This is a genomic window from Enterobacter cloacae complex sp. IR5412 (assembly GCF_049237385.1).
GTDB lineage: Bacteria > Pseudomonadota > Gammaproteobacteria > Enterobacterales > Enterobacteriaceae > Enterobacter > Enterobacter intestinihominis.
The window spans coordinates 80,064-127,353 of sequence record NZ_JBMKHQ010000010.1 but is presented as its reverse complement, the minus strand read 5'-3'; the positions used below and the strand labels follow the sequence as shown (position 1 = coordinate 127,353).

General features: G+C 55.0%; 48 protein-coding genes and 1 pseudogene. 17 read left to right on the top strand and 32 right to left on the bottom strand.

What is annotated here, in order from left to right; translation table 11 throughout:
- The first annotated feature begins 202 nt into the window (after positions 1 to 202).
- Positions 203 to 1,216 carry an NAD-dependent epimerase/dehydratase family protein gene (locus ACOTX2_RS17700; RefSeq protein ID WP_022647600.1) on the top strand — a complete coding sequence of 338 codons (1,014 nt, stop codon included), beginning with the start codon at positions 203 to 205 and terminating at the stop codon, positions 1,214 to 1,216.
- A 144-nt stretch (positions 1,217 to 1,360) separates the two neighbouring features.
- Here ACOTX2_RS17700 and ACOTX2_RS17695 read toward each other — a convergent pair whose 3' ends face one another.
- From ACOTX2_RS17695 to gspC, 15 genes are all read right to left on the bottom strand, one after another.
- Positions 1,361 to 3,187 (bottom strand): chitinase, encoded by a 1,827-nt coding sequence (locus tag ACOTX2_RS17695; protein ID WP_063148387.1) that lies wholly within the window; start codon positions 3,185 to 3,187, stop codon positions 1,361 to 1,363.
- Between the two features lie 134 nt (positions 3,188 to 3,321).
- A complete protein-coding gene (gene iagB, locus ACOTX2_RS17690) occupies positions 3,322 to 3,762 on the bottom strand; it encodes a type III secretion system invasion protein IagB (protein WP_023299704.1) in 441 nt (146 codons plus the stop codon).
- Positions 3,763 to 3,863: 101 nt separating this feature from the next.
- On the bottom strand, positions 3,864 to 6,587 hold the full coding sequence (locus ACOTX2_RS17685; protein ID WP_038415759.1) for a glycosyl hydrolase family 18 protein: 2,724 nt from the start codon (positions 6,585 to 6,587) through the stop codon (positions 3,864 to 3,866).
- A gap of 253 nt (positions 6,588 to 6,840) precedes the next feature.
- Entirely contained in the window at positions 6,841 to 7,638 is a 798-nt protein-coding gene (locus ACOTX2_RS17680; RefSeq protein WP_023299702.1) for a prepilin peptidase, read from the bottom strand.
- Complete coding sequence (gene gspM, locus ACOTX2_RS17675) at positions 7,635 to 8,120, bottom strand: type II secretion system protein GspM (protein WP_022647595.1); 486 nt, start codon at positions 8,118 to 8,120, stop codon at positions 7,635 to 7,637. The genes ACOTX2_RS17680 and gspM overlap by 4 nt, the downstream gene beginning before the upstream one ends.
- Positions 8,117 to 9,250, bottom strand: coding sequence for a type II secretion system protein GspL (gene gspL, locus ACOTX2_RS17670; protein ID WP_063148388.1), 1,134 nt, complete (start codon positions 9,248 to 9,250; stop codon positions 8,117 to 8,119). Before gspL ends, gspM begins: the two co-directional genes overlap by 4 nt.
- Positions 9,251 to 9,265: 15 nt before the next feature.
- Entirely contained in the window at positions 9,266 to 10,276 is a 1,011-nt protein-coding gene (gene gspK / locus ACOTX2_RS17665) for a type II secretion system minor pseudopilin GspK (protein WP_063148389.1), read from the bottom strand.
- Positions 10,273 to 10,926, bottom strand: a complete 654-nt coding sequence (gene gspJ, locus ACOTX2_RS17660) for a type II secretion system minor pseudopilin GspJ (RefSeq protein WP_063148390.1) — start codon at positions 10,924 to 10,926, stop codon at positions 10,273 to 10,275. The genes gspK and gspJ overlap by 4 nt, the downstream gene beginning before the upstream one ends.
- Complete coding sequence (gene gspI, locus ACOTX2_RS17655; protein WP_045308510.1) at positions 10,923 to 11,303, bottom strand: type II secretion system minor pseudopilin GspI; 381 nt, start codon at positions 11,301 to 11,303, stop codon at positions 10,923 to 10,925. The genes gspJ and gspI overlap by 4 nt, the downstream gene beginning before the upstream one ends.
- The gene (gene gspH, locus ACOTX2_RS17650; RefSeq protein ID WP_023299697.1) at positions 11,296 to 11,781 is read right to left on the bottom strand and encodes a type II secretion system minor pseudopilin GspH; all 486 of its coding nucleotides are present in this window, start codon (positions 11,779 to 11,781) and stop codon (positions 11,296 to 11,298) included. Before gspH ends, gspI begins: the two co-directional genes overlap by 8 nt.
- A complete protein-coding gene (gene gspG, locus ACOTX2_RS17645) occupies positions 11,781 to 12,230 on the bottom strand; it encodes a type II secretion system major pseudopilin GspG (protein WP_023299696.1) in 450 nt (149 codons plus the stop codon). Before gspG ends, gspH begins: the two co-directional genes overlap by 1 nt.
- Before the next feature lie 3 nt (positions 12,231 to 12,233).
- Positions 12,234 to 13,442, bottom strand: a complete 1,209-nt coding sequence (gspF, locus tag ACOTX2_RS17640) for a type II secretion system inner membrane protein GspF (protein ID WP_063148391.1) — start codon at positions 13,440 to 13,442, stop codon at positions 12,234 to 12,236.
- Positions 13,442 to 14,920 (bottom strand): type II secretion system ATPase GspE, encoded by a 1,479-nt coding sequence (gspE, locus tag ACOTX2_RS17635; protein WP_063148392.1) that lies wholly within the window; start codon positions 14,918 to 14,920, stop codon positions 13,442 to 13,444. Before gspE ends, gspF begins: the two co-directional genes overlap by 1 nt.
- 14 nt (positions 14,921 to 14,934) lie before the next feature.
- Complete coding sequence (gspD, locus tag ACOTX2_RS17630; RefSeq protein WP_023299693.1) at positions 14,935 to 16,857, bottom strand: type II secretion system secretin GspD; 1,923 nt, start codon at positions 16,855 to 16,857, stop codon at positions 14,935 to 14,937.
- Between the two features lie 13 nt (positions 16,858 to 16,870).
- Entirely contained in the window at positions 16,871 to 17,602 is a 732-nt protein-coding gene (gene gspC / locus ACOTX2_RS17625; RefSeq protein ID WP_032621712.1) for a type II secretion system protein GspC, read from the bottom strand.
- A gap of 300 nt (positions 17,603 to 17,902) precedes the next feature.
- Between gspC and ACOTX2_RS17620 the strand changes: the two genes are divergently transcribed.
- On the top strand, positions 17,903 to 19,465 hold the full coding sequence (locus ACOTX2_RS17620; RefSeq protein ID WP_063148393.1) for an ExeA family protein: 1,563 nt from the start codon (positions 17,903 to 17,905) through the stop codon (positions 19,463 to 19,465).
- Positions 19,465 to 20,097, top strand: a complete 633-nt coding sequence (locus ACOTX2_RS17615; protein WP_045623349.1) for a hypothetical protein — start codon at positions 19,465 to 19,467, stop codon at positions 20,095 to 20,097. Before ACOTX2_RS17620 ends, ACOTX2_RS17615 begins: the two co-directional genes overlap by 1 nt.
- Positions 20,098 to 20,100: 3 nt before the next feature.
- Here ACOTX2_RS17615 and ACOTX2_RS17610 read toward each other — a convergent pair whose 3' ends face one another.
- The 3 genes from ACOTX2_RS17610 to ACOTX2_RS17600 all read right to left on the bottom strand — a co-directional run bounded on the left by ACOTX2_RS17610 (position 20,101) and on the right by ACOTX2_RS17600 (position 22,137).
- A complete protein-coding gene (locus ACOTX2_RS17610; protein ID WP_022647582.1) occupies positions 20,101 to 20,724 on the bottom strand; it encodes a helix-turn-helix domain-containing protein in 624 nt (207 codons plus the stop codon).
- A 262-nt stretch (positions 20,725 to 20,986) separates the two neighbouring features.
- Positions 20,987 to 21,817 carry an N-acetylmuramoyl-L-alanine amidase gene (locus tag ACOTX2_RS17605; protein WP_023305777.1) on the bottom strand — a complete coding sequence of 277 codons (831 nt, stop codon included), beginning with the start codon at positions 21,815 to 21,817 and terminating at the stop codon, positions 20,987 to 20,989.
- A complete protein-coding gene (locus ACOTX2_RS17600) occupies positions 21,814 to 22,137 on the bottom strand; it encodes a heavy metal-binding domain-containing protein (RefSeq protein ID WP_003858361.1) in 324 nt (107 codons plus the stop codon). The genes ACOTX2_RS17605 and ACOTX2_RS17600 overlap by 4 nt, the downstream gene beginning before the upstream one ends.
- 97 nt (positions 22,138 to 22,234) lie before the next feature.
- Here ACOTX2_RS17600 and ACOTX2_RS17595 point away from each other — a divergent pair, with 97 nt between their 5' ends.
- The 6 genes from ACOTX2_RS17595 (at position 22,235) to artJ (ending at position 26,754) form a co-directional block, all read left to right on the top strand.
- Positions 22,235 to 22,753 carry a lipoprotein gene (locus ACOTX2_RS17595; protein ID WP_022647580.1) on the top strand — a complete coding sequence of 173 codons (519 nt, stop codon included), beginning with the start codon at positions 22,235 to 22,237 and terminating at the stop codon, positions 22,751 to 22,753.
- Between the two features lie 226 nt (positions 22,754 to 22,979).
- Complete coding sequence (artP, locus tag ACOTX2_RS17590; RefSeq protein ID WP_006809439.1) at positions 22,980 to 23,708, top strand: arginine ABC transporter ATP-binding protein ArtP; 729 nt, start codon at positions 22,980 to 22,982, stop codon at positions 23,706 to 23,708.
- Positions 23,709 to 23,726: 18 nt separating this feature from the next.
- Positions 23,727 to 24,458, top strand: a complete 732-nt coding sequence (gene artI, locus ACOTX2_RS17585; RefSeq protein ID WP_006174322.1) for an arginine ABC transporter substrate-binding protein ArtI — start codon at positions 23,727 to 23,729, stop codon at positions 24,456 to 24,458.
- A 6-nt stretch (positions 24,459 to 24,464) separates the two neighbouring features.
- Positions 24,465 to 25,181: an arginine ABC transporter permease ArtQ gene (gene artQ, locus ACOTX2_RS17580; RefSeq protein WP_063148394.1), complete on the top strand. Its 717-nt coding sequence runs from the start codon at positions 24,465 to 24,467 to the stop codon at positions 25,179 to 25,181.
- Positions 25,181 to 25,849 (top strand): arginine ABC transporter permease ArtM, encoded by a 669-nt coding sequence (gene artM / locus ACOTX2_RS17575; RefSeq protein WP_022647579.1) that lies wholly within the window; start codon positions 25,181 to 25,183, stop codon positions 25,847 to 25,849. The genes artQ and artM overlap by 1 nt, the downstream gene beginning before the upstream one ends.
- 173 nt (positions 25,850 to 26,022) lie before the next feature.
- Positions 26,023 to 26,754, top strand: coding sequence for an arginine ABC transporter substrate-binding protein ArtJ (gene artJ, locus ACOTX2_RS17570; protein ID WP_015571008.1), 732 nt, complete (start codon positions 26,023 to 26,025; stop codon positions 26,752 to 26,754).
- Positions 26,755 to 26,829: 75 nt separating this feature from the next.
- On the opposite strand, the gene ACOTX2_RS17565 is transcribed toward artJ, so the two are convergent.
- The 11 genes from ACOTX2_RS17565 to nfsA all read right to left on the bottom strand — a co-directional run bounded on the left by ACOTX2_RS17565 (position 26,830) and on the right by nfsA (position 37,545).
- Entirely contained in the window at positions 26,830 to 28,299 is a 1,470-nt protein-coding gene (locus tag ACOTX2_RS17565) for a sensor histidine kinase (RefSeq protein ID WP_046618484.1), read from the bottom strand.
- Positions 28,283 to 28,990 (bottom strand): response regulator transcription factor, encoded by a 708-nt coding sequence (locus tag ACOTX2_RS17560; RefSeq protein ID WP_023299686.1) that lies wholly within the window; start codon positions 28,988 to 28,990, stop codon positions 28,283 to 28,285. Before ACOTX2_RS17560 ends, ACOTX2_RS17565 begins: the two co-directional genes overlap by 17 nt.
- 72 nt (positions 28,991 to 29,062) lie before the next feature.
- Complete coding sequence (gene rlmC, locus ACOTX2_RS17555; protein ID WP_032676348.1) at positions 29,063 to 30,190, bottom strand: 23S rRNA (uracil(747)-C(5))-methyltransferase RlmC; 1,128 nt, start codon at positions 30,188 to 30,190, stop codon at positions 29,063 to 29,065.
- 40 nt (positions 30,191 to 30,230) lie between these two features.
- Positions 30,231 to 30,728, bottom strand: a complete 498-nt coding sequence (locus ACOTX2_RS17550) for a YbjO family protein (RefSeq protein ID WP_100148782.1) — start codon at positions 30,726 to 30,728, stop codon at positions 30,231 to 30,233.
- Between the two features lie 42 nt (positions 30,729 to 30,770).
- On the bottom strand, positions 30,771 to 31,616 hold the full coding sequence (gene potI / locus ACOTX2_RS17545; protein ID WP_022647574.1) for a putrescine ABC transporter permease PotI: 846 nt from the start codon (positions 31,614 to 31,616) through the stop codon (positions 30,771 to 30,773).
- On the bottom strand, positions 31,613 to 32,566 hold the full coding sequence (gene potH, locus ACOTX2_RS17540; protein WP_022647573.1) for a putrescine ABC transporter permease PotH: 954 nt from the start codon (positions 32,564 to 32,566) through the stop codon (positions 31,613 to 31,615). The genes potI and potH overlap by 4 nt, the downstream gene beginning before the upstream one ends.
- Before the next feature lie 9 nt (positions 32,567 to 32,575).
- Positions 32,576 to 33,709, bottom strand: a complete 1,134-nt coding sequence (gene potG / locus ACOTX2_RS17535) for a putrescine ABC transporter ATP-binding subunit PotG (RefSeq protein ID WP_063148396.1) — start codon at positions 33,707 to 33,709, stop codon at positions 32,576 to 32,578.
- A gap of 143 nt (positions 33,710 to 33,852) precedes the next feature.
- Positions 33,853 to 34,965 carry a spermidine/putrescine ABC transporter substrate-binding protein PotF gene (gene potF, locus ACOTX2_RS17530; protein WP_022647572.1) on the bottom strand — a complete coding sequence of 371 codons (1,113 nt, stop codon included), beginning with the start codon at positions 34,963 to 34,965 and terminating at the stop codon, positions 33,853 to 33,855.
- A 350-nt stretch (positions 34,966 to 35,315) separates the two neighbouring features.
- A complete protein-coding gene (locus ACOTX2_RS17525; RefSeq protein ID WP_022647571.1) occupies positions 35,316 to 35,792 on the bottom strand; it encodes a YbjN domain-containing protein in 477 nt (158 codons plus the stop codon).
- Between the two features lie 63 nt (positions 35,793 to 35,855).
- A complete protein-coding gene (rimK, locus tag ACOTX2_RS17520; RefSeq protein WP_032621711.1) occupies positions 35,856 to 36,758 on the bottom strand; it encodes a 30S ribosomal protein S6--L-glutamate ligase in 903 nt (300 codons plus the stop codon).
- A 64-nt stretch (positions 36,759 to 36,822) separates the two neighbouring features.
- Positions 36,823 to 37,545: a nitroreductase NfsA gene (nfsA, locus tag ACOTX2_RS17515; protein ID WP_063199592.1), complete on the bottom strand. Its 723-nt coding sequence runs from the start codon at positions 37,543 to 37,545 to the stop codon at positions 36,823 to 36,825.
- Positions 37,546 to 37,730: 185 nt separating this feature from the next.
- Here nfsA and ACOTX2_RS17510 point away from each other — a divergent pair, with 185 nt between their 5' ends.
- A complete protein-coding gene (locus ACOTX2_RS17510) occupies positions 37,731 to 38,000 on the top strand; it encodes a GrxA family glutaredoxin (RefSeq protein WP_014169305.1) in 270 nt (89 codons plus the stop codon).
- A 30-nt stretch (positions 38,001 to 38,030) separates the two neighbouring features.
- Here ACOTX2_RS17510 and ACOTX2_RS17505 read toward each other — a convergent pair whose 3' ends face one another.
- On the bottom strand, positions 38,031 to 38,405 hold the full coding sequence (locus ACOTX2_RS17505) for an inner membrane protein YbjM (RefSeq protein WP_023299682.1): 375 nt from the start codon (positions 38,403 to 38,405) through the stop codon (positions 38,031 to 38,033).
- A 274-nt stretch (positions 38,406 to 38,679) separates the two neighbouring features.
- On the opposite strand from ACOTX2_RS17505, the gene ACOTX2_RS17500 reads away from it, so the two are divergent.
- Positions 38,680 to 40,365, top strand: a complete 1,686-nt coding sequence (locus ACOTX2_RS17500; RefSeq protein WP_001024855.1) for an aspartate:alanine antiporter — start codon at positions 38,680 to 38,682, stop codon at positions 40,363 to 40,365.
- Between the two features lie 422 nt (positions 40,366 to 40,787).
- On the opposite strand, the gene ACOTX2_RS17495 is transcribed toward ACOTX2_RS17500, so the two are convergent.
- Positions 40,788 to 41,432: a hypothetical protein gene (locus tag ACOTX2_RS17495; protein ID WP_046618550.1), complete on the bottom strand. Its 645-nt coding sequence runs from the start codon at positions 41,430 to 41,432 to the stop codon at positions 40,788 to 40,790.
- A 197-nt stretch (positions 41,433 to 41,629) separates the two neighbouring features.
- On the opposite strand from ACOTX2_RS17495, the pseudogene ACOTX2_RS17490 reads away from it, so the two are divergent.
- The 4 genes and pseudogenes from ACOTX2_RS17490 to arsC form a co-directional block, all read left to right on the top strand.
- Positions 41,630 to 41,931 (top strand): annotated as a pseudogene (locus ACOTX2_RS17490) (tlde1 domain-containing protein); the annotation flags it as partial.
- A gap of 406 nt (positions 41,932 to 42,337) precedes the next feature.
- On the top strand, positions 42,338 to 42,658 hold the full coding sequence (locus tag ACOTX2_RS17485; RefSeq protein WP_015571018.1) for a metalloregulator ArsR/SmtB family transcription factor: 321 nt from the start codon (positions 42,338 to 42,340) through the stop codon (positions 42,656 to 42,658).
- 40 nt (positions 42,659 to 42,698) lie between these two features.
- Complete coding sequence (locus ACOTX2_RS17480) at positions 42,699 to 43,988, top strand: arsenic transporter (protein WP_421625949.1); 1,290 nt, start codon at positions 42,699 to 42,701, stop codon at positions 43,986 to 43,988.
- 12 nt (positions 43,989 to 44,000) lie between these two features.
- Entirely contained in the window at positions 44,001 to 44,426 is a 426-nt protein-coding gene (arsC, locus tag ACOTX2_RS17475; protein WP_063148397.1) for a glutaredoxin-dependent arsenate reductase, read from the top strand.
- Between the two features lie 27 nt (positions 44,427 to 44,453).
- Here the strand turns inward: arsC and ACOTX2_RS17470 are convergent, their stop codons facing one another.
- Entirely contained in the window at positions 44,454 to 45,005 is a 552-nt protein-coding gene (locus ACOTX2_RS17470; protein WP_063148398.1) for a TetR/AcrR family transcriptional regulator, read from the bottom strand.
- An 82-nt stretch (positions 45,006 to 45,087) separates the two neighbouring features.
- On the opposite strand from ACOTX2_RS17470, the gene ACOTX2_RS17465 reads away from it, so the two are divergent.
- The gene (locus tag ACOTX2_RS17465) at positions 45,088 to 46,302 is read left to right on the top strand and encodes an MFS transporter (RefSeq protein ID WP_023299676.1); all 1,215 of its coding nucleotides are present in this window, start codon (positions 45,088 to 45,090) and stop codon (positions 46,300 to 46,302) included.
- Entirely contained in the window at positions 46,292 to 47,104 is an 813-nt protein-coding gene (locus ACOTX2_RS17460) for a Cof-type HAD-IIB family hydrolase (protein ID WP_022647558.1), read from the top strand. Before ACOTX2_RS17465 ends, ACOTX2_RS17460 begins: the two co-directional genes overlap by 11 nt.
- Positions 47,105 to 47,290 lie beyond the last annotated feature (186 nt).

Sequence of the window (47,290 nt, the reverse complement as noted above, 5' to 3'; positions counted from 1 at the left end):
TGCCCGGGCTGTTCTACTGGCTGCTGATGATCCCGGCACACCTGTTTATCTTCCGCGGAATGGCGAAACGGATTGCGCAACTGGCAGAAGAAAAGCGGGAAAGTAACTAAATAAAACTCTTTTTCTTTCACCTTTCCCATTGCAACACATCGTAATTCACGAAAGAATGCGCACGAAATTCTTTTCAACACAGTGGATTGTTATGAAGGTACTGGTTACCGGGGCGACCAGCGGCTTAGGCCGAAATGCGGTCGAATTTCTGCGCAACAAAGGCATCAGCGTGAGGGCCACCGGTCGCAACGAGGCGATGGGCAAGCTCTTGCAAAAAATGGGCGCTGAGTTTGTCCATGCCGACCTGACGGAGCTGGTCTCCTCTCAGGCCAAGGTGATGCTCGCCGGTATCGATACGCTGTGGCACTGCTCCAGTTTTACCTCCCCGTGGGGTACCCAGGAAGCCTTCGATCTCGCCAACGTGCGCGCCACGCGCCGTCTGGGCGAATGGGCCGTCGCCTGGGGCGTGCGTAACTTTATTCATATCTCTTCCCCGTCGCTCTATTTTGATTATCACCATCATCGTGATATTCAGGAAGATTTCCGCCCTGCGCGCTTTGCCTGTGAATTTGCCCGCAGTAAAGCGGCTGGCGAAGAGGTGATCGACCTGCTGGCCCAGTCAAATCCGCACACCCGCTTTACCGTGCTGCGACCACAGAGCCTGTTTGGGCCGCACGACAAAGTCTTTATCCCGCGACTGGCCCAGATGATGCACCATTACGGCAGCGTGCTGTTACCACGCGGCGGCGATGCGCTGGTAGACATGACCTATTACGAAAATGCCGTTCACGCCATGTGGCTGGCGAGCCAGCCGGAGTGCGATAAGCTGGTGTCGGGCCGCGCCTATAACATTACCAACGGCGAACCCTGTACCCTGCGCAGCATTGTGCAAAGGCTGATTGATGAGTTAAAAATCGACTGCCGGATCCGTTCCGTTCCCTACCCGATGCTGGACATGATTGCCCGCAGCATGGAGCGCTTTGGCAGTAAATCGGCGAAAGAGCCTGCGCTGACGCATTACGGTGTGTCGAAGCTCAACTTTGATTTTACGCTGGATATTTCTCGGGCGGAGAACGAGCTGGGGTATAAACCGATTATCTCGCTCGATGAAGGGATAGTGCGTACGGCGGCGTGGTTGCGGGATCACGGGAAGTTACACCGGTAAGCGTTCCAGCCTCATGTAGGCCGGGTAAGCGCAGCGCCACCCGGCAAAAAACAGAGAGTGCGGACTGATGCCCTCACCCCGGCTCTCTCCCACAGGTAGAGGGTGCAAACATTAAAACGGCAACCCGAGGGTTGCCGTTTGCTTTTATAGAGCCGTCCAGGCTTCAGCCCATGCCAGGCCTGCACCCGGCTCATAGTACGTCGGCGCACTGTTACACCAGCCGCTGTACGGGAACGGTTTGCACTGGAACAATTTACCGTGGTTGTTCACGATATCACCGGCGTTGTACTTGCTGTTCGCGCTCCATGCCGGGTAAGACGTATCTTCTCCGGATGGCGTTGCCGCTTTCGCTTTCACGTTCAGCAGGTAAGACGTGGTGCTGCTCAGCTCGCCATCGCTGACGGTCAGGCTCACTTCATACTGCTGCGCCGTTGCAGACTCAGGCGCCTTAAAGGTCACCACCGCTTTATCTTCGCCGGTCACGGTCTGGCCATCCTGAGAACGCCAGGTGTAGGTCAGCTTGTTGCCGTCTGCGTCGGTAGAGCCTTCCGCGCTCAGAGAAACCTGCGCGCCCGCTTCTACGGCACCGATTGGGCCCGCAATCTGCGCAACCGGCGCGTGGTTCACCGCGACAGGTTCAACCGGAGTTTCATCCGGAACTGGCGCTGGCGTTGGGGCCGGCGTAACATCTTCAGAAGGTGTTGGCGTTGGCGTGACCGGGGTTTCGTCCGGCGTCACCGAGGAACTGTCGTCATTCACGATATTCACGTTATAGAACTTCTGCACGCACTTGCTGTAGTCGCCCTCTTTGAACGCGCTGAACGGTGTCTGATAGCCCACCAGCTGGCAAGAGTAAGTCTTGCCGTCCGGGGTATCCGCGCTCCATCCCCAGTCCTGTTCCCAGTAAATCTTCAGGGCGCCTGCGCCACCTTCGTCAAACTGCTTCATGTTGGCGCAACCCAACACTTCGTTCGCCGGAACAGGTACTTTCAGGTAGTTCGCAAATTCTTTGTAATACTTGATACGGTTCTGAGACTGCGCAATTTCAGTCGGGCCGCCGCACTCAACGCCGCCGTTGATGATCTGGGTTGTTACACCGAAGCCCGGGACCAGGCCGTTGGCTTTATCGTGATCGTTCGGCTGCCATGTACCGTCGATCACCTGCAACATGCTTGGTTTTGGCGGCTGTGGATAGGCGAAGAAGAAGATAGCACTGGCCAGGTTCAGCCAGGTGTCCGCCACCAGCTCAGGTTTATCGAGCAGGGTACGCACGTCGCCGTACATCGCTTCAGAGAATGGACCGTAGTTGTAGTTGTAGGACAACTGTTTCGCACCGCGTCCGAAATAGCTCAGGAAATCGCCGTCTTTGTCTTTACCGCAAGGCCAGGTCTGTCCCTGCCAGACGTCCGGGTTACATTCGCCGTTATAGCCCCCCTTCTGCCCTTCGCTCCAGCCCATTTCACGCACGTGGACCAGCGCCTGACGCCATTCGGCTTCCGGACGCCAGCTTTCGTGGCCGCCGGTTTCCTGGGCAAAGTGGGCAAACATGGTCGCCAGCTCTTTGCGGCAGATAGCGTCGCTGTCACGACCGTCGTTGTAGGTCTTACACAGCGCCGGGAATTTACCCACGGCTTTCAGGAAGTTGCTGTAGGTATAAGCCTGTGCACGCAGCGGGAAGAGATATTCCCAGTCGCTGGCTTTCACAATCCCTTCAACGCGTTTGACGTTGTCCGGGTTCGCCGCGCGGCCTGGCTCAATCAGTTCGACCTGCGCGTTGTCCAGGGTCTGAATAGTCTCTTTAACGGAGGCCATCAGCGGGAAGTTAGTGAGCTCATGCTCTTTCTTCGCCAGATCGCTGGCTTTCATGGTGTACGGCTCGCCGGTGGTCGCCTGCAAAGAGGCGGCCTGCGCCATAAAAGGTGCAACGCAAGCACCAGCAACAAGTACACTCAGTAACGTCCTTTTGTTCATTTCAGTTTTCCTGTTCGTTTCAAATTAAATGTTAATATCCCGGCTTAGGTATTATTCCGTTAATACATAAACCACATTCAGCTGTTTTCACTTTTCGAAGAACACCTTCAGGAATTCTTCAAAAATAAAAAACGTTAATCACGTGCTGCTAATTTTAATTGCTGATATTTAGCCCAGACCTTATGGGCATATTTCATCCGCTGCGGATAATTCTCTTTCTTCAACCCGGCGTTATAAGCGCCTACCGCTTCCCAGTTATAGCCATATACTCTTATCATTCCGGAGAGAATGGAGGCACCCACCATGATGGAGGTACACGGCTCGGTCATTAAGCGATACTCATCGATGCCTCTGCTTTCCAGCGCGGTAAAATGCGAGCTGTTGATTTGCATCAGCCCGACATCCCGCGTGCCATCGCGGTTTTTCCCAACCGCGTACGGATTCATACCGGATTCCACATTCGCTATCGCGTAGAGTAAATAAGGGTCGACATGATAATAACGCGCCGCTTTATCCCAACAGTTTGCCAGAGCACCCTGGCTTATTATTAATAACAACAAAATGAGCTTTTTCATTTTTACCTGCTGACTTTATTGGTTATTTCTCCTTAGAAACATCCTGTAAATGAATTTCTAATTACTCCCCCTCAGAAGGGGGGAGTAATTAATGGGTTAAATTATTTGCAATCTGTTGATGCGCCTTCTTTCACCCATACGTCGCTATTTGCTGGGTTATCACCACGGGTCCACCATTTCGCACGGTAAACGTTACCTTCATAGGTGGTGGTGTCGCCGCCGTTGTAGACCAGGTCAGAACGCCAGTTCATCTTCACGTTGCTTACCAGCTCCCACGCGTCCATACCGAAGCCAGGCTGATTGCCCTGAGTCCAGTATTTCGCTTTCCACACGAGGTGGTCGAAGCTTACGGTATCGCCGTTGTTATAGATTTTGCTCGCGTCCCACGCAGCGTATTTGCTGGCGTTGGCATCGACAGGTGCGTCGCAGCTGCCGGTGGTATCGTCAGCTGGCGGGGTTACGTCGTCAGCCGGTGGTGTGACGTCATCGGCAGGAGGCGTTACGTCGTCAACCGGTGGGGTTACGTCATCGGCAGGAGGCGTTACCTCGTCAGCTGGCTTAGGCTCCACCGTCACCTGCACGTCAGACTGCACGCTGGTTTTACCGTCCGTCACAATAACGCTCAGGGTGTAGGAAGAAGTATTGTGCACTTCTGGCGCAGTGATGCGAACGTTGGCCGAATCAGTGCCGGTCGCGTTCATATCAGCCGGTACGCTCCAGCTGTAGGTCAGCGCGTCACCATCAGGATCGGATGCCTGTGCGTGCAGAGAAATTGCTTCACCGGACTGAACGGTAACGGCTTCCATAGCATTTATTACCGGCGCCTGGTTGGCTTTAGGCGCTTTATTCACAACCTGGACGTCAACAGCATTGCTCAGCCCTTTAGCGTCGGTTACGGTCAAACGGAAGACCAGGTTCTGGTCGCTTGTCACAGCCGGAACGCTAAAGCTGGCTTTTGCTTTGGTGCTATTGGCGATGGTCACAGAAGGGCCTGAAACCTGCGTCCATTTATAGGTCAGCGCATCGTCGTCCTGGTCGCTGGAAGCAGAGCCATCCAGGGTCACGGTTGCAGGACCGGTGACATTTTGATCGGCAGCTGAAGCCACTGGCGCATGGTTAGTCTCAACAGGCAGATCCGGGATGGAACTTCCGCCCAGCAGGCTTTCGTTCATGGCGTTCAGGATATCGCCGTTATCAGACTCGATAGACCATGCGAACAGTCCGCCCAGGTTTTTGTTCAGTACGTATTTGCCTTTCGCCATAACGGAACGGGCGTTATCGTACGTCACCAGCTCACCGGTGGACTTGTTGAACACGTACGGCGCTTCAGCCGCTTCGTCATATTTGTATTCCCAGCCCGGTTTGCCCAGCATCTGGTTGACGATTTGACGATAGTCAACGATACCGTTTTCCCATGTCCCTTTAATTGGTCCGGTTGCGGTGCCGGTAAATGGATTATCGCCGGTATAACCATGAACGCCGGTCCAGCCGCGGCCATACATACCTGCGCCTACCACGATCTTGCCTGGCTTAACGCCCTGCTCCAGCATCGCTTTTACCGCGTTATCGGTGGTGTAGTTAGTGTCTGGTTTCCAGGAAGCACCGTACAGGGCGGTCTGGTGGCCCAGATCGGTATTGCTCCAGGCACCGTAGAAGTCGTAGCTCATCAGGAAGATATGGTCGAGGTACTGCTGCGTGGTGTTATAGTCCACGTCTTCGATCTTATCTTTACCGGCACCGATTGCAGTAGTCAGCTCGTAGGTACGACCGGTTTCCGCAGACAGTTCATTCAGCATCTGACGCAGGTCGTGCATCAGCGCGGTGTAGGTGGCTTTATCGGTCTGAGGATTGCCGAGTTTGGCGTTTTCACCGCCGCCGCCCGGGAATTCCCAGTCAATATCCACGCCGTCAAACACTTTCCAGGTGGTCAGGAAGTCTTTTACCGACGCCACGAAACGGTCACGCAGTACTTTGTTATCCATCTGATAGAACGGATCGGACAGGGTCCAGCCACCAATGGATGGCAGAATTTTCAGGTCAGGATGGGCTTTTTTCATCGCCATCAGCTGCCCATAGTTACCTTTGTAGGGATCGTCCCAGTTGCTTACGCCTTTCTGCGGTTTCTGCAACGCAGCCCATGGATCGTGAATGGCCACGGTGTAGTCCTGACGGCCAGCACAGGCGCGTTTCAGGGATTCCAGTGCACCTGAAGATTTGGCGCTGTCGTTAATACCGTCGCCGCCGCAAATTGGAATAAAGCCGTACAGCAGGTGGTTAATGTTCGCGACCGGGATCTTATCCGCAGAGAAGTTTCGATCGTAAACGCCCCACTCAGGGAAATAGGCACCGACGACTTTATCGGTATGCTGAGCGAAAGCTTTGTTATTTTCCAGCAGCGGCGTATTCAGCGGCAGCAAATGGCTTCCGTCGGTATCCGCCACGATAATCAGTTTGCTTGCGCTTTTGGTACAGCCGCTGTCGTTACACAGTTCGACCTGTTCCTGATAGCGGCCCCCTTTTTTGACTTTGAAGGTCGCAGAACCCGCCGCGCTGCCCGCGCCGGTCCAGACGGTCTTGCCGTCCAGCAGCACTTTTGCAGACGTTGGGGCGTCACCGCTCCAGACGTTCCATTCCACTTTTACATCAACACCCTCTTTATGCACTTTGATGAGGTTGTTGTAATCCTGTGCCGCCTGATCCACTTCTACCAGCGCAAATTTATCATTGCCCGATGTAATAGAAGGCGTACCCGGCGCAGCTGCAAATGCGGAGCTGGTGGCCGCCGCAATAAAGAGCGCCAGATATTTTGGTTTCATAAATTTCATTTTTATTTCCTGATAAATTTATTTATAACGTAATAACCCATGCCTTCCGTGAGATCATGGATGCGTTTCGCGTAATGCGTATTTAACCAACGTGAGTGCCGTGAACAAAAAATTGTTGCTGCGCTGTATTCCTCCATAAAAAGATACAAGCCAAATCCAGTGTAGCTTATATCTCCTACGATACACCGAGCGTAAAGAGTCGTCCTTCTCTCGCAGCATCAAAAAGATTTATAAAAAACCTTGACCAGTATATTTAAAATGTGAAAGCAAACTGCTGACTAATAAACACCACGATTCCAGAAAAGGCGAGGTAAGGACCAAAAGAAATAGTGAGGTTATTTTTATTTAAATTATTGACGGCGAAATAACCTACAATACCGCTTAACGCTGCCGCCAGTTCAATGGAGGGTAATGCCTGCCAGCCGCACCAGGCGCCCAGCGCCGCCAGTAGCTTAAAATCCCCGTAACCCAGCCCTTCTCGTCCGGCGATCAGACGAAAAGCCCAGTAGAGCAGCCAGAGCGACAGATAGCCCGCCACCGCGCCAAACAGCGCATCACGTAGCGGCAATGTGTGGTCAATAGCATGGAGCACTAACCCCGCCCACAGCAGCGGCTGGGTCAGGCAGTCCGGCAACAACTGATGCTGCCAGTCGATCATGGCCAGCGGCAGTAAAAAAGCCGCCAGTAACCACAAAGAGAACAGCGCCTGAACGTCCGGCATGCACCAGGCCGTGATGCCAAAAAACAGCGCGGAGAACAGTTCCACCAAAAAGAGTCGCAGCGGGATCGCGCTGCCGCACTGGTGACAGCGCCCCCGTAATAACAGCCAACTGAGCAGCGGGATATTTTCCCATGCAGCAAGCGTGTGCTGACACACCGGGCAGTGCGAGGCAGGAAAGAGCAGATTGCCGCTCCCCTCCTCATCCATCACCATTCCCGGTACGCGCTCGGCAACAACGCCGAGAAAACTGCCCATAATCCCGCCCAGGATAGCACTCATCATCGGGAAACCGAGCGGACAGGCCTCCCGCATCAGCGTGAAGGTATTCATGCGCTTTTTGACCAGGTAAGCTGCACCTGTGCTTTCACATCGCTGAGGTGGTCAACCGGTGTGAGGTTTATTTTTTGCAATGTCACGCCGGAGGTCTGATTAATTTCACGCAGCCAGCTTTTTAATTCATATACATTTACCCGATTCACCACGAACGATAAAGTTTGCCCCTCCTGGCGCACATCCGTCAGTGAAAGATTAATTTCATGAGCGCTGTTCTCGACCACCGTACGCGGATTATTCGTTTTAACTAACTGGACCTGAAGATGATTTTTATCAATTTCACTGCGCATCCAGTTGAGCGTCTCTTTTTGTCTTTTAAGCGTCGATTTACTATTTTGGATCATATTATCCAGGGGAATTACTCCTGTGTAATACACCGCAGCCCCCACAATGGCAACGGCACATATTTTTAAAATGATTTTTTCCCGGGCGCTGTAATTCTGATAGCGTGATTTCAGCTGCGCGATTCGCTCTTTCATTTATGTTTCCCTGCGATCATGGCGGTATACGGTTCGGTTGTTGAAACAGGTTGTAAGGTAAAATCAAAATTCTCACTGGTCTGGTTCACAAACGCCTGCAACGCGGGCTGGCTTTGTGCGCTAACGCTCAGCGTCAGGGTGTTTTGCTGCGCATCGTATTCCAGCAGATCGATCTCCATCGCAGGGACTGACTGCCGGGCTTTCTCCAGCTCCTCAAGCTGAAGAAAGAACCCCTTGCTCTGTTTTTTCAGGCTTTGGCCAAAGTGATATTTGATATTGGTCTGCTGGCGCATGCTGGGGAAATGGTGCTGATAAACCTGAACGATCTCCTGCTGAACCCGATTTTCCTGCTGCACCAGCATCCAGGCCATCGCAATGCGCGGCCCCAGCAGCAGACCAACGGACAGCAGGCCCGCCGCTATCATCGCTGCTTTCATGCTTTTTGCGGCCTGGCCATGACCGGCCTTAAGGCTGAATTCACCGTGAAGCAGATTCATACGACAGGTTTTCCACTGCGGCTGGATCAGCACCAGCGGGTGCTGCCAGGCATGCTGTACGTCAACGTGAACGTCCGCAGGCGCGTCGCCGTAGCAACACACTTCCCCGTCTCCGGCTTTCTGCATCAACAGCGGCAGCAGGGTTCCCTCCATTTCACCCGCCACGTGGGGAGATAAACGCAGCCAGTAGCCTTTATCCTGTGCGACCAGCGTGCTGCCCCCTGCCGCCACGGGCAGCAGCCAGGCATCAGGCAGGGCCTGAATCACGTTTAATCCGGCCTCGTGACAGCGGGTCAATGCCGCACGCAGGCGGTCGGCGTCAATGGCAACGGCGTCGACGTCAGCGCCTTTTTTGTAGAGCACTGTCCAGTGGAGGTTGTCCACGTCGCCAATCAGCGTCTCTTCCGCCATCCACGAGAAGGCCATCGCCTGAGAAGCCACCTTTTTCGGCAGCGTGAAATGGCGGAAAATCATGTCGCTGGCGGGCAGCAGGAGACAAACGCGTGTAGCCAGCGGGTGTTCGGCCAGCATCTCCAGGCTGTCGAGCACCTCGACGCGCTCGCTGCCGGACTCACAGCACATTATTTTCCCGCCCTCGCGGCTGTCGGGGCGAACAAAAAGTACCTGTTTCATAACGTTCTACTTTTCTTATTCAATCATTCGGTAACGACGCTGCCACGTCACGATCTCACCGGCTTCGTTATTCATCTGAAGCTGGCTGACCACGCGAAGCGTTAATTCATTGGTATTGCCGCTGTAATTCACGCGGAAGTACCGGCTGTTTATAGAAAATTGATCTGTCACCTGCGGGAGATCGTCTTTTAACTGCGGGAAGGTCTGCTCCAGCGCTTTGCTGAACGCGTCCATATTTTCCCAGCCCGATTCCGGACGTGTATCCAGCAGACGAACCGCGTCATCCTGCGTGAATTTTCCCGGAAACATGGCCGCCAGCACAGCGGCCTGTTCCGGTTGCAGGGTGTTAACGTCCACCTTGCTGGCGGCGTCCGGCAGCGCGCATAACAGCTTGCTCACCTTCGGATATGCCGTAACCGGGAACGCTGGCAGCAGTTTGATCTCCGCGATGCTGCGCATCATCTGGTTTGCCGGTTGCCGGGCGGGCACGATGCCAGCCCACGCATCGCTTTCGGCACCCTCTTTCGCCGTGGTGCTGTCACCATCGAGATAATCCACCAGCTGGAAATAGACCGCCTCCGCCGTACCCGGACTGAGCCCGCTTTCCGTCAGGAGTTGTTCAACAATCCGCTCTTTACGCGGTTTTTCCGCCACCGCGGGAGCGCTTTGCCCCTGGGGCGCGACGTCGGCGGTCAACAGGTTATTGACGTTAAAGCAGTCCTGAGCGTCTTCCACCTGGCTCACGACCGTGTAGTCTTCTCCCTGCGTCTCCAGCGGCTGATGCCAGTCGCCGTCCAGCGCCAACGGCTTGCTCTCGCCGCTGGCATCGGTCTGTAACCTGTCCTTCACTACTTTTTCCTGGGCCTGCATCGCCCAGCGCAGCTGCTGCTGGCTTATCTGATAATGCGTTTTCTGCAAATTACGGCAGAACTGCTGGCTGATTTTGGCGGCCAGCGCCGACATCATCACCAGCAAAATCAGCACCACCAGCAGGGCGACGCCCTTTTGTTGACGGATTCGGTTCATGGTCTGGTCTCCGGCGAAGGCGCAGGGGCTGCGTCCGGAGTCGTCGCAGGCGCGTCGGCGGCTTTCTCTGGGGCTGCGGCAGCGGCCACCTCCGGCATATCCCCCGGCGTGGTGAACACCCAGCGCCAGGTATCCCCGTTTTCCATCGTCAACGTGACCTCCACGCCGTCCGGCAGATGGGCGGCGTCGTGCCAGGTTGTCTGCCAGCCCTGACGATAAAACCGCCACTGCAATGCTTTTACGCCGCTGACAATCGGCACTTCGTCAGGCTTAACGTCCACCGGGCCGTCAATGACCGGCCAGACGTCGCGGTACAAACGCCCCTCTTCCAGCCGCCAGCGTACGCGCTCCAGCTGGACCGTTCCGCTCACGCCATTCAGGGTGGTCAGTTCAAGGGCATCGCCCTCCTGACGGAACAGATCTGGCTCATTACGCGGCGCTCGCGCCTGTAGCTGGAAAAAATCGCGCTCCATCAGACTCCAGCCGCGCTGAAGCTGGTTGAGCTTAGCGGCGCTGGCATCGGTGGCCGAGCTGGTACGCATCGCGCCGTCCAGAATTTGCCAGGCCAGGGTGCTGATTACCGCGAAAATAGTCAGCGCAATCATGATCTCCAGCAGGGTAAATCCGCGCTGGCGTCGCGTTTTCTTCACTTGCTCTCTCCCGGCGGAATGATGTGCAGGGAAACAACCGGCTGGCTCTCATCGCCTTCCGCATAGACGCGAATGGAGTTCGCCCAGCCGTTGTCGGCGGTTTTCACCCGCTGCTTACGCCAGTTCCAGCTGCGCCCGCCCATGATTTCCGTCCCCTGCTGCTCAGCATCCGGGAAGTCGGTTTTGGTGAGTTGCGCTTCCGCCAGCTGATTTTCCGCCACCCAACTGGCCTGCAAGGTATCGGCCAAGCCATGGGTAAAACGCACGTTCAGGGAGACCGAGTTCATTAGCGCCAGCGCGGCGGTGGAGAAAATCACCAGCGCGACCATCACCTCCAGCAGCGTCATCCCCTTTTGCTTTGTGTTGTCGTTAGCCATCGTTTTCTACCGATACCGGCGCCGCACCCTGCGACACCACGCGGAAATGGTGCTGTTTGTCGTAACTTTGCAGCGTCAGCGTAAAGCGGCTGATTTCACCGTCCGGTAAAAAGATCACCTGTGGCTCGGACGCCACCGTCGCGGCCAGGCGCTGCGGCGATAGCGACACGTGCATCTCTTCCGGAAAATCACCTTTGGTGGTAATACGTCCGGCAGATAATGGCACCCAGTGACGCTCGCCATTTTTATCCGCGATCGTCACCAGCTGATATTTATCGGTGGCGATCACCAGCCCGACAATATTTCCGTCCATCACCGCACGGTCTGAACCATAATCAACGAGCGCTTTTAATTGCTGGCCAAATATATCCGCGCCGCTGCGCGAAGGAATGGTGGACACCACCATCATGGCGCAGCTGGCAAATATCACCAGCGCCAGAATAATTTCCAGCAACGTAAAGCCGCGTTGATTTTTCATTACTTCTCGTTCTTATCCAGAGACCAGTTGGTAATGTCATCGGCAGTATTCGCTTCACCGTCCGGACCCGCAGAGAAAATGTCCACCGCACCGTGTTCACCTGGGCTGACCAGAATATAATCGCTGCCCCATGGATCCTGCGGCAGGCGGCGAATATAGCCATCCGCGCGATAGCCGTTCGGGATTGGTGCGATTTCCGGCTTCGTCACCAGCGCCTGCAAACCCTGCTCTGTGGTCGGGTAGCGGTGGTTGTCCAGCTTATACATATCCAGCGAGCCTTCGAGCGCGACAATATCGCTGGTCGCCTTTTGCGTATCCGCTTTTTCTTTATTACCCATTAAGTTTGGCACTACCATACTCGCCAGAACGCCAAGAATAACAATCACCACCATTAATTCGAGCAATGTGAAGCCCGCCTGGCGAGCCAGGTTTTTACGTTTTAGAGCCATGATTTAACCTACCATATTATTAAGTTGCAGAAGCGGTTGTAATATTGAAAGAACGATGAATAAAACAATCGTCGCCATGGATACCACCAGCGCCGGTTCAAATACCGACAGCGTTAATGTAATTCGATGCTGTAATGCCGATTCCTGATTTTCTGCAGCGCGATCCATTAAATTACCTAATTCCCCGCTCTCTTCACCGGAGGCAATCATATACAGCATGGTTGGCGGGAATAATTTCGCCTGTTCCAGCGCCGCATACAGCGACGCCCCCTGACGTACGGTATCGGCGGCCTGCTCAAGCACCTGACGGGCATAGAGATTTTCAATACCGTCCATCGCGATATACATCCCCTCCAGCAGCGGCACGCTGCTGGCCTGCAAAATGCTCAGGGTACGGATATAGCGGGCGCTGTTGATGGCGCACACCAGCTTTTTAATCGGCGAGCCGTTCACCAGCCAGCTGTGCCAGCGAAAACGGTTTTTCACGTTTCGCACCCAGGTTTTGAAGCCGACGAACGCCCCCGCCAGGCTGCCGACAATATAGATACCCCAGGCTTGCAGGAAATCACTTACCGCAATCAGCGTCCGGGTGGTGATCGGCAGTTGCTGTTTCATGTGGGTAAACTGCTCAATCACCTGCGGCACCACCGCCACCAGCAGAATGCCGATCACCGCGATAGCGACCACGGTGAGGGTAATCGGGTAGACCATCGCCTGTGTCAGCTTGCTTTTCATCTTCTGGCGCTGCTCGTTGTACTCCGCCAGCTTCTCCAGCACGTCGCCCAGGTGGCCGGTCTTTTCACCGGCCATCACCAGCGTGCAGTAAAGTTTGTCGAAGGTGCGTGGAAACTGGCTAAAGGCGTCGAACAGCGTATGCCCCTCGACCACCTTCTCGCGGATCTCCACCACCATCGCCGCCAGCTTTTTATCTTCCGTCTGCTTAGAGATCGCCTTCAGCGCACTTTCCAGCGGCAGCGCGGCGTTCACCAGCGTCGAAAGCTGACGGGTAAACATCGACAGCACCGGGGTAGAGAGCTTCGCCCCGGTTTTCGCTTTCCCGCCTGTCGCCGTTTTGCGGGTTTCGGTGATACTCACGGGCATCAGCTTTTGCTCGCGAAGCCACTGGCGAACCTGCTTCTGTCCCTCGGCCTGTAACGTCCCGCGCTGGGTTTTTCCCGCGGCACTCGTCGCCGTCCAGGCGTAGAAAGCCATTACGCATCCCCCCCACGCTCGGCGGTGACGCGCATGACTTCTTCCAGAGACGTCACGCCGCTAATCACCTTCAGCAGCCCGTTTTCACGCAGGCTGTAGGCCTGCTTAAAGAGCTGCGTTTCGATGGACATTTCGTCCTTATCTTCATGGATGGCGCGGCGCATGGTACTGTCCACCACCAGAAACTCATGAATACCGGCGCGGCCCTGATAGCCGCTCTGACGGCAGTGTTCACACCCCACCGCGCGATAAATCGCTTTTGGCGGCGCGTCCATAAAGCTGAACAACGCTTTTTCATTGGCATCCAGCGGACTGGTGGTCCGGCAGTGCGTACACAGCCGACGCACCAGACGCTGGGCAATGACACCGAGCAGCGATGAACCGATTAAAAACGACTCCAGCCCCATATCCCGCAGACGGGTTATCGCCCCTGCGGCACTGTTGGTGTGCAGCGTCGACATCACCAGGTGACCGGTCAGCGACGCCTGCACCGCGATCTGGGCGGTCTCACCGTCGCGAATTTCCCCGATCATCACCACGTCCGGGTCCTGACGCAGAATCGCGCGCAGCCCGCGGGCAAAGGTCATGTCCACGCGCGGGTTAACCTGCGTCTGCCCCACGCCTTCCAGCTCGTATTCGATCGGGTCTTCCACGGTCAGAATGTTGCGCTCGTGACCGTTCAGCGCCGAAAGAATGGCGTACAGCGTGGTACTTTTACCCGAACCCGTCGGGCCGGTAACGAGGATGATCCCATGCGGGCGGTCAATCAGCCCTTTCAGCTTCTCCAGCTCTTCATCAATCAGCCCAAGCTTGTTGATGTCGGGCTTGAGATTGCTTTTATCGAGCAGGCGCATGACCACGCGCTCGCCGTACTGGGACGGAATGGTCGACACACGCACATCGATGGACTTGCGGCCGATGCGCAGGGAGATACGTCCATCCTGGGGGAGACGTTTCTCGGCGATGTCGAGTTTCGACATCACCTTAATACGCGACACCAGCAGCGGCGCGAGCTTACGCGCCGGTTGCAACACCGGGCGCAGCACGCCGTCAACACGAAAGCGGATGCTCAGCGTGCGCTCGAAGGTTTCGATATGAATATCCGACGCGCCGTCCTTCACCGCCTCGCCGAGAATGGCGTTGATCAGGCGGATCACCGGTGAGTTTTCGTCGTTATCGAGCAGATCTTCGTTATCCGGGATCTCCTCGGTTAAGGCCATCAGATCGATATCCGCGTCCATGTCGTCCACCAGTTGCTGCGACACGCCGCTGCTCTGCTGCCAGATTTTGGCCAGCATCTCGTCAAACGCTTCCGGCGTCACAGTGACGGGGATGAAAGCACGGCCCAGCACCCGGCGCACCTCCAGCAGAGCATGCGCAGGAGTGTCGTCCCGGATATAGACATCATTGTTGTAAAACAGAACGCCGTTATCTTTTGCGTAGCTGCTGTTACACAGTGTTTTACTCAGTTCGTCCACGTTACCCCTCCGCGCTATTCTTTAAACGGATTGCGCGTGGCGCTGGTTTTCACCGGTGCGGCGCCAGTGCTTGCAGAGGGAAACGCGGGCAGGACAGCGTTGTCAGTCGGCTCAACAATACCGAGCTTTTTCTCCTCCACTCGCTGCATCTGGCGCACCCGGATCTGGTCATATTTCTCTTTCGAGGCCGCGCTGTAGTTGTCGTCGTCACGCAGGACGGTGGTATGAATAAACACCATCAGGTTGCGTTTGGAAGTATCCTGCGAGGTGTAGCGGAACAGCTGACCGACCAGCGGGATATCGCCGAGCAGGGGCACTTTGGACACGGACTGTTTGGTCACATTTTCCATCAGACCGCCGAGCACCACCGTCTGACCACTGTGGACCATCACTTCGTTATTAATCGTGCGCGTGTTGAAGGTTGGGCCGAGGCTGGAGTCTTCCGTCGCGCTGTTGTCGACACTCGACACTTCCTGCTCAATCTTCAGATGGATCATGTCGCCATCGTTAATCTGCGGCACAATCTTCAGCTTGGTCCCTACGGTTTTACGCTCAACCGAGTTAAAGACGTTGTCGCCGCTGGTGGTTTGCGAACCGGAAAGCACCGGCACATCCTGACCGACGTTGAACGACGCTTCTTTGTTATCCAGCGTGACCACGCTTGGCGTTGAGAGGATGTCATTTTTGCCGTCGGTGGAAAGCGCGGTCACCAGCGCACCGAAGTCACCGTTAAAGAAGCCGGTCGCAAGGCCAGTGAAACTTGCCCCTTTCATGGTGCCATTTTTAATCTGGCTGATTGGCAGGCCGGTGGAGCCAAACTGCACCCCGCCGTGCTTGCTGGTCCACTGCACGCCAAGATCCAGGCCGTTACCGTCCTGCACTTCGGCAATGATCGCTTCCACCAGCACCTGCGGACGGCGAATATCCAGCTTGTCGATCACTTTCTCGAGGGAGTTCATCACGTTAGGCTGTGCGGTGATCACCAGGGAGTTGGTTGACTCGTCGGCGGTAATATTCAGATCGGTTGAGGCGCTCGCGGATTTCGCTTTGGCCGCACCCGGCTTGTCTTTCAGCTGCTCACCAATCCCGGTGAGAACCGGCACCACTTTGGTGGCGCTGGCATACTTGAGGTAGAAGACGCGGGTATTGCCCTCGTTATTCTGCTCACGATCCAGCTGATGAATAAGGGAACGGGTGCGCGCCCGCGCATCTTCCGCGCCGCTGATCACCAGGCTGTTGGTTTCGTCATCCGCGACGACTTTAGTCGCCAGCTGCGGCGCGTTCTGCCCTTTCTGTTCTTCATTGTTGAGGTTATTCAACATCTCCGAGAGTTCTTTGGCGGACGCAAAGCGCAGCGGGATGATTTCGCGACGCTGGATGCCGTCTTTATCGACGCGCTGCACCAGATCCACCAGCCGGTTCACCACCGAGGCTTTACCGGTTAACAGCAGGACGTTGGACGGCTCAAAGTGGACCACGTTCCCGATACCGGTGGCATCGTTGAGCTGACGCAGCAGCGGGGCCAGCTCACGAACAGGCACGTTTTCCATGCGCACCACGCGGGTGATGATCTCATCACCTTTGCCCGGATTTTTGCTGTCTGCCAGCGGCGCACCGGCGGTACGCGCTACGCTTGAGCGCACCACTTTGACCATGCCGTTGTCCATCGGGATCACCGACAGGCCGTAGAGATCCAGCACGCTCAGAAAGAATTGATAGTACTCATCTTCCGTCAGCACGTTGTAGGTTCGGACCGAGACGGTTCCCTGGACGGACGGATCGACCAGAATGGTTTTATTGAGATTGCGGCCTACCGTATCGATAAACTCGCGAATATCAGTATTTTTAAAACTCGCGCTAAAGTTAGCTGCAAGCAGCGAACTGGAATATAACGACAATGCGGTCAGCGCCACGCACGCCCAGGGAATTTTTTTCATGTCTGCACACTTTTTAATTGTTTAGAACATTAATCCGAATATTTTCAAGGTGAGCGTGACGTCGTACGATGACCTCCGCTTCTTTCATTTTTGACCAGTTGGCAATAATGCTTTTCGCTTTTGCTTCATCGGTCATATCGACAGAGTTAACCTGAACCGCCACATCGCCTTTTTCCAGACCTGACTGGCTGTAAAAGGCGGAGGCATTCCTTGGGTTTATCCTGTAGCCTTCCAGTCGGCCCTTTTCAATTATGGGTTTTAACACCAGATAATCATCAAGATGCACACTCTCTGCGCCAACATCTTTTGTCGATTTCGTTACCGGGCCGCTATCCACGCCACCCTTAAAATAGTCCGGTTTATTTAATGCCAGAACCTGCGTAGTACCTTCATAATTAACCACCACATTATCTTTGTTTATTTCCTGAATAAATGCGTCGTTAAATCCAGAGAGAGGTTCACCCTCACGGTAGCTTCTCTGACCGCCTGGCGTTTTGATGACAGCAAAGGAGAGCCAGGCGTCATCGCTGTTCACAATACCTTCGATTTCAGCTGCCAGCGGGGCTTTCACCGCACCCGGTAAGATTTCCTGACGCACGGCTGCCGTAAATAGCGAAAAGGATTTCTCTTCGCGCGTTTTTTTCAGCGGCTGTTGATCGGCATTAGCCAACTTATTCATAACTTTTTTATAATCTTTAAAGGTGAGATACCCTTGCTGGCCGCAAAAGATCAGCAGCACAAACATAATACAAGGCGTTATCCACCGTGAAAGAAATGAGAACCTCATTTTTTATCCGGCCTATAGCAAAGCAAAAATAAGCAGCGTCATACTGCGCCAATATGGATGAAAATAGTAATAAGCTGGTGCAAATGCGACCACTGACTTCGCCGCTAACTTTCATAAAGAAAAATATTGACCGTATAAAATCCAAATGTTAGACGCTGCCAGCAGGATATTTTTACCCTGTTTGCAAATTGACCGTTCAGGGGCGTTACCTTACTTTCTGATGCTGTTGCTATTCCTAATCAGAGACGGTAAGTCGTTATGTATCAGAGCCACTTTAATTTTAAAAATCCGCCATTCAGATCGATCACCCGTTTATCCGGGGATTTTCTGGTGCCTTATCATCAGGATGTGTTCAACCTGTTGAAAGAGAAAACCCAGCAGGCGGGAATTATCGGGCTCTTTTGCGACGACGCCCCGCTTCTGAGTCACTTCAGCGATGCGCTAAAAACCCGCCACAGTAACGTCCTTGTTATCAATGCGTTTCCCAAACTGAGTGCCAGTAGCCTGCTGTACAAGCTCAATCCGGTAACGAAAGAGAGCAAGAATCGCCTGCAGGCGGTGGATGCCATCCTGCGCCAGTGGCACGAGGGAAAAGCGAAAACCAGAGTGCTGGTGATTTCACACGCCGAAGCCATGAAAGAGAGCTGCCGTGAAGTCCTGGGTACGCTGCTCACGCGAGCCCAGGAGCTGAACTTCCGGCTCTCCGTGGTGCTGACGGGCACTGCGGATCAGGAAATCCTGCTTAAGCAACCTGAACTGCGCGAATATACACACACTCGTCATGTCCTGCGCCCCCTGACTTGCCGCGAATTCCTGGGCTATGTGCAGGCGCAATGCGAAGAACACGGCTGTGAAAATTCGCCGTTAACGCCGGCCCGCGTGCGCAAAATGCACACGTTGACCAAAGGCAACATCAGCAAACTTAACGAACTGGCGCACCTGTCAATGCTCGCCGCCTGGACGGAACGCGCGTCGCAGGTCAGCCCGCGTCATTTACGCCTGGCGGCGGGAGAGATCCTGCCCGCGAAAAAACACGGTAAGCGTCTGGCAACCGTGGGGCTGTTCGCATCGGTGCTGTTTGCCGCCTGCGGCTGGTATTTAACCTCATCCATCAGCGGGCATCTTCCCATCCAGCTGCCGGTCCCCGTCAGCTGGAAACAGCCGACGCGAAAAACGGAGGCGCCCGTGGTGCCGGTTATCGACAATGAAATGGTTAATCAGCCGGATGCGATGCACCAGCTCTATCTGATGTGGGGATATGACGCCTCGGCCGAAGATGCGCTGTGCCAGAATGCCGCTAAAGTGAACCTGATGTGTAAACAGGGGAACGCGTCGCCGGAGACGCTGGCGCAGGAAGGGTATCCGTGGGTCAGTGAACTGAAAACCAGCGGTCACCTTAACTATGCGGTGGTCGCCAGGGTCGGAGATACATCAATTGACCTGTTAATGAATAACCGGACCTGGCAGGTGAGCCGCAGCTGGTTTAACCGGCATGCGACCGGCAACTTCACCCAGTTGCACCGCCTGACACCGGAAGGAAAAGACGCGATCGGCGCGGCCAGCGACAGCAAAGACATGGCCTGGCTCGATCAGCAGTTAAGCCTGGCGCTGAACCAGCCCGAAACGCATGCCCGGATCTGGACCGCTGAGATGATGAAACGCACCCGTGAGTTTCAGCAAAAAATGCATCTGCACGTGGATGGCATCCCCGGCGAAGAAACGCTGATGCAGCTGATGCGCGTGACCAACAGCACGCCGAGCGTACTGATTCAGGCCACCCGCACTACCCCGGACGCAAAAATGCAGGAGAAGAAAGCCTAATGTCGACCATCTGCCTTGCGGCCCAGCGCAGCTATACAACCGGGGAAGCGGTCTGGTTTTCGTACCGCCTCCCCAGCCTGAAAAACGTTTTCGGCAAAACAGCATTATGGATGGTCGGCCTTTGCGCCATGCTGGTTGTCGGCCTGTATATGCATGTCTACTGGAACATGCGCCACCCGGCACCTGAACCGGTCAACGCCAGCGTTGCCAAACCGGAAACCCAGCTTTCGGAGATGCACTACGTGTACGTGAGTAAACCGTTCCCGCATCCGCAGCCTAAAGCTGCGCCAGTGCCTGTTGATGTTCCACCGATGCAGGATCTGCCGATCATCAGTGATGATGCCGACTGGCAGCAGGCGCCCGACGGCGCGGTGCCGCAAGACCCCTCGCGGGATACCCTACCCGGAACTGAGGCGCATGAGCACGATACCGCCCCCGCCAGCACGAGCAGTGAAGAGTCATCATTAACGGAATTATTTAAACAGGCATTAAAAGAGCAGGAGCAGGATTATTCTCAAGGAAAAATTCCCGCACCGCCGGTTGACGAAACGCAGGATAATTCACAAGCAAGTGTTAAAAACAGTGAAAACAGCCGTTCCCCTTTCAGTGATAAAGGAGACCGGCGGGAGTAGGCATTAATATTTTTCAGGCAGTGCGGTGAGGTTAAGCAGTCGACCTTTTTCCACCACAATATATTGACCTTTTTTCAGATCGGAGAGGATTTTAATAATGGTGCTACGTGCCAGGTTAGTGTATTCCTGAATGTAATCATAAACGTTAATATCACGCTGATGCTGTACAATCAGGTCGTTGATCTCATATAAAAATTCGCGAACAACAGAATATGCGCTGCGAGCGACCAGAATATCATCGCGCTTGCTCATCAGGCATATGTACCAGGAAAGCACTTTTGTCAGTTCAGGCCACAGGTTTTTCTCGGTCATCAGCTGGGCGAAGACCTCTTTCTTGATCGAGCGAACAACCGTATTCGACCGAACAAGGCCGTACATATGGGTGGCGTTGTAATACATCGACGACAGCCCGAAAATGCATTGCCCGGTAACGGTGAACAAGCACAGTTCGTCAGAGTCACGTCGAAATTCGACTTCGCCGCTGACGATAATATGAATTAAACCGGAATCAGCAGTGGAAATCTTCTGCCATTTTTTTAACGTTCTTTCTTCAACGCATGAGGTTGCAGAAATAATCTTTTCCATTTCATGTTGCGGACGTAATTTTTTTCCATAGATGCTTAACATTGTTATACCCGTTTTAAGATGTGATTTTAAAAAAAACATGGCAACGGCATTCATACCGAACCATAAATATTTTCCTGATGAAAAACTCAAGAATAAAAAAAAGAGTAAAGTTTTTTATTCGCCAAATTGCTTAGCGTGCTATGTGTCCATCTTAAATCCGAATAATTTTAAGTCAATTAACTAAAAATGAAATGAGATTGTACTTAGGATTAATCTAATAGAAACTTGCGGAAATATACTCATTTGGGGGTAAGCTAAAGGTTTACCCCTGCCCGTATTTCTCTAAAAGTGCTTCGGCAATCGCCATGGTTTCCACATCCGCTACGCCATTCCATAACTGCGGACGAAAATGCATCTGGAACACCATGATGATGCGTTTTTGCTGTGCAGGCGTGCTGTTTTCTGGCACCTCGTAACCGTAGCGCGCCAGCAGATCGAGCAGTGCTGCGGTATCAACCTGCTGATAATGCGGTCGCCCGTTGATATAAAAATTTACCCGCGCCGGTTCGGGCCAGGCTCCGATGCCCTGCTGCGCCAGCTCGCGCCACGGAAACAGCGGGCCAGGGTCGTCTTTACGCTGCGGGGCGATATCCGAATGGGCCACAACGTTCTGCGGTTTAATGTCGTAGCGGGCGATGATGTCTCTGGCAAGCGGGATTAGCGCCGCAATTTGCCCCGGTTCGAAGGGGGTAAAGGTTTTCACACCATCGGTTTTCCGCCAGCCGCGGTTTTCCAGCTCAATGCCGACGGAGGTATCATTTATGCGGTTGGTCCCACGCCAAAAGCTAATACCTGCATGCCAGGCCAGCTCGCTCTCCGGCACCAGCTGCCAGATACGCGGTTTGCCCTGCGGAGCTGGGGGCTTTGCGGGGATGAGATAGTGAGAGCTGACGTTTTTATCGGTTAAGGTCGCAAGCGAGGTGTCGAAATCATCGGCGGTGTAATGGATCACCAGCACCTTTATGCGCGGGTAGGCCGCCTGCGCCTGATGGCGCGTATCAAGTTCGTACGCGCCTTTATCAACAATGCCCTCTTCCGAGGCGCATCCTGCCAGCAACAATGCCAGCAGGAGGGTTGAGAGCGAACGCTTCATCGACGGGTTTTCACCGCCGTGCCGCTTACGCTCACCATCAGCATGCTGGCATCTTTCCCGACCGTTTCGTAGTCGATATCAATGCCCACCACCGCATCCGCGCCCAACGCTTTGGCCTGCTCGCCCAGCTCCTTAAACGCAATGTCACGCGCTTTACGCAGTTCTTTCTCGTAGGCACCGGAGCGCCCGCCGACGATATCCCGAATGCCGGCAAAGAAGTCCCGGAAGATGTTGGCGCCCAGAATCGCCTCACCGGTGACCACGCCGCAGTACTCGGTAATGGGTTGACCTTCCAGGGTTGGTGTTGTTGAAAATTGCATACTTCCTCTCCGTCTTTAGCGTTCAATGCGTTAGCAACTGCATTATCGGTTCGTTACGCTATGATTGAAAGGATAGTTAATAAATAAGGAAATCAACATGCGCTACTCTGCTTTAACGCTTTTAGTGCCCTGCGCGCTGGTGCTCAGCGCCTGCACTACGCCGGTCACGCCAGCCTTTAAGGATATCGGTTCCCGCAGCGGCCCCTGCATTGAGGGCGGCCCGGACGCCGTGGCGCAACAGTTCTATGATTACCGCATTCAGCATCGCGGTAATGACCTCACCGCCCTGCGCCCGTACCTGAGCGATAATCTGGCGAAACTGCTTAATGACGCCTCGCGCGATCCGCAGCAAAACGCGCTGCTTTCATCCGATCCGTTCTCCAGCCGCGCCACGCTGCCGGACAGCGCCGACGTCGCCAGCGCGTCCACCATTCCGAATACCGACGCACGGAATATTCCTCTGCGCGTGAAGCTAACCCAGGGGACACAAACCTGGCAGGATGAGGTACTGATGATCCGTGAAGGCCAGTGCTGGGCAATAGATGATGTGCGCTACATTGGCGGCAGCGTTCATGCTCCGGCGGGCACCCTTCGCCAGTCGATTGAGAACCGCTAACGCATACGTTAAATAAACGTTAACCCCGTAAAATGTCCGGCATTTCATGCGGAATGCCGACATTTATTCTCGCCCCCCTTTCCCGTCGCTATTTTGTGCTATGTTTAAGAGGAAACACGGGTTATATTTAACTTTTAACGCAGAAATATTGCATAACTATTCTGTCAACGGTACTATCTGCGGCCTCAATTGCTATAGATTGCCTGGATGAGTAAAGACTGCCCCGATGAGTATTAAACTAAACGGCATTAACTGCTTCTACGGCGCACACCAGGCGCTGTTCGACATTACGCTGAGCTGCCCGGAGGGCGAAACGCTGGTTTTGCTCGGCCCAAGCGGTGCGGGAAAAAGCTCCCTTCTGCGTGTTTTAAATCTGCTTGAAATGCCCCGTTCGGGAACGCTGGCCATCGCCGGTAACCATTTTGACTTCGCGAAAACCCCTTCTGATAAAGCGATTCGTGAACTGCGTCAAAACGTGGGCATGGTTTTCCAGCAATATAATCTCTGGCCGCATCTGACGGTGGTGCAAAACCTGATTGAAGCCCCGTGCCGCGTGCTTGGCTTAAGCAAAGACCAGGCGATGGCGCGTGCTGAAAAGCTGCTGGAACGTCTGCGTCTGAAACCGTACAGCGACCGTTATCCTCTGCATCTCTCTGGTGGTCAGCAACAGCGTGTGGCGATCGCCCGTGCGCTGATGATGGAGCCAGCGGTGCTGCTGTTCGACGAACCAACCGCGGCGCTGGACCCGGAAATTACTGCCCAGATCGTGAGTATCATTCGTGAACTGGCGGAAACCAACATTACCCAGGTCATCGTGACCCACGAGGTGGAAGTGGCGCGCAAAACCGCCAGCCGCGTGGTCTACATGGAAAACGGGTATATCGTTGAGCAAGGTGATGCGAGCTGCTTCACCAACCCGCAAACCGATGCCTTCAAAAACTACTTATCACACTGATGTGTTAGGGAAATTATAATGAAAAAAGTATTGATTGCCGCGCTGCTTGCTAGCGTCAGCCTTTCCGCTACCGCAGCCCAGACCATCCGTTTCGCCACTGAAGCGTCCTACCCTCCGTTTGAATCCATTGATGCGAACAACAAGATTGTTGGCTTCGACGTGGATCTGGCAAATGCCCTGTGTAAAGAGATCGACGCGACCTGTACCTTCAGCAACCAGGCGTTCGACAGCCTGATCCCCAGCCTGAAGTTCCGCCGTATCGACGCCGTGATGGCCGGTATGGACATCACTCCGGAGCGTGAAAAGCAGGTTCTGTTCACCACCCCTTACTACGACAACTCGGCGCTGTTCATTGGTCAGAAAGGTAAATACGCCTCCGTTGACCTGCTGAAAGGCAAGAAAGTCGGCGTGCAGAACGGCACCACGCACCAGAAATTCATCATGGATAAGCACCCGGAAATCACCACCGTGCCGTATGACAGCTACCAGAATGCGAAGCTGGACCTGCAAAACGGCCGTATCGATGCGGTGTTCGGGGACACGGCTGTCGTGACTGAATGGCTGAAAGCGAACGACAAGCTGGCCGCCGTGGGTGACAAGGTGACAGATAAAGACTACTTCGGTACAGGTCTGGGTATTGCCGTACGTCAGGGCAACACCGAGCTGCAGCAGAAATTCAACGCTGCGCTGGAAAAAGTGAAGAAAGACGGCACCTACGAAACCATCTACAAAAAATGGTTCCAGAAGTAATTCCTGATGAATGAAATTTTTCCTTTAGCAAGCGCCGCCGGGATGACCGTCGGCCTTGCCGTTTGTGCACTGATTATCGGCCTCGTACTGGCGATGTTCTTTGCGGTGTGGGAGTCCGTTAAGTGGCGCCCTGTCGCATGGCTCGGTTCAGCGCTGGTAACTGTGCTGCGTGGACTGCCGGAAATTCTGGTGGTCCTGTTTATCTATTTCGGCTCCTCACAGCTGCTGTTAACGCTGTCGGACGGCTTTACGATTAATCTCGGCTTTGCGCAGATCCCGGTGCAAATGCAGATTGAGAACTTCGACGTCAGCCCGTTCCTGTGCGGCGTAATTGCGCTCTCCCTGCTCTATTCGGCCTATGCGTCACAAACGCTGCGCGGCGCGCTGAAAGCGGTACCGCAGGGACAGAGGGAATCCGGTCAGGCGCTCGGCCTGTCGAAAGCGGCGATCTTCTTCCGCCTGGTGATGCCGCAGATGTGGCGTCATGCCCTGCCAGGGCTGGGCAACCAGTGGCTGGTACTGCTGAAAGATACCGCGCTGGTGAGCCTGATCAGCGTGAACGATTTGATGCTGCAAACCAAAAGTATCGCCACCCGTACGCAGGAGCCATTTACCTGGTACATCGTCGCGGCGGCTATCTACCTGGTAATCACGTTGCTGAGCCAGTACGTTCTGAAGCGTATTGATCTGCGCGCAACGCGTTTTGAACGGAGACCAGGCTGATGCTGGATTATTTACCCGAACTGATGAAAGGGCTGCACACCAGCCTGACGCTGACCGTTGCGTCTATCATCGTAGCGCTGATCCTGGCGCTGTTCTTCACCATCGTCCTGACGCTGAAAACGCCGGTGCTGGTGTGGATTGTCCGTGGCTACATTACGCTCTTTACCGGTACGCCGCTGCTGGTGCAGATCTTCCTGATTTACTACGGTCCAGGGCAGTTCCCGTCGTTACAGGAATATCCGGTTATCTGGCATTTGCTCTCTGAGCCATGGCTCTGCGCCCTGATAGCTCTCTCACTGAACAGCGCGGCCTATACCACGCAGCTGTTTTACGGCGCGATCCGCGCGATCCCGGAAGGCCAGTGGCAGTCCTGCGGTGCGCTGGGCATGAGCAAGAAGGACACGCTGGCGATCCTGCTGCCATACGCCTTTAAGCGTGCGCTCTCTTCCTATTCCAACGAAGTCGTTCTGGTGTTCAAAAGCACCTCTCTGGCCTACACCATCACCCTGATGGAAGTGATGGGCCACGGGCAGCTGCTGTACGGACGTACCTACGACGTGATGGTGTTCGGTGCGGCGGGTCTGGTCTATCTGGTGGTCAACGGTCTGCTGACGCTGATGATGCGTCTTATCGAGCGTAAGGCGCTGGCGTTTGAGCGCAGGAATTAATCACGCCAATGCATAAAACGGTATTCATTGAGCGGGTAACCTGATGGGTTATCCGCTTTTTTTTGCAACAAAGGTAATATTTAATCATTTTTATTGCATATAAATTCAGTAGATGGCATTGTATATCCAGGCCGTAGACACGGCGCATAAATAAGACAGACGGGAGCATTACAATGAAAAAGTTAGTTCTGGCCGCATTACTCGCAACCTTCGCCGCAGGCGCATCCGCCGCAGATAAAATCAATTTTGGCGTTTCTGCCACCTATCCGCCGTTTGAATCGCTGGATGCCAGCAACCAGATCGTCGGCTTTGACATTGACCTGGCGAAAGCGCTGTGCAAGCAGATGCAGGCCGACTGCACCTTTACTAACCACGCGTTTGACAGCCTGATCCCGTCCCTGAAATTTAAAAAATACGATGCGGTGATCTCCGGCATGGATATCACTCCAGAGCGCAGCAAGCAGGTCGCGTTTACCGACCCGTACTACGCGAACTCTGCGGTAGTGATTGCGAAGAAAGGAGCTTATAAGTCTTTCGACGAACTGAAAGGCAAGCGCATCGGCATGGAAAACGGCACCACGCACCAGAAATATCTCCAGGACAAGCATCCTGAAGTGAAAACCGTGGCCTATGACAGCTACCAGAACGCAATTATCGACCTGAAAAATGGCCGTATCGATGGCGTATTTGGCGACACCGCGGTCGTGAATGAGTGGCTGAAAACCAATCCGCAGCTGGGTACAGCGACGGAGAAAGTGACCGATCCGCAGTACTTTGGTACCGGCCTCGGCATCGCGGTACGTCCGGATAACAAAGCCCTGCTGGAAAAACTGAACGGCGCGCTGAAAGCGATCAAAGCTGACGGCACATACCAGAAAATCAGCGAGCAGTGGTTCCCGCAGTAATCTCTTTTTGCCGGGTGGTCTGGCCTACGGGGGTGGTCTGTAGGCCGGGAAAGCGCAGCGCCACCCGGCAATTTCTCATAGCGGCACAAAGAACCTGAACCGCGCCCCGCTCACGGACTCCATCAGCCTGATCCCGCCACCGTGCAGCTCCAGCATTCTCTTCACGATTAACAGCCCTAATCCCCCACGGTTCTCCCGCGACGCCTGAGGATTTAACGCTGACGGTCGCTGGAACAAATCGTCGCGCAGCGAGGCATCTACGCCCGTACCATTGTCTGCCACTTCGACCTGAAGTCGTTCATTCTCCTGCCAGACCGCCAGACGAATTTCTCCGCCGCTCGGCGTATGACGGATGGCGTTATCCAGAAGATTAGTGACCACGCGCTCGATCATCGACACGTCGGCGTTCACCAGCGGCAATCGCCCCGACACATCAATACGCAGGTTCACCTCGCGCGTGCGGGCGGTAAGTTCAAACTTCTGCGCCACGTCGGAAATCAGTTCAGCCATGGCAAAACGCTCGCGCTGGGGCTTGATGCCGCCGTGCTCAAGACGCGCCAGCTCGAACAGCTGCTGCGACAGATGGCGTACCTTTTGCCCCTGACGCAGCGCGGTAGCGAGGTACTGCTGATGCTCCTGCGGCGACAGCGTGGCGGATTTCAGCGACAGCGTTTCCAGATAACCCAGCAGCGACGTCAACGGGGTGCGTAAGTCGTGCGAAATGTTGGCGATAAACTCCCGGCGCTGGCGGTCGCTGTCGGCCAGCCGATCCCACTGAGAGGTGATTTTGCGCGCCAGCTCGATAAAGGTATTGCGCAGGATCGCCACTTCATCCTGGCCGGCAGGCTCGAGCGGCTGGGCCGCCAGCTGCTTAATCGCGCTGATGCTGTCCTGCTCCAGCCCGGCCACGTCCAGCGTGAGCTGTTTAACCGGGCGCGTCACCCAGTACCAGAGCAGCAACCCCGCCAGCAGACCAAACAGCGCCACCAGCAGCATCGACCACAGCGCCGTACTCCAGAGCGCTTTGTGCCAGGCCATCTCCGCCAGCGCGTTGGACTCCTCCCCCTGCAAAATAATGTACAGATACCCCTTCAGCTCACCGTCTTGCCGCAGCGGGGTGGCGCTGAAGACTTTCTTATTCTGGCTTCGGGGATCGTCGCCAAACACCGGCATCACCGTCCCGCTCAGGAAATTCTGTATCGGCGCGAGGTCAATTTTTTGCCGCTGAATGTGCCCCGGCGGGGCGGCATCGGCCAGGATATCGCCATCAGGCGAGACAACATACAGCTCGACGCTCGGATTAAAGGTCATCAGCCGGTCGAACAGCGGCTTTAAGGCGCTGCGATCCACCCTGCCCTGCGAATCCAGAATCGCTTCCCGCTGCGCAATCTGCTGCGCCAGCCCGCCGGAGAGACGCTGCACCATCGCATTGCCGTACTGCATGCTAACGTAGAGCTGCACCGCACAGGCGACGGTGGCGCAGAGCAAAAGTAACACCGTAAACAGCAGCGTCAGGCGCTGGCTCAGGCTAAAGCGACGCATCATGATTCTGCTCCGCAAATTTGTAGCCTTTGCCCCAGACGGTGCGAACGATCTCCGGCTCGGCGGCATCTTTCTCTATTTTGATGCGCAGGCGGTTAATATGAGTGTTGACGGTGTGTTCGTAGCCTTCGTGCTGATACCCCCACACCTGCTCCAGCAATGCCAGCCGTGAAAAGACCTCTCCGGGATGGCGGGCAAAAAAATAGAGCAGTTCAAATTCACGCGGGGTGAGATCGACGTGTTGACCGTTAAGACGCACGGTGCGCGCCAGCGGATCGATAGTCAGACCGTGCGCCTGAATAATGCCGTCCGTCTGCGCCTGGCCCATCGCCTGCTGACGACGAAACAGCGCCTTAATGCGGGCAATCAGCTCCTGCACCGAGAAAGGTTTTGCCAGATAATCATCCGCCCCGGTTTCCAGGCCGGTAATACGGTCAGTTTCACTGCTGCGGGCGCTAATGATGATAATGGGCAGGTAGCGGGTCATCTGGCGGATACGGCGGCAAATCTCCAGACCATCAACATTCGGCAGCATCAGATCGAGGATCACCGCGTCCCACGGCTGTTTTTCCAGAAGCGGTAACGCCTTTCCCCCGTCCGGCTCGTGGGTAATGGCGTAGCCTTCATCTTCCAGGTTAAGACGCAGGAGTGCAGCGATATCGTGGTCGTCTTCTACCAGCAGGATCTGCTTCATGGGTAAGCCTTCAATCATTTGTTATGACGTAAGCTTACCTGATTTCGAGCGGGGGAAGAGTTCACATTTTGTTTAAGATTTCACGAGCAACGTCAGCACTTCGTAATGCGCAGTGTGCGGGAACATATCAAAGAGCTGAACGCGCGCAATGCGGTAGCCCGGCAGGCTGGCGATATCCTTCGCCATGGTCTGCGCGTTACAGCTGGAGTAGACAATGTACTCCGGCGCCATCTGGCTCAGGTAGTCGCAGAGCGCCTGGCCGATACCCCGGCGCGGCGGGTTCACCAGCACCAGCTCCGGCACGTTGCCCTGGCCGGTGGCGAACCGGGTCGAGTCCAGCGCCTGGAAGTGCAGATTCGTCAGCCCCAGCTCCGCGGCGGACTGTTTCGCGCAGGCGATGGCCTCCGCAGAAATTTCAATCCCGGTGAGCTGCATGTCTGGCGTGGCACAGTGCAGGCCAAAGCCGCCGACGCCGCAGAACAGATCCCACATGTGATGAACCTGTAACGCACGCACCCAGTCGCGCGCGGTCGCGTACAGCGCGCTGGCGACGGTGGGGTTAGTCTGGAAGAAGCTTTGCGGACGGATCCACAGCGGCACGCCGTTGAAATTCTCCGCCAGCGCATGCTGTTCGGTGAAGAAAATCTCTTTCTCTCCTTCCATGATCGCCATATGCACCGGCTGAATATTAGCGGTAATGACCTTGAGCTGCGGAAGCTGTTCCTGCAGCCACGGCAACACCGCGCGAAGCTGCTCCAGTTTGGTTTCCGAACGCAGCACAAAGCGCAGCATCATCCCGCCGTCGATTTGGCTTTCGGTCAGCAGAAGGTACTTAAGCTCGCCGCGCCTGCGGGCAACGTTATAGGGCGTTAACCCCGCGCGGGCGATAAAGGGTTTCAGGGCGGTAAACACCGGCTCAAACGAGGCGGGATACAGCGGACAGCCGGTGAGATCGACGGGCGTGCCGTCACGGTGCAGCATGCCCAGCAGCGGCTTTTCGACGCTGCCGCTGACCACCATTTTGGCTTTATTACGAAAGCCCTGCTCCGGCCCGCTGACGGGTGCGCACCACTCGCCCACCGCGTGTGCTGCCAGCAGCTGTTGCAGGTCGGCCATTTTGGCGGTGAGTTGTTGAGGGACCGGCTGTTCTATCCACTGACAGGAGCGGCAGCGTCCGGCGTCATAGAGTGCGCACTGCATATGAAAACCTTAAGAATCACGAGGGCTGCGATTATACACATTATTGCAGGCGGAAGAACCGCCGACTGGAGGCGGGAACATAGAGCAGGCAGAGCACCAGCATGTCCGGCAATTTTTGCATCACTAAGGAATGGAAAATCTCACGTCGCGACTCACCGGGTATGCTGAACAGCTCCGGATAGCCGTAGCCCAGCGAGGCGGCCCACAGATAGCTGGCGGCGGTGATCTGCGTAAGAAAATATACCCAGCGCGCCCAGTTGCGCCCCTTTACCAGCGAGAACGCACAGTAGATCTCAATAAACACCAGCATCAGGCTGCTGAGAAACACCAGCGTCAGATTCCACGTCTGCGCGCTGCGGTGAATGAACTCCCCCATGCCTCGCGGGCCCAGCGTGTTCATAATCATCAGCACATCCAGGCAGCGGATCATAATAATGGCGAGCGCCGCCACCTGCACCAGCGCAGGGACGTTCGGACGGGCGTGCGAATGACGTGTTTTTTGCAAGAATCCCAATGTTTTTACTTCCCTGAAAAACAGTGCCGCGTCATACGCGGCACATCACTGGAAATAATAATTCCTTCAGCCGCGTCTTGCACGCTGGATATCGCGCACGCGCTGCTTTTCCGCGCGAGCCATCAAATACCAGGCGATAAATCCGACAATTCCGACCACCCCGAGGATGATGGAGGCCAGGGCATTAATCTCCGGATTCACCCCCATGCGCACGCTGGAGAAGACCAGCATCGGCAGCGTCGTCGCGCCCGGCCCCGACACAAAGCTGGCGATAACCAGATCGTCGAGCGAGAGCGTGAACGCCAGCAGCCAGCCGGAGATCACCGCCGGCATAATCATCGGCAGCGTAATGATGAAAAAGACCTTCAGCGGCGTGGCGCCGAGATCCATCGCCGCCTCTTCAATGGAGCGATCCAGCTCGCGCAGCCGCGAGGAGATGACCACCGCCACATACGCCGTACAGAAGGTGACGTGCGCCAGCCAGATGGTGAGCATCCCGCGATCCGCTGGCCAGCCGATGGCGTGCGCCAGCGCGACAAACAGCAGGAGCAGCGACAGACCGGTGATGACGTCCGGCATCACCAGCGGGGCGGTGATCATAAACGCAAAACCATTTGCTCCGCGAAAACGGCCGAAGCGCACCATCACCAGCGCGGCAATCGTGCCCAGCACGCAGGCCATCGTCGCCGCCAGCGCCGCAATGGTCAGGCTCAGCCCCACCGCACTCATCATCGCATCATCGTGGAACAGCTCGCTGTACCAGCGCGTCGACCAGCCCGCCCAGACGGTGACCAGCTTAGAGCTGTTGAACGAGTAGATCACCAGCATCAGCATCGGCGCATACAGGAAGGTAAAGCCGATAATCAGGATCAGAATTCGCCACGGGGAGCGTACTACCGGTAAGTTGTTCATCCGTGGTCTCCCATCTGTTTCTGCTGATGTTTGTGGAACCACATGATCGGCACGATCAGCAGCAGTAACATGACAATCGCCACCGCCGAGGCCACCGGCCAGTCGCGGTTATTGAAAAACTCCTGCCACAGCACGCGGCCAATCATGATGCTGTCCGGGCCGCCGAGCAGTTCGGGGATCACAAACTCCCCGACCGCCGGGATAAACACCAGCATCGATCCGGCGATGATCCCGCCTTTTGTGAGCGGCACAATGACGCTGAAGAACGTCTTCAACGGGCGTGCGCCGAGATCCAGCGAGGCTTCCACCAGCGAGTAATCGATTCGCGTCAGCGCCGTATAGATTGGCAGCACCATAAACGGCAGATAGGCATAGACAATCCCGATATACACCGCAAGGTTGGTATGCAGGATCGTCAGCGGCTGGTCGATCACCCCAAGCCACAGCAGGAAGTTATTCAGTATGCCGTTATTCTTCAGGATCCCCATCCACGCGTACACGCGGATCAGGAACGATGTCCACGACGGTAAAATGACCAACAGCAGTAAAATATTTCGCGTCGACGGCTTGCTGTGCGCCACTGCCCACGCCAGCGGGTAGCCCATCAACAAGCAGCAGATCGTTGAGATCGCCGCAACCTGTAACGACTGTAAATAGGCTTCGAAATAGAGCGGATCCTCAGTCAGTTGCAGGAAATTCCCAAGGTTTAAGGTCAGCGTCAGTTGCCCGTCGGCCCACTCCCACAAATCGGTATACGGCGGGATCGCCCGCGCCATCTCCGCCAAGCTGATCTTAAAGACGATCAGGAACGGCAGCAGAAACAGCAGGATCAGCCAGATATAGGGCATGGCGATGACCAGCTTGCGGCCATGCGCCATCTGCACGCGCGCCAGCCAGTGCGAGAAACCGCCCGGTTTTTTGACGCGGGCTGGAGGTTCAAGTGTGCTCATGACCGCTCCTTATACCGTCAGGACTACGCAACTGTCCGCATCCCAGCACAGGCTCACTTCGTCGCCCCAGGTTGGCTGTCCCTTGCGATACCGGTGTTCGTTCTGTAACTGGGCGCTGAGCATCTGGCCGCTTTTCAGGCGGACATGGTAAATCGACAGATCGCCGAGATAGGCAATGTGTACCACTTCGCCCACGGCAAAGTTATAGCCATCGGCGGGCGGCTCATCGCAAAGCATGATTTTTTCCGGGCGCAGGGCAACGTAAACCGGCACGTTGTCCACCACGGAATTATCAGAATCAACCTTAAGCGGGTGCACCAGCCCCGGCGATTCAATCACCAGACCGTCGTCCTGGCGTTCCTTCAGCAGCCCTTCGAAGACGTTTACCGAGCCGATGAACTCCGCGCTGTAGCGGGTTGTCGGGTGTTCGTAAATCTCCTCCGGCTCGCCTATCTGCACGAACTTACCGCGATTCATGATCGCAATGCGCCCGGCCATGGTCATCGCCTCTTCCTGGTCGTGCGTCACCATCACGCAGGTCACCCCTACGCGCTCAAGGATATCCACCACTTCCAGCTGCATCCGGTCGCGCAGCTTTTTATCCAGCGCGCCCATCGGCTCGTCGAGCAGGAGTAATTTCGGCCGTTTGGCCAGACTTCTTGCCAGCGCCACGCGCTGACGCTGGCCGCCGGAAAGCTGATGCGGCTTACGCTTCGCGAACTCCTGCATGTGCACCAGGCTCAGCATCTCCGCCACGCGCGCGGTGATTTCGACTTTCGGCAGTTTGTCCTGCTTCAGGCCGAAGGCGATGTTCTGCTCGACGGTCATGTGCGGGAACAGGGCATAGGACTGGAACATCATGTTAATGGGCCGCTGGTACGGCGGCACGCTGGAGAGGTCTACCCCATCCAGCACGATCTGCCCGGCGGTAGGTTGTTCAAACCCGGCCAGCATGCGCAGCAGGGTCGATTTACCGCAGCCGGATGCGCCGAGCAAAGCAAAAATTTCACCTTTGTAGATCGTCAGGCTGACATCGTCCACGGCATGCTGGCCGTCGAAGGATTTGGTGAGGTTACGAATTTCAAGAAGCGGGGTCAGCGCTTTACGGACTTTCGCCTGCGGGCGGGGGATCGCGTCATTCACGGGGTGCTCTCCGGCATAGATCAACACTGGTGCAAACGCACCGTCAGGGTGCGCATCGCCGGGCGGCGCTAACGCTTGCCCGGCCTACGGGATTTGTCGGCCCGGTAAGCGACAGCGCCACCGGGCAACGATATCAAACGCCGTTACTTACCGCTTTTCACCTTCGTCCACGCGCGGGTACGCACACGGTCAATTTTCGGTTCCTGCACTTTCAGGGTGAACAGCTTGGCAAACACATCGGCTGGCGGGTAGATCGCCGGATTATTGCGGATTTCTTCGCTCACCAGCGGCACGGAGGCCTTGTTACCGTTGGCGTAGTAGACGTGGTCGCTGATGTGGGCAATCACTTCCGGGCGCATCAGGTAGTTGAGGAACTGATACGCTTCCTCTTTGTTTTTCGCATCAGCCGGCATCGCGAAGACGTCGAAGAACGCCAGCGCCCCCTCCTTCGGAATGAAGTAGGAAACATTCACACCGTTTTTCGCCTCTTTCGCACGGTTCGCTGCCTGCCAGACGTCACCCGCCCAGCCGATGGCCACGCAGATATCCCCGTTAGCCAGGTCGTTGATGTACTGAGAGGAGTGGAAGTAGCGAATATTCGGACGCAGCTTCAATAGCAGGTCGGTCGCCGGACCGGTGTAGTCGTCGGCCTTGCTGCTGTTTGGATCTTTGCCGAGATAGTTAAGCACGGTGGCGAAAATCTCTTCCGGCGCATCGAGGAAAGAGACGCCGCAGCTTTTCAGCTTCTCGAGATTTTCCGGCTTCAGCACCACGTCCCAGCTGTCCAGTTTGACGTCCGGGCCCAGCGCCGCTTTGACTTTATCCACGTTAAAGCCAATACCAGTGGTCGCCCACAGGTAAGGCATGGCGTATTTGTTGTCCGGATCATGCTTCGCCACCAGCTTCAGCACTTCCGGGTCAAGATTTTTCCAGTTCGATAACTTGTTCTTGTCCAGCGGCTGGAAGACACCGGCGGTCAGCTGACGCTCCAGGAAGCTTGCAGAGGGCACCACCAGGTCGAAACCGGTACTGCCCGCCATCAGTTTGCCTTCCAGTACTTCGTTGGAATCGAATACGTCGTAGACAACCTTAATGCCGGTCTCTTTTTCAAAATTCGCGACGGTGTCCGGCGCAATATAGTCAGACCAGTTATAGACGTGCAGCGTTTTTTGTTCCGCAGCGAGCGTGCCGGCAGAGACGGCCATCAGAGCACCCGCAACCAGACCCGATAACCATTTTTTATTCAAGGCGATCATATTGTTATTCCTTCTGAAAGCTCGTTAACAAACGAACCAAAACTGTGCAGCCTGAAGATATGCAATATTCATGCATAGTTTGTCGCTCTGCCCGAAATAAAATACACCCCTCTTCCCGGCAGGTTCCGCTCGCTTTTTTAAGCACCGCAAGAATAACTGTAGCCCGTGTCTCCGGCTATAGCCCAGACGAAAAAACGCCTTTTATCAATTTTTTATGCAGATTATGTCTACGTGATAAGCCGAAACGGCCCGAGAGGAGGTGAAAAATTCTTTAAAGAAAGGTTAAAAGCAGCAGAAAAAGCGGTGTTATGCAGCCGCTCTGGTAGCGACTGCGCAAAAGTCAGACAGGCTTAGTGGAGAAAATTGGAAGATGCATCATTATTCTCGGCATCATCTTCCGCGCTATACAGCAGGTGATGTGCGTTGGCTTCCATCATTACCATGGAAATTTGCTCTTCGCTCAGGCGCATAAACCAGGCGAACTGTTTGAAGGAGAGCCCCGCGCCGGAGAATAAAGACTGGCAAACCACCAGTTTCGGCAGATTATCATCCTGTATGTCGAGAAACGCTTTCACGGTCAAAGAACTGGCGTTAATCGCTGACAGATCGGATGCCAGTGCAAGCAGCGCTGAAGGCTTCACTTCAGCCAGCGCCGAGAACAGGATCACGTCGTTAATCAGATCGATTTTGGCATCAAAAATACCATCGAAATTTTGCATGTGAGGCAGATGCAGCGCCTGGCAGGAGTCGCATTCGAAAAAAGTAATACCGGCATCATCGAGCCATTGACGTAACGTATCCAGTGTAGGTACGACCTGTAAATCCATCGCTGTGCAGCCTCTTAAATAAAAACGTTGTCCAGCTTACGCAAAAAGTGCGCGCCGATCCATTTAACCGCCCGTTTTCAGGCAAAATCCCGGCGTCGCATGGCGTTCAATCCATGCGATCATTTTACCTGCAATATCGACGCCTGTGGTTTTTTCCACCCCTTCCAGCCCCGGCGAGGCGTTAACTTCCATCACCAGCGGCCCGCGGTCGGCACGCAGCAGATCGACCCCCGCCACGTCCAGGCCCAGCGTCTGCGCCGCTTTCACCGCAATCTCGCGCTCGCGCTCGCTGATAAGGGCCACCCGCGCGATACCGCCGCGGTGCAGGTTAGAGCGGAAGTCGCCCTCTTTCGCCTGCCGCTCTATGGCGGCCACCACTTCATCGCCCACCACAAAGCAGCGGATGTCGCACCCTTTGGCCTCTTTAATATACTCCTGCACCAGAATATGGGCATTCAGACCGCGAAAGGCGTCAATCACGCTTTCCGCCGCCTGACGCGTCTCCGCCAGTACCACCCCAATACCCTGCGTGCCTTCCACCAGCTTAATGACCAACGGCGCACCACCCACCATGTCGATTAAATCGCTGGTGTCGTCCGGGGAGTGAGCAATCCCGGTGACGGGCAGATCGATCCCCTGGCGCGCCAGCAGCTGCAGCGAGCGCAGCTTATCGCGGGCGCGTGAGATCGCCACGGACTCGTTGAGCGGATAGCTTCCCAGCATTTCAAACTGGCGCAGCGCGGCCGTGCCGTAATAGGTGATCTGGGAGCCAATGCGGGGAATTACCGCATCAAAATGCGGGAGTTTGCGGCCTTTGTAATGAATCGACGACGCCGCAGGGTCGATGTTCATATAGCAGGACATCGGATCGAGGATCTCAACCTGATGTCCGCGTTTCGCCGCCGCTTCTCGCAGGCGTTTACATGAATAGAGCGTTCCATCCCGGGACAATATGGCAATTTTCACCCTGCACCTCTCTAAAGACATGGGAAAAGCCTGCCTATCATACACGAGGCGCAGGAGGAAGGGACTATCGCGTTGCCCAGCCCTGTTTGTGCAGGTAATCAAGAATGAACGGGCGGTTTTCTTTAATGATGGTGCGACGAATATGGTCGCTCCAGGTGTCGCGGCGGTTGTTGCTGTCGCGCGTCAGATAGTAGTTCGCCAGCTCTTCATCGTAGTGATGCAGAACGTCCTGATCGACCGGCTGGTAGTGGTTTTCATGCACCAGCATCGCAGCAGGAATACGCGGCTTCAGATCCGGGTTATCCGCCGGCCAGCCGAGGCACAGACCAAACAGCGGCAACACGTGTTTCGGCAGCTTCAGCAGTTGCGTCACGCTTTCGATGTTATTACGCAGCCCGCCGATATAGACGCCGCCAAGCCCCAGCGATTCCGCCGCCGTGAACGCGTTTTGCGCCATCAATGCCGTATCCACCACGCCCAGCAGCAGCTGTTCCGCCAGCCCCAGCTCCGCCTCAGGACAGATTTGCAGGTGACGGTTAAAATCGGCGCAGAACACCCAGAACTCAGCCGCCTGGGCAACGTGCTTTTGTCCGCCCGTCAGCGTTACCAGCTGCTCACGCATCGCCGGATCGGTGATGCGGATAATGGAGCTGCACTGCAAAAAGCTGGAGCTGGAGGTGCCTCTTGCGCTGTCGATGATCGCGTCCCGCTGCGCCTGGGTGATCGGCTCATCGGTGAAATGGCGAATGGAACGGTGGGAACGAAGCAGGTCAATGGTTGGCGTCATTTTGTCTCTCTTTGTATTGCGTAAAACGTATGGCAGCCAGTATAGGCAATGATCCACCTGATGTAATTGGCGAAACATAGCCTGACTGTATCAAAGTGACAGGTGAAACCTTCTTTCCATGACGGCAGGTTATCGTGCACTATAGGGATTATTCGCCGTCAGGCTTGTTTTTTGAGGAGAGAGAAATGTTTGCAGTAATTTTTGGTCGTCCAGGATGCCCTTACTGTGTGCGCGCGAAAGAGCTGGCTGAGAAACTGACTGAAGAACGTGATGATTTCAACTTCCGCTACGTGGATATCCACGCGGAAGGCATCAGCAAAGCCGATCTGGAAAAAACCGTGGGTAAACCGGTTGAAACCGTGCCGCAAATCTTCCTCGATCAGAAACACATCGGCGGCTGCACCGATTTCGAAGCGTACGCCAAAGAGCACCTGGGCCTGTTTGCCGCTCAGTAATGCTAAGACGCCCTCACCCTGAGGGCGTTTTTATTTATGGTGCTTCCGCTGTTGCAGCAGGCTGCGCATAAATAAGAAACAGAGCGCCCCCAGCGCACACCAGAAAACGCCACTTAGTAGCCACGCCACTTCCTGCCAGACGCTTCTCGACGAGAGAAACAGCACGCGCATCAGAAGCAGGCAGAGGGGCGCCGCAAGGATGGCCCCCAGCAGCGGCATTACCACCTCGCCTTTGCGCGAGAGAAAACTGGCCACTACCCCCGGCAGGATGAAGAACAACAGGCCCAGCTCGGGATGACCGGACGCTCTGAAGGCGCCCTTCACATTAAAAGCAAGCGACATGCAAACGACCGTAAACAGCAAAAAGCAGCTGATTACGCCAACCCAGTTTCGTTTAAAGTTCAAACTATCCTCCTGACTTATCTCTATCAAATACAAAAATCGTCCGGTGGACGCCCAGTCAGATAAAGCATTGCGGCAATCCTTGCCAAAACACGCACACAAGTCGTGCGATAATAGGTGGCTGTCGGTAGCTATTACGATTAAACTAACCGCCTGCTAGTGTTTAGGGTATTTATCAGGAAGCAGGGAGGTGCAAAGTGATTCCCTGACTCTGAAAACAGTAGCCCAAATAGTCCTTTCATTCAACAACTTACTGGTAAACAAGAAGTTAGCCTCCGTGAATATAAACGTCGCAGACTTGTTAAATGGGAATTACATCCTGTTATTATTTGTGGTACTGGCACTGGGCCTTTGTCTGGGTAAATTGCGCCTGGGTTCAGTTCAACTTGGTAATTCCATTGGCGTTTTAGTCGTCTCCCTGTTATTAGGTCAGCAACATTTCAGTATTAACACGGACGCGCTTAACTTAGGTTTCATGCTGTTTATTTTCTGCGTTGGCGTGGAAGCCGGTCCGAACTTTTTTTCCATTTTCTTCCGAGACGGCAAAAATTATCTGATGCTGGCGCTGGTGATGGTCGGCAGCGCCCTGCTGATTGCGTTAGGGCTGGGCAAACTGTTTGGCTGGGACATCGGCTTAACGGCCGGTATGCTGGCAGGCTCGATGACCTCCACGCCGGTGCTTGTTGGCGCGGGGGATACGCTTCGTCATTCTGGCATGGCAGGCACGCAGCTTTCCGCCGCGCTGGATAACCTGAGCCTGGGCTATGCCCTGACCTATCTGATTGGTCTGGTGAGCCTGATTGTTGGCGCGCGCTATCTGCCAAAACTTCAGCATCAGGATCTCCAGACCAGCGCCCAAACCATTGCCCGAGAGCGTGGTCTGGATACGGACTCCAAACGTAAAGTTTACCTGCCGGTGATCCGCGCCTACCGCGTCGGGCCAGAGCTGGTTGCCTGGACCGACGGGAAAAACCTGCGCGAGCTGGGGATCTACCGTCAGACCGGCTGCTACATCGAACGTATCCGTCGTAACGGCATTCTGGCAAACCCGGACGGTGACGCAGTACTCCAGATGGGCGATGACATCGCTCTGGTTGGTTACCCGGACGCCCACGCGCGTCTCGATCCGAGCTTCCGCAACGGGAAAGAAGTGTTCGACCGCGACCTGCTGGACATGCGTATCGTCACCGAAGAGATTGTGGTGAAGAACCACAACGCCGTGGGCCGCCGTCTGGCGCAGTTGAAGCTGACCGACCACGGCTGTTTCCTCAATCGCGTGATCCGCAGCCAGATTGAAATGCCTATCGACGATAACGTGGTGCTTAATAAAGGCGATGTGTTGCAGGTCAGCGGCGATGCCCGACGTGTTAAAACCGTTGCCGACCGTATCGGCTTTATCTCGATCCACAGCCAGGTGACGGACCTGTTAGCCTTCTGCGCCTTCTTCATTGTTGGCCTGATGATCGGGATGATCACCTTCCAGTTCAGTAACTTTAGCTTCGGCATCGGTAACGCTGCCGGTCTGCTGTTCGCCGGGATCATGCTGGGCTTCCTGCGAGCGAACCATCCCACCTTCGGCTACATCCCTCAGGGAGCGCTGAACATGGTGAAAGAGTTCGGTCTGATGGTCTTTATGGCGGGTGTCGGCTTAAGCGCCGGGAGCGGCATTGGCAATGGCCTGGGTGCGGTCGGCTGGCAAATGTTGGTTTCCGGACTTATCGTCAGCCTGGTACCGGTAGTCATCTGCTTCCTGTTCGGCGCCTACGTGCTCCGCATGAACCGCGCCCTGCTCTTCGGCGCGATGATGGGCGCGCGCACCTGCGCACCGGCAATGGAGATCATCAGCGACACCGCGCGCAGCAACATCCCGGCGCTGGGCTATGCAGGCACCTACGCCATCGCAAACGTGCTGCTGACGCTGGCAGGTACGCTGATCATCATTATCTGGCCAGGACTCGGATAAATCTCAAGATTGCGTGTGGCTGAAAAAATTTTCGTTACGCGCAGAACTTTTTACGCAGGGTGCAGTCATAACTAGTGCCACTGCTTTTCTTTGATGTCCCCAATTTGTGGAGCCCATCAACCCCGCCATTTTTGGTTCAAGGTTGATGGGTTTTTTGTTTCCCTAAAAAATAGCTTTTAAATTCAATCAATTGCATAGTTTCGGGTTATTGGCGACATTATGCGACGGATTTTTTGTATGTCAGGTTTGATTCGACAAAATCGAGCGATAAAGCTCACCCGCCTCTAATTTTTGCGGCTCCGTATGAAAGCACATAGCCAACTATCAACGCCCCAAAACACCCGGTGAATTTCATCCATGTACTTTCAAACCAGAAGAATGACCCCATAGCAAAAAGCACAGCCAGAAAGGTGATAGTTCCCTCAATTGCGTGGGACATTAACGATTTTACAAATTTCATTCTGTATTCCTTTGCAATCAATAGGGTGTCCTTCAATGAACACCAGGTAAGGCTCTAACTGCTGTTCAACGAGAAAGTAGACCATATCCAGACTCTCTTTTGACACCCTGGCGTATGTAGAGGGATATTTGGCTTTCATCCGTCTTGACGCTCTGGCTGATTCTTCAATGATTCCCTGAAACATCACGACGTTTAACGCTGCTGAAGCGCTGAACCGAATAAAATGCTTGTACGCCTGATCAATCGCCAGACGATTCAACATCAGACTTGCGGTTGTCTGTGCCAAAGCTATTTGCCCTGCTGCTCGCCCACCAACGCTCCCGGCTCCGTAACCCAATTTATTGTTTACGGCCTCTTTACCATCATCATTGAGTTTCTGATAGAACGACGTGAAAACGATAGTTATCAGTCTGCGTAATGGTGACTCAGCATTACCCAGGCTCTTGAGCATATAGAAAAAACGCTCCGTCTCAGCCTGGTTTCTTTGTTTAGCGCTATCCCCGGCAAGCCCGCTTCCCTCCCAGCTTCTTACAACGCCCATGTAAGCTGTGTTCGGTATGGAGGAGATCCCATCGAGAATCCCTAATGCAACCTGTTTAATATCCATATCTCATACGTATTGTTCTGAACCCGAACAAAGAATAACCAAAGCTCACGGGCGCTTCCAGACGTAATTTTTCAGTTTCCCAGAAATCCTTAAATTCCCCTTGTACCGTGCCAGCTCTGCCCTGTCGCCCGGTTGCGCCGTTAAAACAAGAAACCCAAACGATCCTCCAAATCTCACATAAAATTATTTTTTATCTTAACCAATGGAACAAAATAAGATCCGGTGCGGAATTTGGCCGTGATGAGTGGTTTGCTTTATATAAGGATGACTGGGGAATCGACGATGGAACATGGATTGATCACGTCTATCGCGGGCTGTTCAGACTCCATCCCGGTACAGTGTCAGAAGGGTGTATATCAATCGCCCATAACTCCGATTAGCATTAATCCGTAACGCTCTTATGAACACAGAGCTTATTCAGGTTCCATGTATGCGTTCACATATGGCTCGCGGCTGTATTGAGGTTATTGACGGTGGATATCACTACCCTTGCCTGTAAATGGGGCTCAAGACTACTTAAGGCCGTCTGGTTTGCGTTAATTAGCTTTCTGCTAGGACGCACGCTGGGTCCTTCAACAGCTTATATTAACCACGACGTTGCAACTGCTATTTGCGGCTTCATCTATGGTGATATTAATGCGGAGACAATGTACGAAACATATACAAATATTGATATTTTGATTCTGTTAACATCTGCAACGATCGTCTGTCTCATAACATTGAAGATATTCAACAAAACCAGGAATCATTAATCTTCTAATCCCGCCCTGTCTGTGGCTCAAAGACGACGGCTCAACGTAATGGTACTTCACTGAGGACATTTATTTGCCCTTATTGCCCTTCCCTCACTCGCCACAAACATATATGATTTAATGTATATGACAAAAACCACGCAGGATCGCCAGATGCTTCACCCCGTTCAGCTCTTCAAAACCCTCTCCGATGAAACGCGGCTCTCCATCGTCATGCTTCTGCGTGAAGCGGGCGAGCTGTGCGTCTGCGATCTCTGCTCCGCTACCAACGAGCCGCAGCCGAAAGTCTCCCGCCACATGGCCTTACTGCGCGAGGCCGGGCTGGCCATCGACCGTCGCGAGGGTAAGTGGATCTACTACCGTCTCTCTCCCAACATGCCTGCATGGGCGGCAACCGTTATCGACACCAGCTGGAACTGCCTGCGGGAAGAGACACGTATGAAGCTGAAAAACCGCCTCCCGGGCTCGTGCTGACCACAACACATTCACAAAAACAGATATAACGGAGTAAAAGATGTTTCTGGCAGGGGCTATTTTTCTGTTTACGCTGGTACTGGTTATCTGGCAGCCCAAAGGGCTCAGTATCGGCTGGAGTGCCACCATTGGCGCCGCGCTGGCGCTGGCGAGCGGTGTGATCCACGTTAACGACATTCCGGTGGTCTGGAACATCGTCTGGAATGCGACGGCCACGTTTATCGCGGTAATCGTTATCAGTTTGCTGCTGGATGAGTCCGGTTTTTTCGAGTGGGCGGCGCTGCACGTTGCTCGCTGGGGAAACGGTCGCGGGCGGTTGCTGTTTACCTGGATCGTGCTGCTGGGTGCGGCCGTGGCGGCGCTGTTCGCCAATGACGGTGCGGCATTGATCCTGACGCCTATCGTTATCGCCATGCTGCTGGCGCTGGGGTTCAGCAAGCAGGCCACGCTGGCGTTCGTGATGGCGGCGGGATTTATCGCCGATACCGCCAGCCTGCCGCTGATTGTCTCCAACCTGGTCAACATCGTCTCAGCGGACTTCTTTAAGCTGGGCTTTAGCGAATACGCCTCGGTGATGATCCCGGTTGATATCGCCGCAATTGCCGCGACGCTGGTGATGCTGCATCTGTTCTTCCGCAAGGAAATACCGCCGGAATATGACCTGGCAAAACTCCGCGAGCCCGCACGGGCCATTCATGACCTGCCGACGTTCAGAACGGGCTGGATCGTGCTGCTGCTACTGCTCGTCGGTTTCTTTGTGCTTGAACCTCTGGGTATCCCGGTCAGCGCTATCGCAACAACTGGCGCGCTGATTTTATTTGCCGTTGCTAAACGCGGGCACGCCATTAACACCGGGAAAGTGCTGCGCGGCGCACCCTGGCAGATCGTTATCTTTTCGCTGGGGATGTATCGGGTGGTGTATGGCCTGCGTAATGCCGGGCTGACGGAGTCTCTTTCAGGCGTTCTTGATCGCTTAGCCGGACACGGACTCTGGGCCACTACGCTGGGAACCGGATTTATCACCGCCTTTCTGTCATCCATAATGAACAATATGCCAACGGTATTGATCGGCGCGCTCTCCATTGAGGGTAGTGCGGCAACAGGCTTGATTAAGGAGGCGATGATTTACGCTAACGTGATTGGCTGCGATCTGGGGCCGAAAATCACCCCCATCGGTAGCCTGGCTACCCTGCTATGGCTTCATGTGCTGGCACAGAAAAACATGACCATTACCTGGGGCTACTATTTCAGGACGGGCATCATAATGACGCTGCCGGTTCTGTTTGTGACGCTCGCCGCGCTGGCGCTACGTCTCTCCTTCACACTGTAATGAGTAACGGATATGAGCAACATCACTATCTACCACAACCCGGCCTGCGGCACGTCGCGCAATACGCTGGAGATGATCCGTAACAGCGGTACGGAACCCGAAATTATTCTCTATCTTGAGAACCCACCGTCGCGTGATGAATTGACCAGGCTGATTGCAGACATGGGGATTTCCGTATGCGATCTGCTGCGCAAAAACGTCGAGCCTTATGAGCAACTGGGCCTTGCCGGGGGAAATTTCACCGATGACCAGCTTATCGATTTCATGCTGCTGGACCCCATTCTGATTAACCGTCCGATTGTGGTGACGCCGCTGGGTACACGTCTGTGCCGCCCTTCTGAAGTCGTTCTCGACATCCTTCCGGACGCGCAAAAAGGGGCATTTACAAAGGAAGATGGCGAAGTCGTCGTTGACGCCAGCGGGAAAAAAATCTCCTGACATCAGGCGTGGCCGGGGCGAGCGCTATCAAACGGTATCCTCGCCTGCAATCCGTCCCACTATCGACCGGATCTCCTCCCGGGTTAACGGCGACCGGTCGGTTACAAAATGCAGCGTCATCCCCTCGATAAACGCATCCAGCGCACGGGCGGTGGCCGGATCAAACCACTGCTCAAGCGTAGTCTGGCTCATCTTCATCCAGTCCTGCATCACCGTTTTCAGCGCGGCGCTGCGGTGCATAAAAGCGTACAGCTGATACATCAGCGCCATATTGTGTGGCGTGGTCACGGCTGAACTGTGGATCAGCGTGGTAATGGCCTCGCACGCCCTCTCCCGCCCGGTCACCCCCGCGAAGAAATCCCGGTACTGCTGAGACATCTGCTGCGTAAACCACGTGAACGCCTCCTCCAGAAGCGACTCCATCCCGTCGAAATAGTAGGTCATCGACCCCAGCGGTACGCCTGCGCAGGTGGCAATTTTGCGGTGCGTGACGGCATGAATACCGTGCTCAGCAATGGTGTCCAGCGTCGCCTGGAGTATCTTCTCGCGGCGGTTAGGGTCGTTTGGTGGTCTGCTCATAAAATCCTCATCCGGTTTATGTACAAATGTACACAAAGTTGCTAGTGTTGTCGCTATTGTTGTACTTCTGGTGCTGATCCCAATGACGCTAACTTCTCCTCGCAAAGCCCTGCATCTGCGCATGTGGGCGCTGTTTATGTTCTTCTTCATCCCCGGGCTGCTGATGGCTTCCTGGGCAACGCGCACCCCGGCAATCCGCGATACGCTATCCGTCTCGACGGCGGAGATGGGGATCGTACTGTTTGGCCTGTCGATTGGCTCGATGAGCGGCATCCTCTGCTCGGCCTGGCTGGTGAAGCGCTTTGGCACGCGCGCGGTGATCCGCACCACCATGTGCTGCGCCGTGGTGGGAATGTTCGCTTTGAGCGTGGCGCTGTGGTTCGCCTCGCCGCTGATGTTTGCCCTTGGGCTGATGGTATTTGGCGGCAGCTTTGGTGCGGCTGAAGTGGCCATTAACGTCGAGGGGGCCGCCGTCGAACAGGCGATGAACAAAACGGTGCTGCCCATGATGCATGGCTTTTACAGTCTCGGCACGCTGGCGGGCGCGGGCGTGGGGATGGCGCTGACGGCGCTGGGCATTGCGGCCAATGTGCACATTTTGCTGGCGGCGCTGGTCTGTATTATCCCGATCCTCACCGGCATCAGGGCTATTCCCGCAGGCACAGGACAACACGCCTCGGACGAACAGAAGTCTGCGGCAAAAGGGTTGCCCTTCTATCGTGATTTCCAGCTAATGCTGATTGGCGTGGTGGTGCTGGCGATGGCATTTGCTGAAGGCTCCGCCAACGACTGGCTACCGTTGCTGATGGTGGACGGGCACGGATTTAGCCCCACCTCCGGCTCGCTGATCTACGCTGGATTTACGCTCGGCATGACCGTCGGACGCTTTACCGGCGGCTGGTTTATCGACCGTTACAGCCGCGTGGCGGTCGTCCGTGCCAGCGCCCTGCTGGGTGGGCTGGGCATCGCGATGATCATCTTTGTGGATGTGGACTGGATTGCCGGTGTGTCGGTGATCCTGTGGGGGCTGGGCGCCTCCCTTGGCTTCCCGCTGACCATTTCCGCTGCCAGCGATACCGGTCCCGATGCGCCGACGCGCGTGAGCGTTGTGGCGACCACGGGCTACCTTGCCTTCCTGGTGGGGCCACCGTTGCTTGGATTCCTCGGTGAGCACTACGGGTTGCGCAGCGCCATGCTGGTGGTGTTAGGGTTAGTGATTATTGCCGCCCTGGTGGCGCGTGCGGTGGCAAAACCGGAAGCAGAACAAACGACAATGGAGAAGGGATATGAGCGTTAAACTGATTGCAGTCGACATGGATGGCTCCTTCCTGAGCGATGCGAAAACCTATAATCGCGCGCGTTTTCTGGCGCAGTACGCGCGTATGAAAGCGCAAGGCATCCGTTTTGTGGTCGCCAGCGGAAACCAGTACTACCAGTTGATCTCATTTTTCCCCGAGATCGCCCATGAAATCGCTTTCGTCGCCGAAAACGGCGGCTGGGTGGTGGATGCGGGCGAAGACGTGTTTAACGGCGAACTGTCGAAAGAGCATTTTCTGACCGTCGCCACCCTGTTAAACGACGTGCCCGGCATTGAGATAATTGCCTGCGGAAAAAACAGCGCCTACACGCTGAAAACGTATAACGACCTCTTCAAAGAGATTGCGGCGAAATACTATCACCGCCTTGAAAGCGTCAGCAGCTTTGACAACCTCAACGATATTTTCTTCAAGTTCGGGCTTAACGTCTCTGACGACGAAATACCGCGCATTCAGGCGCTGCTGCATGAGAAGCTTGGCGACATCATGGTGCCGGTGACCACGGGTCACGGCAGTATCGACCTGATAATCCCTGGCGTGCACAAAGCTAACGGCCTGCGGATCCTGCAAGCGCGCTGGGGCATTGAGGACAGTGAAGTGGTGGCTTTTGGTGACAGCGGTAACGACGTGGAGATGCTGCGCCAGGCTGGGTTTGGCTTCGCGATGGCCAACGCCAGACCGCATATAAAGGCTGTGGCCCGCTATGAAGCGCCGAACAATAATGACGAAGGGGTGCTGGACGTGATTGATATGGTGCTGGAGGGGAAGGCGCCGTTTAATTGATTCCGTGCGCTCTGGTGCCTTCACCCTAACCCTCTCCCACAGGGCTGAGGGTTCCCCACAAAATAATGCCTGCACAGATGGCCCCCTCTCCCTTGAGGGAGAGGGCTGGGGTGAGGGGGAACATACGGCTCTGGTGGTCATTCCGTTCACTTTATGTTCCTTGCTACTCTGTCACGACATGACCGG

Coding starts and splice junctions, on each gene's coding strand:
- ACOTX2_RS17700 (WP_022647600.1), top strand. CDS start 203: ATGAAGGTACTGGTTACCGGGGCGACCAGCGGCTTAGGCCGAAATGCG.
- ACOTX2_RS17695 (WP_063148387.1), bottom strand. CDS start 3,187: ATGAACAAAAGGACGTTACTGAGTGTACTTGTTGCTGGTGCTTGCGTT.
- iagB (WP_023299704.1), bottom strand. CDS start 3,762: ATGAAAAAGCTCATTTTGTTGTTATTAATAATAAGCCAGGGTGCTCTG.
- ACOTX2_RS17685 (WP_038415759.1), bottom strand. CDS start 6,587: ATGAAATTTATGAAACCAAAATATCTGGCGCTCTTTATTGCGGCGGCC.
- ACOTX2_RS17680 (WP_023299702.1), bottom strand. CDS start 7,638: ATGAATACCTTCACGCTGATGCGGGAGGCCTGTCCGCTCGGTTTCCCG.
- gspM (WP_022647595.1), bottom strand. CDS start 8,120: ATGAAAGAGCGAATCGCGCAGCTGAAATCACGCTATCAGAATTACAGC.
- gspL (WP_063148388.1), bottom strand. CDS start 9,250: ATGAAACAGGTACTTTTTGTTCGCCCCGACAGCCGCGAGGGCGGGAAA.
- gspK (WP_063148389.1), bottom strand. CDS start 10,276: ATGAACCGAATCCGTCAACAAAAGGGCGTCGCCCTGCTGGTGGTGCTG.
- gspI (WP_045308510.1), bottom strand. CDS start 11,303: ATGGCTAACGACAACACAAAGCAAAAGGGGATGACGCTGCTGGAGGTG.
- gspH (WP_023299697.1), bottom strand. CDS start 11,781: ATGAAAAATCAACGCGGCTTTACGTTGCTGGAAATTATTCTGGCGCTG.
- gspG (WP_023299696.1), bottom strand. CDS start 12,230: ATGGCTCTAAAACGTAAAAACCTGGCTCGCCAGGCGGGCTTCACATTG.
- gspF (WP_063148391.1), bottom strand. CDS start 13,442: ATGGCTTTCTACGCCTGGACGGCGACGAGTGCCGCGGGAAAAACCCAG.
- gspD (WP_023299693.1), bottom strand. CDS start 16,857: ATGAAAAAAATTCCCTGGGCGTGCGTGGCGCTGACCGCATTGTCGTTA.
- gspC (WP_032621712.1), bottom strand. CDS start 17,602: ATGTTTGTGCTGCTGATCTTTTGCGGCCAGCAAGGGTATCTCACCTTT.
- ACOTX2_RS17620 (WP_063148393.1), top strand. CDS start 17,903: ATGTATCAGAGCCACTTTAATTTTAAAAATCCGCCATTCAGATCGATC.
- ACOTX2_RS17615 (WP_045623349.1), top strand. CDS start 19,465: ATGTCGACCATCTGCCTTGCGGCCCAGCGCAGCTATACAACCGGGGAA.
- ACOTX2_RS17610 (WP_022647582.1), bottom strand. CDS start 20,724: ATGTTAAGCATCTATGGAAAAAAATTACGTCCGCAACATGAAATGGAA.
- ACOTX2_RS17605 (WP_023305777.1), bottom strand. CDS start 21,817: ATGAAGCGTTCGCTCTCAACCCTCCTGCTGGCATTGTTGCTGGCAGGA.
- ACOTX2_RS17600 (WP_003858361.1), bottom strand. CDS start 22,137: ATGCAATTTTCAACAACACCAACCCTGGAAGGTCAACCCATTACCGAG.
- ACOTX2_RS17595 (WP_022647580.1), top strand. CDS start 22,235: ATGCGCTACTCTGCTTTAACGCTTTTAGTGCCCTGCGCGCTGGTGCTC.
- artP (WP_006809439.1), top strand. CDS start 22,980: ATGAGTATTAAACTAAACGGCATTAACTGCTTCTACGGCGCACACCAG.
- artI (WP_006174322.1), top strand. CDS start 23,727: ATGAAAAAAGTATTGATTGCCGCGCTGCTTGCTAGCGTCAGCCTTTCC.
- artQ (WP_063148394.1), top strand. CDS start 24,465: ATGAATGAAATTTTTCCTTTAGCAAGCGCCGCCGGGATGACCGTCGGC.
- artM (WP_022647579.1), top strand. CDS start 25,181: ATGCTGGATTATTTACCCGAACTGATGAAAGGGCTGCACACCAGCCTG.
- artJ (WP_015571008.1), top strand. CDS start 26,023: ATGAAAAAGTTAGTTCTGGCCGCATTACTCGCAACCTTCGCCGCAGGC.
- ACOTX2_RS17565 (WP_046618484.1), bottom strand. CDS start 28,299: ATGATGCGTCGCTTTAGCCTGAGCCAGCGCCTGACGCTGCTGTTTACG.
- ACOTX2_RS17560 (WP_023299686.1), bottom strand. CDS start 28,990: ATGAAGCAGATCCTGCTGGTAGAAGACGACCACGATATCGCTGCACTC.
- rlmC (WP_032676348.1), bottom strand. CDS start 30,190: ATGCAGTGCGCACTCTATGACGCCGGACGCTGCCGCTCCTGTCAGTGG.
- potI (WP_022647574.1), bottom strand. CDS start 31,616: ATGAACAACTTACCGGTAGTACGCTCCCCGTGGCGAATTCTGATCCTG.
- potH (WP_022647573.1), bottom strand. CDS start 32,566: ATGAGCACACTTGAACCTCCAGCCCGCGTCAAAAAACCGGGCGGTTTC.
- potF (WP_022647572.1), bottom strand. CDS start 34,965: ATGATCGCCTTGAATAAAAAATGGTTATCGGGTCTGGTTGCGGGTGCT.
- ACOTX2_RS17525 (WP_022647571.1), bottom strand. CDS start 35,792: ATGGATTTACAGGTCGTACCTACACTGGATACGTTACGTCAATGGCTC.
- nfsA (WP_063199592.1), bottom strand. CDS start 37,545: ATGACGCCAACCATTGACCTGCTTCGTTCCCACCGTTCCATTCGCCAT.
- ACOTX2_RS17510 (WP_014169305.1), top strand. CDS start 37,731: ATGTTTGCAGTAATTTTTGGTCGTCCAGGATGCCCTTACTGTGTGCGC.
- ACOTX2_RS17495 (WP_046618550.1), bottom strand. CDS start 41,432: ATGGATATTAAACAGGTTGCATTAGGGATTCTCGATGGGATCTCCTCC.
- ACOTX2_RS17485 (WP_015571018.1), top strand. CDS start 42,338: ATGCTTCACCCCGTTCAGCTCTTCAAAACCCTCTCCGATGAAACGCGG.
- ACOTX2_RS17480 (WP_421625949.1), top strand. CDS start 42,699: ATGTTTCTGGCAGGGGCTATTTTTCTGTTTACGCTGGTACTGGTTATC.
- arsC (WP_063148397.1), top strand. CDS start 44,001: ATGAGCAACATCACTATCTACCACAACCCGGCCTGCGGCACGTCGCGC.
- ACOTX2_RS17470 (WP_063148398.1), bottom strand. CDS start 45,005: ATGAGCAGACCACCAAACGACCCTAACCGCCGCGAGAAGATACTCCAG.
- ACOTX2_RS17465 (WP_023299676.1), top strand. CDS start 45,088: ATGACGCTAACTTCTCCTCGCAAAGCCCTGCATCTGCGCATGTGGGCG.
- ACOTX2_RS17460 (WP_022647558.1), top strand. CDS start 46,292: ATGAGCGTTAAACTGATTGCAGTCGACATGGATGGCTCCTTCCTGAGC.